This is a genomic window from Stenotrophomonas sp. YJH_SMC_123 (assembly GCF_059368215.1).
In genome coordinates this window covers 225,962-283,632 of record NZ_JCAFRM010000004.1, presented here as the reverse complement: position 1 = coordinate 283,632, position 57,671 = coordinate 225,962, and the positions used below count along the sequence as shown (strand labels likewise).

The 57,671-nt window shown below is 68.0% G+C and carries 46 protein-coding genes (2 of these 46 running past the window's edge); 19 read left to right on the top strand and 27 right to left on the bottom strand.

Going from position 1 to position 57,671, the window contains the following annotated elements:
• The 11 genes from AC5P5W_RS11825 to purL all read right to left on the bottom strand — a co-directional run.
• Positions 1-620 carry the 5' portion of a PilN domain-containing protein gene (locus AC5P5W_RS11825; protein ID WP_197574949.1) on the bottom strand. The gene continues 526 nt to the left of window position 1, outside the view, so the window shows 620 of its 1,146 coding nt (coding positions 1-620); it begins with the start codon at positions 618-620; its stop codon lies beyond the left edge, outside the window.
• The gene (locus AC5P5W_RS11820) at positions 617-1,480 is read right to left on the bottom strand and encodes a type II secretion system minor pseudopilin (RefSeq protein WP_046428741.1); all 864 of its coding nucleotides are present in this window, start codon (positions 1,478-1,480) and stop codon (positions 617-619) included. The genes AC5P5W_RS11825 and AC5P5W_RS11820 overlap by 4 nt, the downstream gene beginning before the upstream one ends.
• A complete protein-coding gene (locus tag AC5P5W_RS11815) occupies positions 1,477-2,109 on the bottom strand; it encodes a type II secretion system protein J (RefSeq protein WP_100449328.1) in 633 nt (210 codons plus the stop codon). Before AC5P5W_RS11815 ends, AC5P5W_RS11820 begins: the two co-directional genes overlap by 4 nt.
• Positions 2,106-2,525, bottom strand: coding sequence for a type II secretion system protein XpsI (gene xpsI / locus AC5P5W_RS11810; RefSeq protein WP_111205445.1), 420 nt, complete (start codon positions 2,523-2,525; stop codon positions 2,106-2,108). Before xpsI ends, AC5P5W_RS11815 begins: the two co-directional genes overlap by 4 nt.
• Positions 2,522-3,016: a type II secretion system protein XpsH gene (gene xpsH, locus AC5P5W_RS11805; RefSeq protein ID WP_014645891.1), complete on the bottom strand. Its 495-nt coding sequence runs from the start codon at positions 3,014-3,016 to the stop codon at positions 2,522-2,524. The genes xpsI and xpsH overlap by 4 nt, the downstream gene beginning before the upstream one ends.
• Before the next feature lie 6 nt (positions 3,017-3,022).
• Positions 3,023-3,466: a type II secretion system major pseudopilin GspG gene (gene gspG / locus AC5P5W_RS11800; protein ID WP_014645890.1), complete on the bottom strand. Its 444-nt coding sequence runs from the start codon at positions 3,464-3,466 to the stop codon at positions 3,023-3,025.
• A gap of 49 nt (positions 3,467-3,515) precedes the next feature.
• Entirely contained in the window at positions 3,516-4,736 is a 1,221-nt protein-coding gene (gene xpsF / locus AC5P5W_RS11795; protein WP_032956504.1) for a type II secretion system protein XpsF, read from the bottom strand.
• 24 nt (positions 4,737-4,760) lie between these two features.
• On the bottom strand, positions 4,761-6,482 hold the full coding sequence (gspE, locus tag AC5P5W_RS11790) for a type II secretion system ATPase GspE (protein WP_014035931.1): 1,722 nt from the start codon (positions 6,480-6,482) through the stop codon (positions 4,761-4,763).
• Between the two features lie 136 nt (positions 6,483-6,618).
• On the bottom strand, positions 6,619-8,472 hold the full coding sequence (locus AC5P5W_RS11785) for a S8 family peptidase (protein ID WP_142235425.1): 1,854 nt from the start codon (positions 8,470-8,472) through the stop codon (positions 6,619-6,621).
• Positions 8,473-8,629: 157 nt separating this feature from the next.
• Entirely contained in the window at positions 8,630-15,814 is a 7,185-nt protein-coding gene (locus AC5P5W_RS11780) for an ESPR-type extended signal peptide-containing protein (protein ID WP_197574951.1), read from the bottom strand.
• Between the two features lie 439 nt (positions 15,815-16,253).
• Positions 16,254-20,138 carry a phosphoribosylformylglycinamidine synthase gene (purL, locus tag AC5P5W_RS11775; RefSeq protein ID WP_111205448.1) on the bottom strand — a complete coding sequence of 1,295 codons (3,885 nt, stop codon included), beginning with the start codon at positions 20,136-20,138 and terminating at the stop codon, positions 16,254-16,256.
• A gap of 821 nt (positions 20,139-20,959) precedes the next feature.
• On the opposite strand from purL, the gene AC5P5W_RS11770 reads away from it, so the two are divergent.
• Positions 20,960-23,059 (top strand): glycosyl hydrolase family 18 protein, encoded by a 2,100-nt coding sequence (locus tag AC5P5W_RS11770; protein ID WP_197575588.1) that lies wholly within the window; start codon positions 20,960-20,962, stop codon positions 23,057-23,059.
• Between the two features lie 121 nt (positions 23,060-23,180).
• Here AC5P5W_RS11770 and AC5P5W_RS11765 read toward each other — a convergent pair whose 3' ends face one another.
• Together AC5P5W_RS11765 and xerD are read right to left on the bottom strand one after the other, a co-directional pair.
• Complete coding sequence (locus AC5P5W_RS11765; RefSeq protein ID WP_046428434.1) at positions 23,181-23,966, bottom strand: thioredoxin fold domain-containing protein; 786 nt, start codon at positions 23,964-23,966, stop codon at positions 23,181-23,183.
• Positions 23,967-24,066: 100 nt separating this feature from the next.
• Positions 24,067-25,044, bottom strand: coding sequence for a site-specific tyrosine recombinase XerD (gene xerD / locus AC5P5W_RS11760; protein ID WP_046428433.1), 978 nt, complete (start codon positions 25,042-25,044; stop codon positions 24,067-24,069).
• A gap of 56 nt (positions 25,045-25,100) precedes the next feature.
• On the opposite strand from xerD, the gene AC5P5W_RS11755 reads away from it, so the two are divergent.
• Entirely contained in the window at positions 25,101-25,592 is a 492-nt protein-coding gene (locus AC5P5W_RS11755; protein ID WP_180835252.1) for an RDD family protein, read from the top strand.
• A gap of 179 nt (positions 25,593-25,771) precedes the next feature.
• Here the strand turns inward: AC5P5W_RS11755 and lptG are convergent, their stop codons facing one another.
• Both lptG and lptF read right to left on the bottom strand, forming a co-directional pair.
• Entirely contained in the window at positions 25,772-26,878 is a 1,107-nt protein-coding gene (gene lptG, locus AC5P5W_RS11750) for an LPS export ABC transporter permease LptG (RefSeq protein WP_197574389.1), read from the bottom strand.
• Positions 26,875-27,957, bottom strand: coding sequence for an LPS export ABC transporter permease LptF (gene lptF, locus AC5P5W_RS11745; protein WP_032962260.1), 1,083 nt, complete (start codon positions 27,955-27,957; stop codon positions 26,875-26,877). The genes lptG and lptF overlap by 4 nt, the downstream gene beginning before the upstream one ends.
• A 104-nt stretch (positions 27,958-28,061) precedes the next feature.
• Here lptF and AC5P5W_RS11740 point away from each other — a divergent pair, with 104 nt between their 5' ends.
• The 5 genes from AC5P5W_RS11740 to AC5P5W_RS11720 all read left to right on the top strand — a co-directional run bounded on the left by AC5P5W_RS11740 (position 28,062) and on the right by AC5P5W_RS11720 (position 34,076).
• On the top strand, positions 28,062-29,540 hold the full coding sequence (locus AC5P5W_RS11740) for a leucyl aminopeptidase (RefSeq protein WP_197574388.1): 1,479 nt from the start codon (positions 28,062-28,064) through the stop codon (positions 29,538-29,540).
• Between the two features lie 82 nt (positions 29,541-29,622).
• A complete protein-coding gene (locus AC5P5W_RS11735) occupies positions 29,623-30,048 on the top strand; it encodes a DNA polymerase III subunit chi (RefSeq protein ID WP_014645876.1) in 426 nt (141 codons plus the stop codon).
• A gap of 19 nt (positions 30,049-30,067) precedes the next feature.
• Entirely contained in the window at positions 30,068-30,259 is a 192-nt protein-coding gene (locus AC5P5W_RS11730; protein ID WP_014035920.1) for a YqaE/Pmp3 family membrane protein, read from the top strand.
• A 33-nt stretch (positions 30,260-30,292) separates the two neighbouring features.
• A complete protein-coding gene (locus AC5P5W_RS11725) occupies positions 30,293-33,121 on the top strand; it encodes a valine--tRNA ligase (RefSeq protein ID WP_032962264.1) in 2,829 nt (942 codons plus the stop codon).
• A 133-nt stretch (positions 33,122-33,254) separates the two neighbouring features.
• Positions 33,255-34,076, top strand: a complete 822-nt coding sequence (locus tag AC5P5W_RS11720) for an EamA family transporter (RefSeq protein WP_495221154.1) — start codon at positions 33,255-33,257, stop codon at positions 34,074-34,076.
• 45 nt (positions 34,077-34,121) lie between these two features.
• Here the strand turns inward: AC5P5W_RS11720 and rimI are convergent, their stop codons facing one another.
• From rimI to pssA, 3 genes are read right to left on the bottom strand one after another with little or no spacing between them, the layout of a single operon-like run.
• Positions 34,122-34,619 carry a ribosomal protein S18-alanine N-acetyltransferase gene (gene rimI / locus AC5P5W_RS11715; protein WP_014645873.1) on the bottom strand — a complete coding sequence of 166 codons (498 nt, stop codon included), beginning with the start codon at positions 34,617-34,619 and terminating at the stop codon, positions 34,122-34,124.
• Positions 34,616-35,119, bottom strand: a complete 504-nt coding sequence (locus AC5P5W_RS11710) for a hypothetical protein (protein WP_032962270.1) — start codon at positions 35,117-35,119, stop codon at positions 34,616-34,618. The genes rimI and AC5P5W_RS11710 overlap by 4 nt, the downstream gene beginning before the upstream one ends.
• Positions 35,116-35,892 carry a CDP-diacylglycerol--serine O-phosphatidyltransferase gene (gene pssA, locus AC5P5W_RS11705; RefSeq protein WP_005415206.1) on the bottom strand — a complete coding sequence of 259 codons (777 nt, stop codon included), beginning with the start codon at positions 35,890-35,892 and terminating at the stop codon, positions 35,116-35,118. Before pssA ends, AC5P5W_RS11710 begins: the two co-directional genes overlap by 4 nt.
• 80 nt (positions 35,893-35,972) lie before the next feature.
• On the opposite strand from pssA, the gene AC5P5W_RS11700 reads away from it, so the two are divergent.
• The 3 genes from AC5P5W_RS11700 to AC5P5W_RS11690 all read left to right on the top strand — a co-directional run bounded on the left by AC5P5W_RS11700 (position 35,973) and on the right by AC5P5W_RS11690 (position 39,128).
• A complete protein-coding gene (locus tag AC5P5W_RS11700) occupies positions 35,973-36,350 on the top strand; it encodes a DUF4124 domain-containing protein (protein WP_014645871.1) in 378 nt (125 codons plus the stop codon).
• Positions 36,351-36,820: 470 nt separating this feature from the next.
• A complete protein-coding gene (locus AC5P5W_RS11695; protein ID WP_014645869.1) occupies positions 36,821-38,524 on the top strand; it encodes a proline--tRNA ligase in 1,704 nt (567 codons plus the stop codon).
• Between the two features lie 220 nt (positions 38,525-38,744).
• A complete protein-coding gene (locus AC5P5W_RS11690; protein ID WP_010480700.1) occupies positions 38,745-39,128 on the top strand; it encodes an H-NS histone family protein in 384 nt (127 codons plus the stop codon).
• Between the two features lie 92 nt (positions 39,129-39,220).
• Here the strand turns inward: AC5P5W_RS11690 and AC5P5W_RS11685 are convergent, their stop codons facing one another.
• Positions 39,221-40,480 (bottom strand): threonine/serine exporter family protein, encoded by a 1,260-nt coding sequence (locus AC5P5W_RS11685; protein WP_046428410.1) that lies wholly within the window; start codon positions 40,478-40,480, stop codon positions 39,221-39,223.
• Positions 40,481-40,572: 92 nt separating this feature from the next.
• Here AC5P5W_RS11685 and AC5P5W_RS11680 point away from each other — a divergent pair, with 92 nt between their 5' ends.
• Genes AC5P5W_RS11680 through AC5P5W_RS11665 form a run of 4 tightly spaced genes read left to right on the top strand, consistent with a single transcriptional unit; the run spans position 40,573 to position 44,091 of the window.
• Positions 40,573-41,694, top strand: a complete 1,122-nt coding sequence (locus tag AC5P5W_RS11680; protein ID WP_180835249.1) for an MlaE family ABC transporter permease — start codon at positions 40,573-40,575, stop codon at positions 41,692-41,694.
• Position 41,695: 1 nt separating this feature from the next.
• On the top strand, positions 41,696-42,523 hold the full coding sequence (locus tag AC5P5W_RS11675) for an ABC transporter ATP-binding protein (RefSeq protein WP_014645866.1): 828 nt from the start codon (positions 41,696-41,698) through the stop codon (positions 42,521-42,523).
• A gap of 3 nt (positions 42,524-42,526) precedes the next feature.
• A complete protein-coding gene (locus tag AC5P5W_RS11670; protein WP_057500367.1) occupies positions 42,527-43,453 on the top strand; it encodes an MlaD family protein in 927 nt (308 codons plus the stop codon).
• Positions 43,450-44,091 carry an ABC-type transport auxiliary lipoprotein family protein gene (locus AC5P5W_RS11665; protein ID WP_197574386.1) on the top strand — a complete coding sequence of 214 codons (642 nt, stop codon included), beginning with the start codon at positions 43,450-43,452 and terminating at the stop codon, positions 44,089-44,091. The genes AC5P5W_RS11670 and AC5P5W_RS11665 overlap by 4 nt, the downstream gene beginning before the upstream one ends.
• 75 nt (positions 44,092-44,166) lie before the next feature.
• Here AC5P5W_RS11665 and AC5P5W_RS11660 read toward each other — a convergent pair whose 3' ends face one another.
• Positions 44,167-44,754 (bottom strand): alpha-ketoglutarate-dependent dioxygenase AlkB family protein, encoded by a 588-nt coding sequence (locus AC5P5W_RS11660; protein ID WP_014645863.1) that lies wholly within the window; start codon positions 44,752-44,754, stop codon positions 44,167-44,169.
• A 118-nt stretch (positions 44,755-44,872) separates the two neighbouring features.
• On the opposite strand from AC5P5W_RS11660, the gene AC5P5W_RS11655 reads away from it, so the two are divergent.
• Positions 44,873-46,765 carry a glycoside hydrolase family 99-like domain-containing protein gene (locus tag AC5P5W_RS11655; RefSeq protein WP_197574385.1) on the top strand — a complete coding sequence of 631 codons (1,893 nt, stop codon included), beginning with the start codon at positions 44,873-44,875 and terminating at the stop codon, positions 46,763-46,765.
• A 30-nt stretch (positions 46,766-46,795) separates the two neighbouring features.
• Here the strand turns inward: AC5P5W_RS11655 and AC5P5W_RS11650 are convergent, their stop codons facing one another.
• Positions 46,796-47,425: a 3-oxoacid CoA-transferase subunit B gene (locus AC5P5W_RS11650; RefSeq protein ID WP_197574384.1), complete on the bottom strand. Its 630-nt coding sequence runs from the start codon at positions 47,423-47,425 to the stop codon at positions 46,796-46,798.
• A 1-nt stretch (position 47,426) separates the two neighbouring features.
• Positions 47,427-48,158, bottom strand: coding sequence for a CoA transferase subunit A (locus AC5P5W_RS11645; RefSeq protein WP_053494809.1), 732 nt, complete (start codon positions 48,156-48,158; stop codon positions 47,427-47,429).
• 657 nt (positions 48,159-48,815) lie between these two features.
• Between AC5P5W_RS11645 and AC5P5W_RS11640 the strand changes: the two genes are divergently transcribed.
• Both AC5P5W_RS11640 and AC5P5W_RS11635 read left to right on the top strand, forming a co-directional pair.
• Positions 48,816-50,162: a phosphohexomutase domain-containing protein gene (locus AC5P5W_RS11640; RefSeq protein ID WP_053494807.1), complete on the top strand. Its 1,347-nt coding sequence runs from the start codon at positions 48,816-48,818 to the stop codon at positions 50,160-50,162.
• 13 nt (positions 50,163-50,175) lie between these two features.
• Positions 50,176-51,579, top strand: coding sequence for a mannose-1-phosphate guanylyltransferase/mannose-6-phosphate isomerase (locus tag AC5P5W_RS11635; RefSeq protein ID WP_053494806.1), 1,404 nt, complete (start codon positions 50,176-50,178; stop codon positions 51,577-51,579).
• Between the two features lie 102 nt (positions 51,580-51,681).
• Here AC5P5W_RS11635 and rfbD read toward each other — a convergent pair whose 3' ends face one another.
• The 5 genes from rfbD to AC5P5W_RS11610 form a co-directional block, all read right to left on the bottom strand.
• On the bottom strand, positions 51,682-52,575 hold the full coding sequence (gene rfbD, locus AC5P5W_RS11630; RefSeq protein ID WP_197574383.1) for a dTDP-4-dehydrorhamnose reductase: 894 nt from the start codon (positions 52,573-52,575) through the stop codon (positions 51,682-51,684).
• Positions 52,572-53,129, bottom strand: a complete 558-nt coding sequence (rfbC, locus tag AC5P5W_RS11625; RefSeq protein WP_197574382.1) for a dTDP-4-dehydrorhamnose 3,5-epimerase — start codon at positions 53,127-53,129, stop codon at positions 52,572-52,574. Before rfbC ends, rfbD begins: the two co-directional genes overlap by 4 nt.
• Positions 53,126-54,013, bottom strand: coding sequence for a glucose-1-phosphate thymidylyltransferase RfbA (gene rfbA, locus AC5P5W_RS11620; RefSeq protein WP_053494803.1), 888 nt, complete (start codon positions 54,011-54,013; stop codon positions 53,126-53,128). The genes rfbC and rfbA overlap by 4 nt, the downstream gene beginning before the upstream one ends.
• Before the next feature lie 14 nt (positions 54,014-54,027).
• On the bottom strand, positions 54,028-55,083 hold the full coding sequence (rfbB, locus tag AC5P5W_RS11615; RefSeq protein WP_069118021.1) for a dTDP-glucose 4,6-dehydratase: 1,056 nt from the start codon (positions 55,081-55,083) through the stop codon (positions 54,028-54,030).
• Positions 55,084-55,151: 68 nt separating this feature from the next.
• On the bottom strand, positions 55,152-56,369 hold the full coding sequence (locus AC5P5W_RS11610) for an ArnT family glycosyltransferase (RefSeq protein ID WP_053494801.1): 1,218 nt from the start codon (positions 56,367-56,369) through the stop codon (positions 55,152-55,154).
• 247 nt (positions 56,370-56,616) lie between these two features.
• On the opposite strand from AC5P5W_RS11610, the gene AC5P5W_RS11605 reads away from it, so the two are divergent.
• Positions 56,617-57,363: an electron transfer flavoprotein subunit beta/FixA family protein gene (locus tag AC5P5W_RS11605; protein WP_495221150.1), complete on the top strand. Its 747-nt coding sequence runs from the start codon at positions 56,617-56,619 to the stop codon at positions 57,361-57,363.
• Positions 57,363-57,671, top strand: the 5' end (the start) of a protein-coding gene (locus AC5P5W_RS11600; protein WP_014645853.1) for an electron transfer flavoprotein subunit alpha/FixB family protein. Its footprint extends 630 nt past the window's final position; 309 of the gene's 939 nt are visible here — the first part of the coding sequence; its start codon is at positions 57,363-57,365; the stop codon falls past the right edge of the window. The genes AC5P5W_RS11605 and AC5P5W_RS11600 overlap by 1 nt, the downstream gene beginning before the upstream one ends.

The following is a 57,671-nucleotide window of genomic DNA, read 5'->3' as shown; positions in this document are numbered from 1 at the left end:
GGCCGCAGTTGGCGCTGTGCGGGCGGCAGCAGGTTCACCTGCAGCACGTTGCCCTGCGCATCGATGGCATCGACGCCCGCCAGCGCATCGGCCCATGGGCCCACACTGGTGCGCCATGCGTCCAGCTGCCGCAATGGCCACGCCACCAGTTCGACCTGCAGCTGGCCCTCGCCGCCCGCGCCGAGCTCACGCACGTCATAACTGACCTGGGATGATTCGAACGGGGTCTGCCGGTCGATCTCGAAACCGACCACGGCGCGCAGGCGGTCGGCCGCTGCGGCAGGCAGGCGCAGGCTACGCCGCAGGACGTCCGTCGCCGGCAGCAGCCACACCCGCGGCAGAGTACGCAGGCGAGGCTCCAGCACGCGGTCCAGCTCCACCGGCGACAGCGGCCACGGCAGGCGCGCCACCGCTTCGCGGCGTTCGCCGGCTTCACGCCAGACCTGCAGCTGGTCGCCCTCGTGCAGCAGCAGCAGGCGTGCCTGGCCCCAGCCCAATGCCCATTGCCAGCGCACCGGCACCCAGGCCAGCAGCGACTGCCGCCACCAGCGCAGGAAACGGCCGGCGCCCGGGCCGATCCGGCCCTGCACCTGCCGCAGACTGTCCTGCCACGCCGTCATCTTGCTGTCATTCCCTGCTCCCAGCGAAGCACTGTGTAAGTCCGCCCGGGAACCCCGCCCGAGCCACTGCGTACCACTGCCTGCAACACCGACCTGCGTCCACTGCCGTCGATGGCACCGGACTCGATACTATAGGTGCCGCTGCTGCTGGCAAGCGTTGTCGTGCCGCCAGCGGAATCTGCATCACGCTCCTGCTGTGCGCGCTGCGCCATCACACTGTCCGCATCCAGGCCCAGCGCGGTCAGCACCGGCGCGCTGGCGAACTGCGGATCCGGCCGTGCCTGGCGGCTGTAGAGGGTCAGGTGCGGCAGCATCGCCCGGTACAGGGGTCCGCGCATGCCCAGGACCCGCTGTAGCTCGCCCAGGGTCTCGAAGCGCTTGTTGCGTGGGCCGTAGGGCAATCCGGCTGCGGCGTAGTCCGGCGCTTCGGCGCCACCGCCCGGTTGCAGCAGGCTGTCCTCGTCGCGCCAGTCGATGATGGCGCCGGCCAACTGCCGGGCCTGTGCATCGTCTTCGCCCAGCGCCTTGAGGAAGGCGGTCAGCAGTGCGGCGTCGGCCAGGTTCAGGTTGATCTTGCCGTTCTCGTCCAGCACCTTGATCTCGATGCTGGCGTCGTCGAACTGCCAGCGGTAGGTACGGCCATCGGCACGCCAGGGCGCCCGTTGCGGATCGGCTGACAGGCGCAGGAGGGCATATTCGAGGCCGGCGCGCGCACGTTCCTGCCCGCGTGCATCGTCATCCAGCACGCGCTGCTGCAGGTGCTCGACCCGTGCGCTCAGCGCGAACGCACCGACCAGCGCCGTCATCAATGCGATCAGCCACAGCACCAGCACCAATGCCGCCCCGCGCTGACGGCTCATCGCGTGCCTCCACTGCCACCGGCACGCAGCGCCACCACCAGTGGCGGCCACGGCGCGCCCCGGGATGGCACGATCTGGATTTCCACCAGCATCGGCAGGCGGCGGGTGTCATCCCAGCGCGGCAGCCAGTCGGTCACCTGCCCGGTGCCGGCATCGATGCCGCGATAGCGCAGCTGCACCGACTTCAGGTTGTCCACCAGCACCTCTGGCGGGCGCGGCGGATTCTCGGCGATGCGCTCGCCTTCCTGCAGCAGCACGAGGTCCAGCAGCAGGCGCTGTTGGCCACCGCGTCCGTCCACCTGCAGCGCGTGCAGGTAGGGGCCGCCACGGCCGAGGTAACCGGGCAGGTCGGCGGCGAACAGCATGCGTTGCTCCTCGCCCTGGAAGAAGATGGGTTCGCGGGTGGGGTCCGGGGCCTCCAGCGGGGTGCGCAGTGCACCCGCCAGCTGCCTGCGCAGCAACGACTCGACCGCGCGCATGCGTTCGCTTTCAGCGGCGATCTGCTCGCCGCGCTGGCTGACCGCCATCGCCGAGCGCACGCTGGCAAAGGCCAGTGCCAGGCCGCCGGCCAGCAGCACGGTGGCCAGCATCACTTCGACCAGGGTGAAGCCCGCGGCGCGCCGCTTCATCGCGCGCTCTCCAGGTCGGGCGGCAACAGGCGCAGGCTGCGCCAGTGCAGTTGTTCGCGCTCGCTGTCGCCCCAGCGCACCCGCAGCTGCAGCTCGGCCAGCCATGGGGTGCCCGCTGACGTGGCCTGCACGACGTTGCCGGCGCGTGGCTCGACCCACGGCTGGACCTGCAGCTCCCAGTGATAGCGCCCCTGTTCCCAGTCACCCTGCTGGCTGCCCACCTGCAGCGGCGCGTCGACACCGGCCTGGGCCAGCAACGACTGTGCATGCAGCACCGCACGCGTGCGCAGCTCGGCGTCACGTACCTGCTTCGCGCCACCGGACAGGCTGCCCAGCAGCAGGGTCAACGCCAGGCCCAGCAGGGCGAAAGCGATGATCACTTCCAGCAGGGTGAAGCCACGCGCGCGCCGCTTCATTGCGCCCGCCAGGGGCCGGAGCGGACCTCGCCGGTCAGCCAGCCGACGTCGACGCGCCATTCGGCACCGTCGCGCTGCAACCGGATACGGCCGCCGCTGGAGCCACCATCGGGATGGAACTCGATCACGCCCTGCCCCGCCGCGGTGGCCAGCTGTGCGGCACCTTCGAACTGCACCTGCAGCTGTGCCGGCACCTCACCGTGGCGCTGGTTGGCCCCCTCCCAGCGGCGCCGTGCCGGTTCGATCACGAAGCGCTGCGGTTCGCCGCGGGCGATCGCCTGCGCGCGCACCATGCGCAGCTGGCTGGCGATGTCCTTGCCGGCGCTGCGCAGCTGCATGCCGGCGAACCCGCGCGACAGGCCGGCGGCGGTGATCAGGCCGATCGCCGCGATCAATGCGATCACCAGCAGCATTTCCAGCAACGACAGTCCAGCCGCGCGCCTGCCGTGCAGGCGCGGGCGTGGCAACCGGCGCGGCAGGAAGTGCGTCATGCGCGGTTACGGCTGGTAGCGGATGTCAGCGTCGACGCTGCTGCCGCCAGCCTTGCCATCCTTGCCCAGGCTGACCAGCTCATACGGCTGGCCTTCGCCCGGCGCCCGGTACTCCAGTGCGTGGCCCCACGGGTCATTCAGGTCGGCGGGCTTGGCGTACGGGCCGAGCCAGCCGCCGACACCGGCCGGCGCCGTCACCAGGTCGTTGAGCGTGGCCGGCAGCTTGCCGGTGTCGATCTGGTAGTTGTCGATCTTGGAGGCGACGGTCTGCACCTGCGCCTTGGCGATGTTGGCCTTGCCACGGTCGGCGCCGCCCAGCACGCGGCTGGCGACCAGGGTCAGCACCGCGCCGATCAGCACGATGACGATGATGATTTCCAGCAGGCTCATGCCCGACTGGTTGCGCGCGGCGGTGAAGGAAAGGCGGATCGGTCGGCGACGGGCAATCATGGACGGTCCTTTCAGTTGCGGAGTGTCGGGGTTGCAGGGAGTGCCATCGTCAACCGATGGCATTGGTCAGGTCATACAGCGGCACCAGCACGGCCACGATCACCGCGCCGACCACCGAGGCCAGCACCAGGGTGATCGCCGGCACCATCGCCGCCAGCATGCGGTCGATGCGCCGGGCGCTGTCCTGTTCGAAGGTGTCGGCGGCCTTGAGCAGCATGGTATCGAGTGCGCCGGATTCCTCGCCGACCTGGATCATCTGCAGCGCCAGGCGCGGGAACCGCTTGCCGCGCGACAGGGCCAGCGACAGGCCGGCGCCGTTCTTCACTTCATCGGCGGCCGTTTCGACGTCAGCGGCCAGGGCGCGGTTGCCCAGCACGTTGCGCGCGATGCCCAGTGCCCCCAGCAAGGGGACGCCGTTGCGCAGCAGTGTGCCCAGCGTGCGCGCCAGCCGGGCGGTTTCCAGCTCGCCGATGAGGCGACCGATGCCACGCCGCTGCAGCAGCCAGCCATCCAGCGCCAACCGGAACGCCGGTTGCCGCGCCTTGCGCTCGAAGAACAGCACCAGCACGCCGGGCACCACCAGCAGCAGCACCCACCAGTCACGCACGAACAGGCCCAGCTGCAGTACCGCGTTGGTGAACCACGGCAGCGCCACGTCCAGGCTTTCGTACATCTGCGCGAACTGCGGCACCACGTAGCCGAGCAGGAACAACAGCGCGCCACCGACCACCACCAGCAGGATCGCCGGGTAGACCAGCGCGTTGATGACCTTGCCCTGCAGCGCGCGGCTGCGCTCGAGGTAGTCGGCCAAGCGTTGCAGGGTTTCATGCAGGCTGCCACCGGCTTCGCCGGCGCGCACCATGTTCACGTACAGGCGCGAGAACAGCCCATGCTGGCGCTCCAGCGCGGTGGACAGCGGTGCGCCACCGCGCACCACGTCGCGGATGTCGGTGATCGCGCGGCGCGATCGTTCGTCCTCGGGCAACCCCAGCAGGATCGACAGCGCGCGGTCCAGCGGCTGGCCGGCACCGAGCAGGGTCGCCAGCTGCTGGGTGAACTGCAGCAGGGCGGCGCCCTGCAGCGGGCGCTGCTGCAGCAGGTTGCGCCAGCTGCTGCCGCCGATCGCGCCGGCGTCGGCCAGCTGCGTCTCCATCGGCAGGTGGCCCTGGTCCTGCAGGCGCGCGATCAACTCGGCCTCGCTGGCCGCTTCCATCTGCCCATCGAAGACCTCGCCATGCGGATTGAGCGCCTTGTAGCGATAGTTCGGCATGTCAGCCCCGGCGTCCTGCACGCATCAGCTTTCCTCGGTCACGCGCAGCACTTCCTCGATGGTGGTCTGCCCGCTCAACGCCTTGGACAGGCCATCCTCGTACATGGTGCGCATGCCGGCCTCGCGGGCGATGCGCTCGATCTCGCCCATGCCATCGCGGCGCATCACCGCACGGCGCAGCGCATCGTTCATCACCAGGAATTCCATGATGGTGGTACGCCCCAGGTAGCCGGTCGGTGCCAGCGCAGACGGCTTCGGGCGGTACAGGTGGATCGGCCCTTCCGGCTGCAGGCGGCGCAGTTCGAACCGCTCGATCTCTTCCGGCGAGGCTTCGTAGCGCTCGGCGTGGGTCGGCTCCAGCCGGCGTACCAGGCGCTGGGCCAGGATGCCGTTGATGGTGGACGTGAGCAGGTAGTCCTCCACGCCCATGTCGAGCAGGCGGGTGATGCCACCGGCTGCGTTGTTGGTATGCAGGGTGGACAGCACCAGGTGGCCGGTCAGCGCCGACTGGATGGCGATGCGCGCGGTTTCCAGGTCGCGCATTTCACCGATCATGATGATGTCCGGATCCTGGCGCACGATGCTGCGCAGGGCATTGGCGAAGTCGAGGCCGATCTGCGGCTTGGCCTGGATCTGGTTGATGCCTTCTATCTGGTATTCCACCGGGTCTTCGACCGTGATGATCTTGACGTCGGCGGTGTTGAGCTGGCTCAGCGCGGTGTACAGCGTGGTGGTCTTGCCCGAGCCGGTCGGGCCGGTGACCAGCAGGATGCCATGCGGCTGTTCCAGCACCTTGCGGAACTGCGGCAGGAAGGCATCGGTGAAGCCGAGCCGGTGGAAATCGAACACCACCGTTTCGCGATCCAGCAGGCGCATCACCACGCTTTCGCCATGCGCGGTCGGTACCGTGCTCACGCGCAGGTCCAGCTCCTTGCCCTGCACGCGCAGCATGATGCGGCCGTCCTGCGGCAGGCGGCGCTCGGCGATGTTGAGCCGGGCCATGATCTTGATGCGGCTGATCACCGCAGCGGTGAGGTTGGCCGGCGGGCTTTCGCCCTCCACCAGCACGCCATCGACGCGGTAGCGGACCTTCAACCGGCTCTCGAACGGTTCGACATGGATATCCGAAGCGCGCAGCTCCACCGCACGCTGGATCACCAGGTTGACCAGGCGGATCACCGGTGCTTCCGACGCAAGGTCGCGCAGGTGCTCGATGTCGTCGACCGCACCGCCCTCGCCATCCGCGGTTTCCACGATCGCGCCCATCGCGCTGCGGCCCTGGCCGAACCAGCGCTCGACCAGGTCATCGATCTCCGCGCGCATGCCCAGCACCGGTGTCACCGGGACCCCAAGGGCCAACTGCACGGCCTGCTGTGGATAGGCGTCGTGGGCATCGGCCAGCCACAGCCGCACCCCGTGTTCATCCAACTCCAGCGGGCACACATGGAACTGCTTCAGGAAGCGCAGCGACAGCGGAAGTCCCTCGGCCAGCGCCTGCGGCGGGGCCTCCGGCACCTGCTTGCCCTCCAGCAGCGGCAGGCCCAGCACCTCAGCGCTGGCCTGTGCCTGGTCGCGTTCAGACACCAGGCCCAAGCGCACCAGCAGGCCCAGCAGACTGCCGCCGGCCTCGGCATGCAATGGCCGCGCGCGTGCCAGGTCTCCTTCCTTGAGCCGGCCGCGCGCCAGCAACGCATCCAGGATGCGGCCTTCGGCGTCGTCGGTAACGGTTGCAGCGAGCGCGTTCACGTGACTCTCCTGTCAATCGGCCCGACTTTAGCAGTTAAGCCGTGATTTCCGCCGCCCTGCGGTCACCTTTCGTAAAAAGACGAAGCCCGTCACACAGGGTGACGGGCGTCGGCCGTTCAACTACGACACGAGGTGATTACTGCGTGGCGAGAATGCTCACGCCGTTGTATGCCGCTTCGCCCACCACCTTGATGTAATAGGTGCCCGCCACCGGCTTGTTCACCCGCACCGTTTCGGACGTGCCGGGACGGGTCGACTTGCCGTCGTTGTCGCTGGCGCTCGGCTCACGCCCCTGGGCAATGTAGACCGAGACGTTGCCGGTGCCACCGTAGGTGATCACGCTGAGCTGCTTTCCGGCAACGGCTTCGAAGCTGTACAGCTTGCTGCTGCCGGCAGCACCGTTCAGGCCGCCGACTGCGGCCTTGTTGGTCAGCGGCGTGGCCGCCGGCCCGCAGTTTTCGGTGCACGGTTCTTCCAGTGCCTTGGCCAGCGCGGCCTTGGCATCAAGGATGCCGGTACCGATCGGGGTCGCCGCCGGGATGGCGACCGGGAACGGACGCGCCGTTTCCTTCAGCAGGGTACGCATCGCGGCCGGGGTCAACGGATCCTTGCCCTTGGCGATCAGTGCGCTCTGCACCAGTGCCGCAACGGCGGCCACATGCGGCGAGGCCATCGAGGTACCGCCCATGCCCATGTAGCCCGGCGTGCCCGATTCCGGCGTGGTGGCCGCATTGGAGCCGGTCTGCCAGATGTAGCCGCCCGGGTTGCCGTCGACACTGCCGCCACCGCCCGGACCGGACAGGTCCACGCGGGCTCCATAGTTGGAGTAGTAGGTGATGCCACCGGTGATGCGGGTGGCACCCACGGTCACCACGCCTTCGCAGCTGGCCGGCTGGTACTTGGACGCGTTGTCGGCTTCATTGCCGGCAGCCACCACCACCGTGGTACCGCGCGAGATCGCGCCGTTGATCGCGTCCTGGTAGGTGCTGGCGCAGGAACCACCGCCCCCCAGGCTCATGTTGATGATCTCGGCCGGATTGGTGTTGGCCGGAATGCCGGTCACGGTACCGCCGGAGGCCCAGGTCACCGCATCAGCGATGTCGGACAGGTAGCCGCCGCACTTGCCCAGCACGCGGACCGGCAGCACCTTGGCCTTGTAGGCGACACCGGCCATGCCGACGCCGTTGTTGGTCTGCTCGGCCACGGTGCCAGCGACGTGGGTGCCGTGCCAGGAACTGTCGTCGGCCAGCGAGCCGTCATAGCACTCGTTGTCGTTCTCGACCCAATCACCGTAGTCCTGCGCACCCGGCACGCGATCGTTGGTCGGGCGCCGCGAGGTCTCCGCATCGCTGATGAAGTCGTAGCCTTCCAGCAGGTTTCCGACCAGGTCCGGATGCTGCGGCAGGACGCCGGTATCGATCACTGCCACCACGATGCCCTCGCCCTGCGAGACATCCCACGCCGCCGGTGCGTTGATGCCGCCGACCGCATTGTGCAGATGCCACTGGTTCTGCTGGTAGAAGGGATCGTTCGGCACCAGCGCCGGCTGCACGTTGCCGGCACGCAGTTCGCTGCGGCGCAGTTTCACGTCGGCTTCGGCGTACTGCACCGACGGATCGGCCTTCAGTTCCTTCAGCACGCGCTGCAGTTCGGCCGGTGCCAGGCGGCCCTGCACACGGATGAGGTCCGCACCAGTAGACAGCTTGCGGACCACCTGCGGGCCGAGCGTGCTGGCGCGTGACGTGCCGCCGGAGAGACTGGCACGGGTCAGTGCGGACTGCACGGTGGACAGCTTCGCCGAGCGGTCGGTGGCGGCAGCAGCGCCGGCCCGGTACTTGACGATGATGCGCTCGGTACCCGGCTGGGCGGTGCTGGCCTGGCGCACCGGTTCACGGGTCGGCAACCCGGCGGCGTGGACGGCACCGACCGCCGTCATCGACAGCACGGCGGCGGCAAGCACATTGATGCGAAGGTTCTGCTTCTTGATCACGTCGAATTCCTCTTCTGGGTCATGGATCGAACCAACACTGCGGCCATCATTCCTTGACGACTCCCGGCCGGCCCAGCCGGGATTGCCGTGACCTCCCCCCAGGCCCTCACTGCAGGTACGGCGCCGGCGTGGGTGGCCGCCGGCGCGATGGAGTGGCTTACCAGCCGAAGCCGGCACCGACGCCGACCGAACTGTCGTCACTGCTGAAGGCGCCGCCGAAGGTGACCGTGGCGCGATCGCTGATCGCACGCTGGTAACCCAGCGACAACGCCGACTCGCCCCCCTGGAAACCGATGCCGACGCCGACACGGTTCTGGGTGCGGATACCGGCGGCACTGGTAGCCATGTTGAGCATCGCTGCGCTCATCGCGCCCTGGCGGTCGATGCGGCGGTCCATGTGGCGCAGGCGTCCATCGATCTCGCCCTTGAACACATCGAAGCTGTCGGCAACGGCCTGGACGCGACTGTCGGTGTAGCTGTTCGCCGTCGCCATGCCACGGTCCAGCTGGCCCTTGTTGACGGCGTCGGTGGCGGTGGTGCCGGCGGCGACGTTGGTGACCTGGCGTTCATTGCCTTCGCTGCCCACCGAGACCGTGTTGGCACGATCGGCAACCGAGCCCTGGCCCAGCGCCACGGCATTTGCCGCCGTGGCATTGGCGCCCTGGCCGATGGCCGTGGACGAAGCGCCGCTGGCTACCGCGCCATCGCCCATGGCCACGGCGTTGAAGCCGGTGGCCGGGGTGCCGACCGGAATGCCCGCCCCCGCCGCGGCCACCGTCGGCGTGCCCTGCACGCGTGCGGTACTGGCCGGTGCGGCATCGGCCGTTGCCGGTGCGTCGGCCACGCTGGCCAGCGGGCTTTCATCCAGCGAAGCACTCATTGCGCGCAGGCTGGACGCGCCTGCTCGCGTGCCACCGGCAGCAGTGCGACGGTCAATCTCACTGACCTTGCGGTCCAGCGCGCCCAGCGCATCGCCGACATTGCTGTAGGTGGCGCCCTGGATCACGTAGTTCGGTGCCACGAACACGCCCTGCATGCCGACGCTGGCACCACCGCCGAGGAAGCTGGCGGCATCACTGAGCGACTGGAACAGCTGCCCGCCATTGATCGCCTGGCGGCTGCCGGCGGCGATGTTGCCCGCGCCGACGTTGTCGATGGTGGTGCCCTGGAAGCCGGACAGGGTCAGGCGGTCACGGCTGGCGTCGTCATAGCCGACGGCGCTGGCCGCCGTGGTCTCGACCGTGGCGATGCGCGAGTCGAAATCACCGACACGGGTTTCCACGGCGCCCACGCGCTGGTTGGTGACGTTGAGCTGCGAGCCGGTGACCGCGTCGCTGCTGCCGGCGGCGATGCGGCCGTCGGCCACATTGACGATGCGGCGCGCGGCCGGGCCATCGGTGCCGTTGCCACCACCGACCGACACCACGTTGGCATCGAGCGCACGCGAGCCCGCACCCAGTGCCACCGAGTTCGCACCGGACGCGCCGGCACTGTTGCCCAGTGCAAGCGCACCGTTGCCGATGGCCATCGCATTGGCACCCAGCGCATTGCTGCGTGCGCCGCTGGCACTGGCGGCCGAACCGATCGCTGCGGCATCGCTGCCGCTGGCACTGGCGGTACCCGCGCCGCTGGCCTTGACGTAGCGTGCGGTGCCATCGGCGGTCGCCGCGACCGCATCGAGCTGGCCACGATTGACTGCATCGGTGCGCTCGGTACCGGCGGCGACACGGGTGATCTGACGATCACTGCTGGCACTGCCGACCGACACGGTGTTGGCACGATCAGCCACCGAGCCTGCGCCCAGTGCGATGCTGCCGGCCGCCGAAGCGTTGGCACTGACACCCACCGCGGTAGCGTTCGCACCGGTGGCCTTGCTGCCGTAGCCCACCGCAGTACCCAGTCGACCACTGGCTTCGGCGTAGCTGCCCAGCGCCGAGGCGCCATCGGCCGAGGCAGTGGCGCGGAAACCGCTGGCCTGCGACTGCGTGCCGCTGGCCGTTGCCTGCGCGCCGCTGGCGGTGCTGTAGGCGCCCTTGGCCTGGGCGCCGGCGCCGGTAGCGCTGGCGCCGAGTTCACTGGCGCTGGCAGCGCTGCCCACGGCCACGCTGTCGACACCACTGGCCTGTGCGTTGGTACCCAGTGCCGCCGCGTTGCTGCCGGTCGCCAGGGCGTCGGCGCCTACCGCCGTGGCGTTGGCGGCCATCGCGTTGGCGCCACTGCCCAGCGCGGTGGCACCGTTGCCGATGGCGTTGGACGCGTTGCCGGCGGCCAAGGCGTTGTCACCGTCCACCAGGGCACCGGCCTCGCCATCGTCGTTGCCGCTGGCCTGGAACTGGCGGCTGGTCCTGTCGGCGACGCTGGCAACGGCATCCAGCTGGCCCTTGTTCACCGCGTCGGTGGCTTCGGTACCGGCTGCCACATGGGTCACCTGGCGTTCGCCACCGGCCTTGCCGACGGCCACGGTGTTGTCACGGTCGGCCTTGGAGCCGGCACCGAGGGCGACACTGTTGCTGCCGTTGGCGGTGGCGTTGGCGCCCAGGGCCGTGGCATTGCTGCCGGCGGCCCACGAGTTCCAGCCGATTGCCGTGGCGTAGTCTTCGGTCGCCCATGCGCCGGCACCGAACGCCGCCGCACCGGTGCCACTGGCACGCGACGGGATCAGGCCGAAGAAGGTGCTGCCACCGATGGCCACGCTTTCCTCGCCGCTGGCCTCGCTGGACTGACCCACCGCCACGGCACCGGTACCGGCTGCAGCAGCACCGAAGCCGACGGCGGTCGTGTTGGCACCACTGGCCGCCGAGCCGTAGCCCAATGCGGTGCCGAGGCGTCCACTGGCCTCGGCATAGCCACCGACGGCAGTGGTGCCATCGGCAGAGGCGGCACTACGGAAGCCGCTGGCCAGGGCCTGCGTGCCGCTGGCGTTGGATTCGGTGCCGGTTGCCGTGCTGTACGCACCGCTGGCCTGTGCACGCGCACCGACCGCGCTGGCGCCGAGCTCGCTGGCGCTGGCACCGGTGCCGAGCGCAAGGCTGTCTTCACCGCTGGCCTGCGCTGTGCTGCCCAGCGCCGCCGCATTGTTGCCGGTGGCCAATGCATCGATGCCCACGGCCGTGGCGTTGGCCGCCAGCGCGTTGGCACCGCTGCCCAGCGCGGTGGCCCCGTTGCCGATGGCGTTGGCCGCATCGCCGGCCGCCAGCGCGTTGTCGCCCTCGACCAGTGCCCCTGTTTCGCCATCGGCGTTGCCGCTGGCCTGGAACTGCCTGCTGGTCTTTTCCGCTGCGGCGGCTACGGCGTCGAGCTGGTTCTTGTTGACCGCATCATTGCCCTGCGTGCCATCAGCCACGTTGGTGATCTGGCGGGTGTTGCCACCGCCGCCGACCGACACGGTGTTGTCGCGGTCGGCGATCGAATCGGCACCCAGCGCCACGCTGTTGGCAGCGCGCGATTCGGCGGCGTTGCCCAGCGCGGTGCTGTTGATGCCACCGGACCAGGCGCCGCCACCGACGGCGGTGGAGTAGTTGCCCGATGCTTCGGTGGCCAGCACGCCGAACAGCGATCCGCCGACGGCGACGCTGTTGGTGCCGGTGGCCAGGCTGCCCTGGCCAGTGGCGGTGCTGTAGGCACCGGAGGCTTCCGAATCACCGCCCAGCGCCACGCTGTTGGAGCCGGAGGCATTGGCGAAGTTGCCGAAGGCTGTGGCATTGAAGGCCGAGGCCTGTGCATAGCCACCGATGGCGGTGCTGTAGCCGCCGGTCGCCTCGGCACCGATGCCGAACGCTGCCGACGCGGTGCCACTGGCGACACTCTCGCTGCCGACCGCGGTGGCGCCGCTGCCACTGGCATTGCTGAAGTACCCCACTGCCACCGCCTCCTCGCCGGAGGCTTCGGACAGCACGCCGGTCGCGGTGCTGCCAGCACCGCTGGCGATGCTGGCCGCACCGAACGCCGCACTCTGCTCGCCACTGGCCTCGCTTTCCGCACCCTGCGCGGTTGCGTATTCAGCGGTCGCCTGTGCATTTGCACCGACCGCGCTGGCGTTGGCGGCGCTGGCCAGGGCGTTGACGCCCAGTGCCTGCGCATTGCTGGCCAGCGCGTTGGCGCCACTGCCGAGTGCGGTGGCCCCGTTGCCGATGGCGTTGGCCGCATCACCGGCGGCCAGCGCGTTGTCACCGTCCACCAGTGCACCGGCCACATCACCGCCGTTGCCGCTGGCCTGGAAGAAGCGGCTGGTGGTGGCTGCCGCGCCCGCCACGGCATCCAGCTGCGCCTTGTTCACCGCGTCGGTGGCCTGGGTACCGGCGGCGACGTTGGTCACCTGGCGTTCGTTGCCGGTGCTGCCGACCGAAACGCTGCGGGCGCGGTTGGCGACCGAGCCGGCGCCCAGTGCGACGGCGTTGCTGGCGCTGGCGTTGCTGCCGGCACCGAGCGCGATCGCGCTTTCACCACCGGCCACCGTGTTGGTGCCGATGGCGATGCTGTTGAGGCTGTTGCCCAGCGCCTGGAAGCCGAGCGCCACGCTGTTGTCGCCATAACCGAATGCGCCGCGACCGACGGCGGTGGAGCTGGTGCCGTTGGCCCAGCTGTTGTAACCGATGGAGGTCGCACCACTGCCACTGGCCCAGGCCGCGTTGCCAAATGCCGAGGCATTGGTGGCCGTTGCCCAGGCGCCGGAACCGAACGCACTCGCCCCGCTTGCGGTAGCCCAGCTGTAGCCACCGACGGCGGTGCTGTCGTCACTGCTGGCGAAGGCGCTGTCGCCAACCGCAACCGCGTAGCTGCCGGTCGCACGCGACTTGCCGCCGGCCGCGAAGCTGTTGTCTCCGCTGGCCCTGGCGGCGTTGCCGAACGCACTGCTGGCAGCACCGGTCGCCTGCGCACCACTGCCGACCGCTGTGGCGTCGGCGACGGCAGTGGTGCCGACCTGCTGTGCCGTACCGTCGGCACCGATGATCGGCTGGTTGTACTCGTCGTAGGCCTGGCCGAGGCCACCGATGGCAACACCGCCATTGCCGGTGGCGTTGCTGTTGCGACCCACCGCCACGGCGTCGTCACCGATGGCCGAGGCTGCTGCGCCCTGTGCAACCGCGCCGGCGCCGATCGCATTGCTCGACGAACCCGCCGCAACCGCACCTTCGCCCTCGGCCAATGCACCCGCATCGCTGCCTGCTTCCGGCTGGGCCTGGAAGAAGCGCGCTGTGCTGTCGGCGGTGCTGGCCACCGCGTCGAGCTGCGCCTTGTTCACTGCATCGGTGGCTTCACTGCCCGCGGCGACGCTGGTGATCTGCCGTTCGTTGCCGGCACTGCCCACGGCCACGCTGTTGGCACGCACCGCTTCGGAGTTGGCGCCGAGCGCAACGCTGTTGGCACCGCGTGCGGTGGCGTAGTAGCCCACGGCGGTGCTCTGCGCGCCGCTGGCCCAGGTCTGCGCGCCGAGCGCGCTGGCGTTCTCGCCCGGTGCGTAGGCGAAGTAGCCGACCGCAGTCGCTTCGGCGCCGGACGCTTCGGTCAGGCTGCCGTTGGCCACCGCGCGATCACCGCTGGCGATGGCGCCGGCGCCGACGGCGGTCGACGCTTCGCCGCTGGCCTGGGTCTGCACGAAGAAGCCCAGGCCTGGAATCAGATCGGCCGGGCCGCCGATGGCCACGCTGCTGGTGCCGGTGGCATTGCTCTGCGTACCCAGCGCGGTGGAGTAATCACCGATGGCATTGGCAACCGCACCGAACGCGGACGACTGCGCGCCGGCGGCATATGCGCCAACGCCATAGGACGACGCGGCGAAACCACCGGCCTCGGCACTCGCACCCACCGCAGTACCACCGACACCGGCACTGGTGGCGCCGGTTTCCACCGGCACGCCGCCACTGGTGATCAGCGGATTGCCATCGGCATCCACCGCAGCACCACCGACGGCGACACTGCCTGGGCCGTTGGCCTGCGCGTTGTTGCCGAACGCGGCACTGTTCTGGCCCGAGGCCAGCGCGTTGTTGCCAACGGCGGTGGCGTTCTGCGCGACGGCGGTCGCACCGGCGCCCACGGCCGTCGCACCCTTGCCGATCGCATTGGCGGCCTCGCCAGCCGCCAGCGCCTCGTCGCCCTCGGCCAATGCACCCGCATCACTGTTGCTGCTGCCCGTGGCCTGGAAACGCTTGGCGGTGGCATCGGCCACGGCGGCGACGCCCTTCAACTGGCCGACGTTGACCGCGTCGGTGTCTTCGGTGCCCGCCGCGACGCTGGTGATCTGCCGGGTCAGGCCGTATTCGGCGGCGCCGACCGACACGGTGTCGACACGGTCGGCCAGCGAGCCGGCGCCCAGCGCCACGCTGCCGGTGGCGACCGCCGCCGAGTTGGACCCCAGCGCGGTGCTGTACTCACCCACGGCAGTGCTGAACGCCCCCACCGCGATCGATGCTTCATTGGCGGCAGTGGCGCCGCGGCCCAGTGCGGTGCTGCCCGGGCCCATCGCCACGGCACCACCGCCGACGGCCGTCGCGCCATCGGCAGTGGCTTCGGACAACGCACCGAGTGCGGTGGCCGCGCCGTTCTCGCTGGCTGCGTACGCGCTGGCGCCGACGGCTGTATCGCCAAGCCCGAACGCGGCCGCGCTCTGCCCGACCACCACGCTGGCATCGCCGATGGCCAGGGCGCCCTGGCCGAAGGCACTGGCGCCGAGACCGGCGGCAATGGCCTGGGTTCCGATGGCGGTGGTGGCGTTGGCCAGCGCCTGTGCACCGGCGCCGGCCGCGACTGCGCCCTGCCCCTCGATCTTCGCCGCGTCGCTGTCATCGCCTGCGCCGTCGGCCTTGAAATAGCGGTTTCCATCGGCGGCGACATCAGCCAGCGCGGCCTGCGTGGCGCGCGCCTGCGCGTCCAGCTGCGCCTTGTTCACCGCATCGGTGCCCTGCGTGCCAGCAGCCACGTTGGTGATCTGCCGCTCCTTGCCGGCATCGCCGATGGACACGGTATTGGCCCGCGTGGCCTTGGAGCCAGCGCCCAGCGCCACGCTGTTGGCGGCGCTGGCATTGCTGTTGCTGCCGATCGCCACCGCGTTGCTGCCCTTGGCCGTGGCCGAGCCTTCGATCAGGCACTTTTCCAGCAGCTTGCCGCTGAATGCAACGCAGGTTGCGCTGCCGCCGATCTGCACCGACTGTGCCGTCGCGCTGCCGCTCATGCCCAACCCCAATACCAGGCCCAGTGCCACCGCCAGCAGTGCGGGCGTGGCCTGTGTCGCATCGCGGCGCTGGTCGACGACCCCGCCACTGCTGCTGTCGGAGGAGGCCAGTTCCGAGGCCACCACCAACTGACCCAGTGCTTTGTTCCAGACCTTGCGATAAATCCGATTCATCGGTACGGCTCCTGATTGGACTGGTTTTGGGCAAAGCAACGCCACCGCTGGGCTTTCCGGCCCAACGTCCCCTGGGGGCGTTTATTCGCGTGATTTACTGCGGGGTATTGCCGAACGGCGCGCAGCGACAGAAAACCGAGCGCGTGCGCCAACCGGTTACTGCGAAATGAATGATTCTGAAACGGGGTTCAAGTGTTAACGGCAACTTTGCAGATCGTCAAGACTTTGACACGACAAATCCTATTGCCGTGAAGCAGTTCACTATTTCACGTGTTTATAAAGGCATTTTGTTAGACATACGTGACGAACTGCTGGCGCATGAAAACGGATGTAACTAGCGGCCAGATCAGCAATTTCACGCACACAAAGAAAAACCCGCCGACAAAGCGGCGGGTTTTTCCATACGCGGTGGCATTGCGGCCTGCGCGGAACGATGCGATCAGCCGCACCACACCCGCGCGTTGCGGAACATGCGCATCCACGGCGAATCACCCTGCCATTCAGCCGGTGCCCAGCTCAGGTTGAGCGCGCGCGGGGTGCGCTCCGGGTGCGGCATCATGATGGTGACGCGGCCGTCGGTGCTGGTCAGGCCGGTGATGCCGTCCGGCGAACCGTTCGGGTTCAGCGGGTACTGGCTGGCGACGTTGCCATGGCCATCGATGTAGCGCAGCGAGACGCGGGCGGCAGCCTGGTCGACGGCGTTGTCGAACACGGCCTGGCCTTCGCCGTGCGCCACCGCTACCGGCAGGCGCGAGCCGGCCATGCCACGCAGCAGGATCGACGGCGATTCCACCACTTCCAGCAGCGCGGTGCGGGCTTCGAACTGCTCGCTGGCATTGCGGCGGAACTGCGGCCAGTGTCCGGCACCCGGGATGATGTTCTTGAGCTGGCTCATCATCTGGCAGCCGTTGCACACGCCCAGCGCGAAGCTGTCTTCGCGCGCGAAGAACGCGGCGAAGGCATCACGCAGCGCACTGCGCTCCAGGATCGAGGTGGCCCAGCCACGGCCGGCACCGAGCACATCGCCGTAGCTGAAGCCGCCGCAGGCGACCAGGCCGGTGAAATCCTGCAGCGCCACGCGGCCTTCGATCAGGTCGCTCATGTGCACGTCGAAGGCGCGGAAGCCGGCACGTTCGAAGGCGTTGGCCATTTCGATCTGGCCGTTGACGCCCTGCTCGCGCAGCACCGCCACGCGCGGACGCGCACCGGTGCTGATGAACGGTGCCGCCACATCCTCGTTCAGGTCGAAGCTGAGCTTGGGCTTCAGGCCCGGTGCGTTGAAGGCACGGGCGACCTCGCGCTCGGCATCGGCGTTGGCCGGGTTGTCGCGGCGCTTCTGCATCGCGTGGGTGACCGACCACCAGGCGTCGAACAGTGCGTCCCAACGCCATTCGGCCAGGTTCTCGCCACCCAGCGACACGCGCACCACCGGCGCGGTGGTCGGCTTGGCGATGCGCTGTGCGCATTCGGTCAGTGCGTGGCGTTCGACCAGGTCGGCGAACGCAGCGCGGTCTTCGCGCGCGATCTGCACCACCGCACCCAGTTCTTCGTTGAACAGGCTGCGGAACGGATCATCGCCCCAGGCATCGAGCGTGATGTCCAGGCCAAGGCGCGAAGTGAAGGCCATTTCGCACAGCGCGGCGAAGGCACCACCGTCGCTGCGGTCGTGGTAGGCCAGCAGCAGGCCGGACTGGCGCGCATCGCGGATCAGCTCGAAGAAGCCACGCAGGCGCTGCGGATCGTCCAGGTCCGGAGCGGCACCGGCGAAGGCCGGCAGATCGCCATGGTCGGCGTGCACCTGGGCCAGGATCGAACCGCCCAGGCGCTGCTTGCCGGCACCCAGGCCGATCAGCCACAGCTCGCTGTCCACGTCGCGGTCGAGCAGCGGGGTCAGCTGCTTGCGCACGTCGGCGACCGGCGCGAACGCCGAGATCACCAGCGACACCGGCGACACGCTCTTGTGCGCTTCGCCCTGGTCGTGCCACTGCGCCTGCATCGACAGCGAGTCCTTGCCCACCGGGATGCTGATGTCCAGCTGCGGGCACAGTTCCATGCCCACCGCCTTCACCGCGTCGTACAGCAGTGCGTCTTCGCCCGGATGGCCGGCCGCGGCCATCCAGTTCGCCGACAGCTTGATTTCATCCAGCGCATCGACCGGGGCCGCACACAGGTTGGTCAGCGCTTCGCCCACCGCCATGCGTGCCGACGCAGCGGCGTCGAGCAGGGCCAGCGGGGTGCGCTCGCCGATCGACATCGCTTCGCCGGCCACGCCATCGAAGTCGGCCAGGGTGATCGCCACGTCGGCCACCGGCAGCTGCCACGGGCCGACCATCTGCTCACGCGCGGTCAGGCCACCGACGCTGCGGTCACCGATGGTGACCAGGAAGTTCTTCGAGGCGACGGTCGGGTGCGCGAGTACGCGCAGGCCGGCTTCCTGCAGGTCCAGGCCGCCGGTCTTCAGCACCGGCCAGCGCGGTGCCGGCGGGTGCGCGGTGTCGCGGTGCATCTTCGGCGGCTTGCCGAACAGCACGTCCATCGGCAGGTCGATCGGCGCATCGGCCGGGGTGTGGCCCGGCACGGCACCGTAGGCCACCACCAGGTGCTCCTCGGCGGTGGCCACGCCAACGGCAGCGAACGGGCAGCGCTCGCGGGCGCACAGCGCGGCGAACTCGGCCAGGCGCTCTTGGGCCACGCCCAGCACGTAGCGCTCCTGCGACTCGTTGCACCACAGCTGCATCGGCGACAGCGACGGATCATCGGTGGGCACCTTGCCCAGGTCGATGACACCGCCGACCTTGGAGTCGTGCAGCAGTTCGGGGATGGCATTGGACAGGCCACCGGCACCGACGTCGTGGAAGAACTTGATCGGGTTGTTGGCGCCCATCGCCACGCAGCGGTCGATGACCTCCTGGCAGCGGCGCTCCATTTCCGGGTTGTCGCGCTGCACGCTGGCAAAGTCCAGGTCCTCGGCGCTCTCGCCGGAGGCCACCGAACTGGCCGCGCCGCCGCCCAGGCCGATCAGCATCGCCGGCCCGCCGAGCACGATGACCGCATCACCGGCCTGCAGCGGGATCTTGTCGACCTGCACGCGGTCGATCGCGCCGAGGCCGCCGGCCAGCATGATCGGCTTGTCGTATGCACGCACCAGATCGGCGCCTTCGGGCAGCTCGAAGCTGCGGAAGTAGCCGAGCAGGTTCGGGCGGCCGAATTCGTTGTTGAACGCGGCGCCGCCGAGCGGGCCGTCGGTCATGATTTCCAGCGCCGGCGCCATGCGCGGGTTCAGCGCGCGCGGCGCTTCCCACGGCTGCGGCAGCTCGGGGATGCGCAGGTGCGAGACCGAGAAGCCGGTCAGGCCCGCCTTCGGCTTGCCGCCACGGCCGGTCGCGCCCTCGTCGCGGATCTCGCCACCGGCACCGGTCGAGGCACCCGGGAACGGCGCGATCGCGGTCGGATGGTTGTGCGTTTCCACCTTGATCTGGAACGCGCTGGGCACCTGCGGCTCGCGGCGGTATTCGCCACTGGCCGGATCGGGGCGATAGCGCGAGGCCGGATGGCCTTCGATCACCGCGGCATTGTCGCTGTACGCGCTGAGCGTGTGCTGCGGAGTCTGCTGGTGGGTGTTCTTGATCATCCGGAACAGCGAGCGGTCCTGCTCCTGGCCGTCGATGGTCCAGCTGGCGTTGAAGATCTTGTGGCGGCAGTGCTCGGAATTGGCCTGCGCGAACATCATCAGTTCCACGTCCGACGGCGACCGGCCCAGCGCAGTGAAACGCTCGCGCAGGTAGTCGATCTCGTCCTGGGCCATGGCCAGGCCGAGGCGCTGGTTGGCGGCCTCCAGCTGGTCCACCGGCACGCGCTCCAGTTCACCCCGGGCCGGTGCCGAGAACAGCGCCTGGCCCTGTTCCACGGTCTCCAGCACCGACTGCGTCATCGGGTCGTGCAGCGCCTTGACCAGCGCCTGCTGGGCGGCGGCATCGGCCGGCCAGCCCTGCACGTCGATGCGCAGGCCACGCTCGACCCGGCTGACCGGCTGGCCGGCACCGCGGACCAGTTCGGTGGCCTTGCTCGACCACGGCGACAGCGTGCCCAGGCGCGGCACCACGATGCGGCTGACCGCGCCGTCGGCCACGGCTTCGGCCTGCGGCGCCGCTTCGAGGATGCGGCACAGGGTGGTCAGGTCGGGGGCGGCGCTGCCTTCGGGCTGCACGAAGTAGACGTGCCAGGCACCACTGATGCGCAGGGAGGGAGCGATGGACTGCAGGCGGGATTCAAGACGTTCGCGGCGGAACGGCGACAGGGCGGGCGCGCCCTCGAGGACCATCATGTCCGGGGAACCGTAGTTGGGAAACGGGCCCGACATTGTACCGGAAGCGGGGGAAGGGCTCTGGCCGGGCGGCGCCCGGCACCCGCCGAGGCCAGGGCAACGGCAACAGCAACGGCCAAAGCAAAAGCGGGGTTCCCGTGGGGTGGCGGGGTGGGTCCGGTGGCGGGGGACGCCGTAAACCCGTCCCTGGGGGCTTGGCCGCGGCATCCATGCCGCGGACACCCCCGCCACCGGACCCACCCCGCCTTCGACAGATTTCCGCGATCTGCGGTAAATCCACGCCATGCGTGCATGCTCTGCGGTAGTGCCGGCCGCTGGCCGGCAACCAGGGAAATCTCAGAAGTCAGGCATTGAAGAGCGAAGCGACCGGCTTTTGCTTTTGATTTTTTGTTCTGTCTTTCGTGGCTGGCCGCGCAGGAACCTGTCCGTGGCCGGGCGGGTGGGTTGCGCAGGGGCGTAAGCGCCATGGATGGCGCGCCCGAGCCTACAGGGACGTATTCACGGCGTCCCCTGCGCAGCCCACCCACCCGGCCAACCCCAGAAATCTGCTTTTCGCGGAAAGCCCCCAGCCACGAGGGGGCTCCGCCGATGGCCGCCGACCGCGCGCAGCGCCGCTCTCCGCCCGAATCCCGGAACCATGCGCTTGCTCACGGGTTGACCACGCGATTGATGACAACGTTGTCCCCACCTGGCGCCGGACTCTCTCCCCGGCCCCCCAGGTACCCCGTCCGCCCCCTCCGTCGCCTTCCCGGGCGACGCCCGGACCTGCGTCACGCGCGGCGCCATCGGGGCCCGCGCGCCCTTTGATCGGAGACTTACCCATGTACGACCCGATTGTGCGCAGTGCCGAACGTTCGACCCGAAGCTGTCGTCCCCGCCACCTGGCCTGGCTGCTTGCCCTGGCGGCCGGTACCGCCGCCCTGCCCGGCCTGGCGCAGGCTGCCAGCTGTGCCGGCGTGGCCCAGTGGGACCAGGCCAGGATCTACCGGGCCGGCGATACCCTGCAGAAAGGAGGCGTCCTCTATCGGGCGAACCAGGACATCTGGAACGCGCCGCCGGACCATCCGGCCGGTGCGCCCTACTACACCAACCTTGGTGCCTGCGATGGCAGCGGCAGCAACCAGCCGCCGGTGGTCAGCCTGACCTCGCCGGCCAACGGCGCCACCTTCAGCGCCGGCAGCACGGTCAACGTGACCGCTACCGCCAGTGACCCGGACGGCAGCGTCGCCAAGGTCGAGTTCTTCCGCGACGGCAGCTCGCTGGGCGTGGCCACCGGTGCGCCGTATGCGGCCAGCTGGGCCAATGCCAGCGCCGGCAGCCACACCCTGCGCGCGGTCGCCACCGACAACAACAACGCCACCACCAGCACCCCGACCATCACCATCACCGTCAACGCCGCCGGTGGCGATACCACCGCACCGAGCGTGCCGGGCGGGCTGGCGGCCGGAACGCGCACCGCCAGCAGCATCGCGCTCAGCTGGAGCCCGTCCACCGACAACACCGGTGGCAGCGGCCTGGCCGGCTATGACGTGTACCGTAACGGCAGCCTGGTCGGTTCGCCGTCCAGTGCCAGCTATGTGGATGGCGGGCTGACCGCATCGACCACCTACCGCTACCGCGTACGTGCCCGCGACAACGCCGGCAATGCGTCGGCACAGGGCACCGAAATCAGCGCCACCACGCTGGCCGGTGACGGCGGCACCACCGGCAAGCGGGTCATCGGTTACTTCACCCAGTGGGGCATCTACGGCCGCAACTACCGGGTCAAGAACATCGACAGCAGCGGCTCGGCCGCACGCCTGACCCACATCAACTACGCGTTCGGCAACGTGCGCAACAACCGATGCGAAGTCGGCATCACCCAGCCGTCGGATCCGAACAGCGGTGCCGGTGGCGATGCCTTCGCCGACTACACCAAGGCCTTCAGTGCCGCCGAGAGCGTCAGCGGCAGTGCCGATACCTGGGACCAGCCGCTGCGCGGCAACTGGAACCAGCTCAAGCAGCTCAAGGCCAAATACCCGGGCATGAAGGTGCTGATCTCGCTGGGTGGCTGGACCTGGTCGCGCGGCTTCTCCAGCGCAGCGCGCCCGGAAAACCGCCAGGCCTTCGTCGCCTCGTGCATCGACGCCTACATCAAGGGCAACCTGCCGGTGACCGACGGTGCCGGCGGTGCCGGTGCCGCGCTGGGCGTGTTCGACGGCATCGACATCGACTGGGAATACCCGGTGGCCTGTGGCATCGAGTGCGGCAAGCCGGAAGACAACGCCAACTTCACCGCGCTGATGGCCGAGTTCCGCCGCCAGCTCGATGCGGTGCGGCCGGGCCTGTTGCTGACGGTGGCGGTGGGTGCCGGCATCGACAAGATCCGTGTCACCGATCCGGCCGCATACCACCCGTACCTGGACTACATCAACGTGATGACCTACGACTTCCACGGCGCGTGGGATGCGAAGACCAATCACCAGTCGGCGCTGTTCGATTCGCCGAATGATCCGTCCACCGGCGACCAGAAGCTGTACAACAGCAACGACGCCATCGAGGCCTTCATCAGCCGTGGCGTGCCCGCCGCCAAGCTCAACCTGGGCATTGGCTACTACGGGCGTGGCTGGACGGGTGTGGCCAACGCCAACAACGGCCTGTACCAGACCGCTACCGGCGCCGCCCCGGGTACGTATGAAGCCGGCATCGAGGACTGGAAGGTGCTGAAGAACCTGGCGTGGCCGGGCTACACCGACAACACCGCCGGTGCCACCTGGATCTACAACGGCAGCACGCTGTGGAGCTTCGACACCCCGGCCAACATCACCCGCAAGATGGGTTACGTGAAGACCCAGGGCCTGGGCGGCGCGTTCGTCTGGGAGTTCAGCGGTGACGATGCGCAGGGCACGCTGACCAAGGCGGTCAGTGATGGCCTGAAGTAAGCAAAAGGCCGGGGATGCGACACGCATCCCCGGCTTCCTGCCTGTAGAGCCGAGCCCATGCTCGGCTGCTGTTTCCGCAGCCGAGCATGGGCTCGGCTCTACAGAAAAAGACCAGCGACGATCAGCGCTTGGCCGACAGCTTCTCCAGCGCGGCACGCAGCTGCGCCGGCGGCAGGTAGCCGCCCAGCTGGGTGCCATCCGGCGCGAAGATCGCCGGCGTTCCATTCACGCCCAGCTGCTGGCCCAGCGCGTACTGCATCGCCACCGGGTTGGTGCAGTTCCTGGCCGGCACGCTGCCACCGCGCTTGGCGTTGGTCAGGGCCAGGCGACGATCCGCTGCACACCAGACCGAGATCATGTCGGTGTAGTCCTTGCTGCCCAGGCCCATGCGCGGAAACGCCAGGTACTCGACGGTGATGCCGTTGCGGTTGAGTTCGGCGATGTCCTGGTGCAGCTTGCGGCAGTAACCACACTCGATGTCGGTGAACACGCTGATGGTGTACTTGGCGTTCGGCGCGGCAAACACGATGCGATCGCCGTGGTTGGCCTTGGCCAGCAGGCCGCGGCGGTAACCAAGCAGGCCCTCGCTGTTGGCCGGACCCTTGGCGCGGGTGTCGTAAGGCTGCGACTGGAACAGGTAGCGGCCGTCATCGGACACGTACAGCAGCTGGCCGGAAACGACGACCTCGCGGAAGCCGGGGAACGGCGCGGCACCGATGTAATCGACCTGGAAACCCGGATTGAGCGCGGTCAACGCGGCACGTACCGCCTGGTCGGCCGGCGCGTTGGCGGCCGGGCTGGCCTTTGCCGCAGCGGCAGCAGGCGCCTTGGCGGCCGGCGGAGCCGGCTGGGCGCAGGCGGTCAGGCTGAGCGCACCGAACACGGCGGCGATGGCAAATCGGAGCATGGAGCGATCCGCAACAGAAGAAGACTCCGGATTCTGACACAGCCGCCGGTACCGGGCCGCGACGCCCGGCACGGCCCCGGGCAGCGATTCAGCCCGGCCCTCAGCCGCGCGGATGGTGGCGGGCATGCAGCTTCTGCAGATGCTCGCGCGCTACCAGGGTGTAGATCTGGGTGGTCGACAAGGAACTGTGGCCGAGCAGCATCTGCAGCGCGCGCAGGTCGGCACCGCGGTTGAGCAGATGGGTGGCGAAGCTGTGGCGCAGGCCATGCGGGCTGATCCGCGCCGGGTCGATGCCGGCCACCTGCGCATGGCGCTTGACCAGGTGCCAGAACGCCTGCCGGGTCAGCGCATGCAGCGTCGGCTCGATGAACAACGGGGTCTGACCATCCGCCAGGGCATGCACCTTGCCCTTGCCGACCAGCAGCGGGCGCGACTGCTGCAGGTAACGCTCCAGCCAGTGCTGCGATTCCTCGCCCAGCGGCACCAGCCGCTCCTTGCTGCCCTTGCCGGTGACCCGCAACACGCCCTGGCGCAGGTTGACCGCCGTGGCCGGCAGCAGCACCAGCTCGCTCACGCGCAGGCCGGCGGCATACATCAGTTCCAGCATGGCGCGGTCGCGCAGGCCCAGCGGGCTGTCGATGTCCGGTGCCGCCAGCAGCGCATCGATCTGGCTCTCGGCCAGCGCCTTGGGCAACAGCCGCGGCAGCTTCGGGGGGTCGAGCAGCGCACTGGGGTCTTCGCTGCGTTCGCCACGGCGCACGCCATCGGCGAAGAACGCCCGCAGCGCCGACAGCAGGCGCGCGTTGCTGCGCGGCGACCAGCCGTGGCGGGTGCGCCAGGCCAGGTAGTCGAACAGCCCGGGACGTTCGATGCCGGCCAGGCCACCGTCGCGTCCATCCATCCAGCGCGCCAGCCCTTCCAGGTCGCGCCGGTAGCTGTCCAGGGTGGCGCGGGCCAGGCCGTTCTCGGCCCAGATCGCATCGAGGAAGCGCTGGATGCGCACACTGTCGTCGGCGCGCAGCTCGGGCAGTTGCTGGACCAGCTGGCGGCGTTCGGCGGGGGTGGAAACAAGGGCCATGCATGCAGGATACGAGGGCCACTGCGGGCACGGCCAGCTTTGCGTATGCTCGGCGCATGTCCCGCCCTGCCACCGACACGGCCCCTGCAGCCGCTACCGAAACGCTCCGTCCGCGCGCGCTGCTGCCCTGGCGCATGCTGGCGATGGTCTACGACGCGCTGCCGGTGCTGGCGCTGTGGATGCTGGCCGGCACGCTGTTCACCCTCGCCTACACCTTCAGCGGCCACGCGCAGCGCGAGAACATCGCACCGTTCAGTATCTGGCAGTGGCTGCTGTGGGCGGTGTGCTGGGCGATCACGGGGTGGTATGCCACGGCCAGCTGGCGCCGCGGCGGGCAGACGCTGGGCATGCGGCCGTGGCGGCTGAAACTGCAGTCGCGCGATGGCACGCCGTTGCGGCACGGCCAGCTGTGGCTGCGCTTCGCGGTGGGGACGCTGTCGCTGCTGCTGGGCGGCCTGGGATTCTGGTGGGCCTGGGTCGACCGCCAACGCCTGACCTGGCACGACCGCGCCAGCGGCACCCGCCTGGTGCGCATGCCCAAGCGGTGATGCACGATCTGTAGAGCCGAGCCCATGCTCGGCTGGCAGGCGGTGCGCAAAAAGCAGCCGAGCATGGGCTCGGCTCTACAGAATCCAGCACGCTGGGCCGGGATGCTGGTGGTCGTGGCACGGATGCCGAAGCGGTGGATTGCCCCGGTAGCGCCGGGCATGGCCCCGCGCTACCAGAATCAGCCCGACTTGCGCCGGAACAACAGTCCGGACACGGCCAGCATCACGATCGGCGGCAGCGCATAGGCAATGCGGTAATCGAACTTCAGCGCACCGGCCATGCGGCCGAAGAACAGCTGCAGCAGCCAGAAGCCCAGTGCAAACAGGATGCCCAGGAACAGGCGCTTGCCCATGCCGCCGCTACGCAGCGACCCGAACGCGAACGGCACCGCGGCCAGGCACAGCGCCAGCACGTTCACCGGGTAGAACCAGCGGCTCCAGTACACATCCTCGAAATCGCGCGCATCCAGCCCGTTGCGCTGGCGGTAGGCAATGCTGGTGCTCAGCTCGGCCACACTGAGGTTTCGCGGCTTGGCGATGCCGGTGGCCAGCGCCGCCGGATCCAGCTTCGAGTTCCACGGCTCACGCGCCACTTCCTGACGGGTGGCCGAGCGCTCGCCGAAGGTGTCGCGACGCACCCCGGTCAGCACCCAACCGTCCTTGTCGTGCTCGGCGGTGGCGGCATGGGTCAACGAGGCGACATTGCCGTCTTCGGCGATCCGGTAGAGGCGCACGTCACGCAGGATCAGCCGCGTGCCCTTGTCGCCCACCAGCTGTTCCTCGCCGCTCTGGGCGTTGAGGAAGGTGTCGCCTTCGCGTGCCCATAGGCCGGAGTAGCGGGTGGTGGAGATGTCCCGCCCCCACTTGGCACTGGCCTTCAATGCATCGGCACGGTCCTGCCCCCACGGGCCCAGCGTCTCGGCGCTGAGCACCATCACTGCGGTCAGCAGCGACAGCGCGATCGCCACCGACACGCTCAGGCGCTTGCGCGACAGGCCCAGCGCACGCAGGGCGGTCAGCTCCGAGGTCGCGGCCAGCTGGCCCAGACCCATCAGCGCGCCGATCACCGCGGCGGTCGGGAACATCGTGTAGGCGCGGCGCGGCACCGTGTACAGCACCCAGGCGGCGGCATGGCCCAGGGTGTAGCCGTTCTTGCCGATGTCCTTGAACTCGCCGGAGAACGCCATCACCACGTCCAGGCCGACCAGCACCGCCCAGGTCAGCAGCACCGTGGTGAACACCGACTGGCCCAGGTACAGATCGAAACGCATCGGGCGCAGCCTCATGCGCGGGCTCCCTTCGAGCGGCCCAGGCGGCCATCACGTGCATACATCCAGATCGCCAGCGCCAGCAGCGGCACGGTCAACCACCACAGGCCGAGCGCGGCCGGAATCTTGCCGTTGGCGATCCAGCCACTGCCGATGAACATCAGGTTGGTGCCCACCATGTAGGCCATCAGGGCCAGCATCATGCGGCCGTAGCGCTGCTGGCGCGGCGAGCTGCGACCCAGCGGCACGGTCAGCAGGGCGAAGGCCAGCGCGATCAGCGGCGGTGCCAGGCGGCGGTGCAGCTGCGCCTGCGCCTGGGGGCGCTCATCGCCGATCAGCTGCAGGGTCGGCATCAGTTCCGGGTCGTCCTCGGTGCGGGTCTGTGCACCGTCGGGCAGGGCCACGTCGTTGCGGGCAAAGGTCGCCAGCCGGTAATCCAGCGCGCCGGCCACCGGGCCTTCCACCTGGTGGCCATCATCCAGCTCCAGGAAGCGCTGGCGGGTGCCCTCGAAGAACATGCGGCCACCATTGGCGGACACGACTTCCAGGCGGTCATCCTTCTGGCGCTGCAGGAACACCTTGCCCAGCTGGGTGCCATCGGGCGAGATCGAGGACAGGTACACCACGCCGCCATTGGGCAGCGGGGTGAAGCGGCCCGGCTCCAGGCCGGCCATCAGCACGCTGCGGTTGGCCTCGATGATCATCTGCTCGGCCATCCGGCCGGCCCACGGGCCCAGCCACAGCGAGCAGGCGCCGACCAGCAGCACCACCGGCACCACCAGCATCAGCAGTGGCCGCAGCAGCCGCTTGGGCCCCACGCCAATGGCGGTGATGACCGCCATCTCCGAGTCGCGGTAGAGCCGGGCCACCGCCAGCAGCAGGCCCAGCATCAGCGCCAGCGGCAGGATCAGCGGCAGGTAGGCGATGAACTGCAGGCCCAGCTGGGAGAACAGCAGCTTGGCCGGCAGGCGTCCGTCGGCGATGTTGCCGAGGATGTCCACCAGCACGCCGCCCACGCTGACCACCAGCAGGACGATCAGGGTAGCCAGGAAACTCTGGACGAAATCGCCCAGCAGGTATCGGTCGAGCTTCAGCATGGGGCGGTGGTTTAAACTCTGGGGTTCGTTCGCGGTGCCGCCCAGTCTACTGTCTGGGCGTAAACGGCCTGCGATTGTACGGACTCGCCAATGGAATCTGCTCAATGGCCCTCGAATTCACCCTGAACCACGTTGCTCCGGCCGCCGCCACCGTTGATTGCCTGGTGGTCGGCGCGTATGCCGACCATACCCTGACCCCGGCCGCGCAGGCCCTGGACGCCGCCAGCGGTGGCCGCCTGGCCGCCCTGGCCCAGCGTGGCGACCTGTCCGGCAAGACCGGTGCGACCACCCTGCTGCACGACCTGCCGGGCGTGACCGCGCCGCGCGTGCTGGTGGTCGGCCTCGGCGACGCCGCCCGCTTCGGCGTGCCGCAGTACCTGAAGGCCGTGGGCGACGCGGTGCGCGCGCTGAAGGCCGGCGCCGTCCGCAGCGCGCTGTTCACCCTGTCCGAACTGGCCATCAAGGACCGCGACGCGGCCTGGGCGATCCGCCAGGCAGTGATCGCCGCCGATCACGCCGCCTACCGCTACACCGCCACCCTGGGCAAGAAGAAGGCCGACGATGCCGGCCTGGCCCAGCTGGCCGTGGCCGGTGACGACGCCCAGGCCCTGGCCCAGGGCCAGGCCATCGCCGCCGGTGTCGAGTTCGCCCGCGAGCTGGGCAACCTGCCGCCGAACTATTGCACCCCGGCCTATCTGGCCGACGTGGGCGTGAAGTTCGCCGGCGAGCACGAGGGTGCCGAAGCCGAGATCCTCGACGAGCACCAGATGGAAGCGCTGGGCATGGGCTCGCTGCTGGCCGTGGCCCGCGGTTCGGCCAACCGCCCGCGTCTGGTCGTGCTGAAGTGGAACAATGGCGGCGACGCCAAGCCCTACGTGCTGGTCGGCAAGGGCATCACCTTCGATACCGGTGGCGTCAACCTGAAGACCCAAGGCGGCATCGAAGAGATGAAGTACGACATGTGCGGCGGCGCCAACGTCATCGGCACCTTCGTCGCGGCGGTCAAGGCCAAGCTGCCGCTGAACCTGGTGGTGGTGGTGCCGGCGGTGGAAAACGCCATCGACGGCAACGCCTACCGTCCTTCCGACGTGATCACCTCGATGTCGGGCAAGACCATCGAAGTCGGCAACACCGACGCCGAAGGCCGCCTGATCCTGTGCGACGCGCTGACCTACGCACAGCGCTTCGAGCCGGCCGCGCTGGTCGACGTCGCCACCCTGACCGGTGCCTGCATGGTCGCCCTGGGCCACCAGACCGCCGGCCTGATGAGCAAGCACGACGACCTGGCCAACGAGCTGCTGGCCGCCGGCGAGCACGTGTTCGACCGCGCCTGGCGCCTGCCGCTGTGGGACGAGTACCAGCCGATGCTGGATTCGACCTTCGCCGACGTCTACAACATCGGCGGCCGCTGGGCCGGCGCGATCACCGCCGGCTGCTTCCTGTCGCGCTTCACCGAAGGCCAGCGCTGGGCCCACCTGGACATCGCAGGCGTCGCCAGCGATGAAGGCAAGCGTGGCATGGCCACCGGCCGCCCGGTCGGCCTGCTGAGCCAGTGGCTGCTGGACCAGGTCGCCCGCGCCTGATGCCGTACCCGACCCTGGCCGGCAGACGCCGGCCGGGGCCTCGCCCGGCACTGCCGGGCCCTTGCCTGACCCGGACCCTGCCATGCCCCGCGCCGACTTCTACCTGATCGCCAAGCCCCGCTTCCTGACCGAGCCGTTGCGCCTGGTCTGCGAACTGGCGCGCAAGGCCAACGACGCCGGGCTGTTCACCCTGGTGCTGGCCCGTGACCAGGCCCAGGCCGAGGAACTGGACGAGCTGCTGTGGGCGTTCGACAACGATGCCTACATCCCGCACCAGATTGCCGGCGAAGACATGGACGAGGAAGAGGCCCTGGTGCTGATCGCCGTACCCGGCACCGACGCGCCGGCACGCCCGCTGGTGATCAACCTGCGCGATGAGCCCTGGCTGGGCCAGTGCGAGCGTGTGCTGGAAGTGGTTCCGGCCGATCCGGAAGCGCGCGAACCGCTGCGCGAGCGCTGGCGCCAGTACAAGGCCGCCGGTTACGACCTCAACAAGCACGACATGTGAGCCCGGCGAGGACCCCTTGATGCGCCTGCTGATCGCCCTGATTCTTCCCTGGCTGTCCTTCTTCACCATCGGCCGGCCGCTGGCCGGGATCGTCTGCCTGATCCTGCAGATCACCCTGATCGGCTGGCTGCCCGCCGCCATCTGGGCCGCCTACGCGGTCAGCCAGTACCACACCGACCAGAAGATCCGCCGCGCCCTCGGGTCGCGCTGATCTCCCTTCCGCCTTGATTACCGGTTCCCCCGCATGACCCAACTCGCCTCCAGCTACGACCCGACGTCCTTCGAGACCGACCTCTACGAGGCCTGGGAGAAGGCCGGCCACTTCAAGCCGTCCGGCACGGGCGAGCCGTACACCATCCTGCTGCCACCGCCGAACGTGACCGGCACCCTGCACATGGGCCATGCCTTCCAGCAGACCCTGATGGATGCGCTGGTGCGCTACCACCGCATGCGCGGCTACGACACGCTGTGGCAGGTCGGTACCGACCATGCCGGCATCGCCACCGAAATGGTGGTCAGCCGCAACCTCGCGCTGGAAGGCAAGGGCGAGACCCGCGATTCGCTGGGCCGCGAAGGCTTCATCGGCAAGGTCTGGGAGTGGAAGCAGCAGTCCGGCGACACCATCGAACGCCAGATGCGCCGCCTCGGCACCTCCGCCGACTGGTCGCGCAGCACTTTCACCATGGACCCGCAGCCATCGGCGGCGGTCAACGAGGCCTTCGTGCGCTGGTACGAGCAGGGCCTGATCTACCGCGGCCAGCGCCTGGTGAACTGGGACCCGGTGCTGAAGACCGCCATTTCCGACCTGGAAGTGGAGAGCGCCGAGGAAGACGGCTTCCTGTGGTCGATCGCCTACACGCTGGATGACGGCCTGAGCTACGAGCACGTCGAGCGCGATGCCGACGGCGTGGAAACCCTGCGCGAAACCCGCGACTACCTGGTCGTTGCCACCACCCGCCCGGAAACCCTGCTGGGCGATACCGCGGTGATGGTGCACCCGGAAGACGAGCGTTACGCGCACCTGATCGGCAGGAACGTGGTGCTGCCGTTGACCGGCCGGCGCGTGCCGGTGATCGCCGACGACTACGTGGACCGCGCGTTCGGCACCGGCGTGGTCAAGGTCACCCCGGCGCACGACTTCAACGACTATGAAGTGGGCGTGCGCCACAGCCTGCCGATGATCAACCTGTTCACCCCGGTGGCGGCGCTGAACGAGAACGCGCCGGAACGCTTCCGGGGCCTGGACCGCTATGAAGCACGCAAGGCCGTGCTGGCCGAGCTGGAAGACCTGGGCATCCTGGTCGAGACCAAGGCGCACAAGCTGCAGGTGCCGCGTGGCGACCGAACCGGCCAGGTGATCGAGCCGTACCTGACCGACCAGTGGTTCGTGAAGATGGACGACCTGGCCAAGCGTGGCCTGGACCTGGTGGAGGACGGAAGCATTGCCTTCGTGCCGCCGAACTGGATCAACACCTACCGCCACTGGATGAACAACATCCAGGACTGGTGCATCAGCCGCCAGCTGTGGTGGGGCCACCGCATCCCGGCGTGGTTCGATGCCGCCACCGGCAGCTGCTACGTCGGTCGCAGCGAAGAGGAAGTGCGGGCCAAGCACAACCTGGGCAGCGAGGTGGTGCTGAACCAGGAAAGCGACGTGCTGGAGACCTGGTTCTCCTCGCAGCTGTGGCCGTTCTCCACCCTGGGCTGGCCGAACGAACAGGCCATGGCCGAGCGCGGCTTCGATCGTTACCTGCCGTCGTCGGTGCTGATCACCGGCTTCGACATCATCTTCTTCTGGGTGGCGCGCATGATCATGGCCACCGACAACCTGGTCGGGAAGATCCCGTTCAAGGACGTGTACTTCACCGGCCTGATCCGCGACGGCCAGGGCCAGAAGATGTCCAAGAGCAAGGGCAACGTGCTCGACCCGCTGGACATCATCGACGGCATCACCATCGACGACCTGGTCGCCAAGCGCACCGGCGGCCTGATGCAGCCGAAGATGGTGGAGAAGATCGAGAAGGCCACCCGCAAGGAATTCCCGGACGGCATTGCTGCCCACGGTGCCGATGCGCTGCGCTTCACCATCGCCGCGCTGGCCACCCACGGCCGCGACATCAAGTTCGACATGAACCGCGCCGAGGGCTACAAGAACTTCTGCAACAAGCTGTGGAACGCCAGCCGCTTCGCGCTGATGAACACCGAAGGTGCGGCGTTCACCGGCGTGCCGACCCCGCGCACCGATGCCGAGCGCTGGATCCTTTCGCGCCTGGCCGCCACCACCGCCGAAGCGCAGGGCCATTTCGCCGCGTACCGCTTCGACCTGCTGGCGCAGTGCCTGTACGAGTTCGCCTGGAACGCGTTCTGCGACTGGTTCCTGGAGCTGAGCAAGCCGGCACTGAACGGTGCCGACGCGGCTGATGCCGAAAGCACCCGCCACACCCTGCTGTACGTGCTGGAAGCGCTGCTGCGCCTGCTGCACCCACTCACCCCGTTCATCACCGAACAGCTGTGGCAGCAGCTGGCCCCGCGCCTGGGCCTGGCCGAAACCACGCTGTCGCTGCGGCCGTATCCGACCGCCGCCGAATTCGCCGGTGATTTCGCCCAGGCCGAGGCCGACGTGGAATGGCTGAAGGCGGTGATCAGTGCGGTGCGTCGCGTGCGCAGCGAATTGAACGTCGCGCCGTCCAGGCAGGTGCCGCTGCGGCTGCAGGCCGGCCTGGAGCAGGACCGCGTGCGCATCGAACGCTTCAGCGCCTCGCTGTCGTTCCTGCTGAAGCTGGACAGCATCCAGTGGCTGGCCGAGGGCGAAAGCGCACCGCCGGCGGCCGCCGCGATCGTGGGCGAGCTGAAGCTGCTGGTGCCGCTGGAAGGCCTGGTCGATCTCGATGCCGAGCGCGCGCGCCTGGACAAGGAGATCAAGCGCGTGGAAGGCGAGCAGGAAAAGAGCGAAACCAAGCTGGCCAGGTTCACCGACAAGGTGCCACCGGCGGTGGTCGATCAGGAGCGCGTGCGCCTGGTCGACTGGAACACCCAGCTGGCCGGCCTGCGCGAGCAGCGCGCGAAGCTGTAACGCCGCGCTCTGGTGCGTGCCAACCAAGGTTGGCCCCTGCCACGGCAGGGGAGGTTGGCACCCACCGAAGCGGAATCGGAAACGCCGGGCGATGCCCGGCGTTTCCATTTGCCCCGCATGGCATCATCGGCGGATGCCGCTTTCCATCTTCCTGCTCGTCCTCGCTGCCGCGGCGCTGCATGCCAGCTGGAATGCGATCGTCAAGCGCGGCCCGGACAAGTTCCTCGGTACCGCGCTGGTGACCGGCAGTGCCGCGTTGCTGTCGGCCGCCGCCCTGCCCTTCCTGCCCTTCCCGGCCGCGCACAGCTGGCCCTGGCTGGCTGCGTCGGTGCTGCTGCAGGTGACCTACTACGGGCTGGTCGCGCGTTGTTACCAGCAGGTCGACATGAGCCTGGCCTACCCGCTGATGCGTGGCAGCGCGCCAATCCTGGTCGCACTGGCCGGCACCCTGCTCGGTGAGCCATTGCCCGCCGCAGCGTGGCTGGGCGTGGTGCTGGTGAGCACCGGCATCCTGTGCATGGCACTGGGTGCGCGCGGCGGCCAGCTGCGCCTGCCGCTGCTGACAGCGGCGATGATCGCCACCTACACGCTGGTCGATGCGCACGGTGCGCGCCAGTCCAGCAGCGCGCTCAGCTACACGTTGTGGTTGTTCCTGCTGTCGGGCATCCCGCTGCCGCTGTGGGCGTTGTATACGCGCGGCGGCGCGGTACTGGACTATGCGCGGCAGCATTGGCCGCTGGGACTGGCCGGTGGCGTCGGCACCACCGCCTCGTATGCGATGGCGTTGTGGGCCATGACCCAGGCGCCGGTAGCAATGATCTCGGCGCTGCGCGAATCCTCGATCCTGTTCGCGCTGCTGATCTCGGTGTTCCTGCTGCGCGAGCGGGTTCCGCGCACGCGCTGGCTGGCAGCGGTGCTCATCGTCGGCGGTGTGCTGGCGTTGCGGCTGGCGTGAGCGACGCATCGGTAGTGCCGGCCGCTGGCCGGCAACCCGTCTGCGTTACAGCGGCGGCATTTCCTGCAGATCGCCGTCGACCAGCTCGATCGCCATCACGACCGCATCCTCGCGGCCCTGTGCAGCCGGGTAGTAGCGCGGGCGGCGGCCGATCTCGTTGAATCCTTCGCTGTGATACAGCGCCAGCGCCGGCGTATTGGACGGACGCACTTCCAGGAAGACGCGCTGTGCGCCACGGTCGGCGGCCAGCTGCACCAGCGCGCGCAGCAGCTGGCGGCCCAGCCCGCGCGACTGTGCCAGCGGATCGATGCAGATGTTCAGCACGTGCGCTTCATCGGCGGCGATGCTGAGCACGCCATAGCCGACCAGCAGGCCATCGCGCTCCATCGCCAGGCCGGGATAGCCGGCACGCAGGCAGTCGATGAAGATGCCGCGGGTCCAGGGAAAAGGGTAGCCGCGCAGTTCGATCGCCATTACCGCATTGAGGTCGCTCTCGCGCAACGCACGCAGGCTGACCGGGCCGGGCCGGGTGACCGCGCTCATGGCGTGCCCCGCTTGCGCAGGGCACGCAGCTGCGGCCACAGCGCACGCTTGGCGGCCGGGTCGTGGCGCAGCTGGTCCAGCGGCCAGCTGTCCATCAACCGCTGCGTAGCCGGGTCGTTCGGGTTGCAGCCGGACGCACGCAGCAGCGCGATCTGCAGGCGATCCGGCAGGCGGACCACCGGCTGGCGCGCGTTGCCGCTGGGCATCGGGCGCTCAGCCGCCGGCACGGTATCCGGGGCACTGACCGGCGTTTCGCGGCGCGGCGGTGCCGGCCGTTCCGGGCGGGCTGCGGGCGCCACCCCGGCATGCTGTTCGCGCGACGGCACGGGGGCCCGCACCGGTTCCGGCGGGGCGACGCTGGCCTCGGCTTCGGCCACGCTCAACTGCAGCGCGGCATCCAGCTCGGCAGCCAGCTGGCCATCGTGATAGACGGTGTAGCCCATGGCCTGCAGCCAGGCCTGCTGGGCCGGTGACCACAGCACGGGCAGGTCCTCGCTCACGCGGCCTCGGGCTTCTTGCGCAGGCGCTGCACGGCCCACATCACCGGGCCGGACAAGGCGTACAGGATGCCGACCGCGAACAGCACGCGCGGCAGGTCGATGACCGCAATCGCGATCGCCACCGGCACCAGTGCCAGCACCAGGAACGGCACGCGGTCCGAACGGGTGCCCTTGGCAGCGCCACCCTTGAAGCTCCAGAAGCGGATGCGGCTGACCATCAGCAGCGCAGCGATGATCGTCACCGCCAGCGCCACGTACCGCAGCTGGTTGCCGTCCCAGCCCAGGTTGCCATCGGCGAACGCCCAGACGAAGGACATCATCAGGCCCGCTGCTGCCGGGCTGGCCAGGCCGACGAACCAGCGCTTGTCGACCACCGCCACCTGGGTATTGAAGCGGGCCAGGCGCAGCGCCGCGCAGGCCGCATACAGGAAGGCCACGGCCCAGCCGACGCGGCCGAGCAGCGGATCGTCGAACTTCAGCCACGACAGCGACCAGTGGTACATCACCAGCGCCGGGGCCATGCCGAAGCTGACCAGGTCGGCCAGCGAGTCGTACTGCACGCCGAATTCGCTGCTGGTACCGGTCAGGCGCGCCACGCGCCCGTCCAGGCCATCCATCACCGCCGCCACGAACACGGCGATGCTGGCATTGACGAAATCCCCGTTGGCCGCGGCGATGATCGCGTAGAAACCGGCGAACAGGCCGGCGGTGGTGAACAGGTTGGGCAGCAGGTAAATCGTGCGCGAGCGCGGCGGCGGTGTGATCGGGTCCATGGAATCCAGTTTAATCGACTTGCCAGCGGTCGGCGCCAATGCTGCAATCGGCGTTCTGCGCCCATTCCGTGGAGTCTGCCATGCGTGCCCTGTCCTGCCTTGGATGCCTGCTGCTGTTGGCCAGTGCCAACGCCGTGGCCGGCCCCGTCTACAAATGGAAGGACGCCCATGGCGTAACCCAGTATTCGGAGACCCCGCCGGCGGGCAAGAAGTTCGAGACCCGCGAGCAGGCCCGCACCCCGCAGGCCGCAGCCAGCACCGAGACCCCGGCCGCGCCGGTCCCCGGGCAGTGCAGCACGGCCCGGGCCAACCTGGCCCTGCTGGACGGTGGTGGCCAGGTGATGCAGGACACCGATGGTGATGGCAAGGCCGATACCCCGTTGACTCCGGAGCAGCACACCGCGCAGAGGGGATTGGCGCAGGCCGCCATCAAGGCGTACTGCCCACCGGCCGGTTAAGGGTATCGGCAGGGCTGCGCCCTGCACCTGCAGAGGCAACAGCAAGGGCAACAGCCGGCTCTGGGCTATCTGTGGGTTTGGCGGGGCGGTGTCGGTGGTAGATCCACGCCATGCGTGGATGAAATCTGTCAGATCTCGAATTGAATTCGGGGTCAGATCCGTTTTCCTGCGGAAAACGGATCTGACCCCAGGAGCCATTCCGACAGCTCGCAGGAAACTGTCGAAGGCGGGGTGGGTCCGGCGGCAGGGGTGTGAGCGGCATGGATGCTGCGACCAAGCCCCCAGGGATGGGTTTACGGCGTCCCCTGCCGCCGGACCCACCCCGCCATCTCCCAGGAGACCCGTTTTTGCTGTTGCTGTTGCCGGCCAGCGGCCGGCACTACCCGCAGGTGCAGGCGCAGCCCTGCCGATACCCCTCCCCCCGGCCGGGCTGGCAGAATAGAGGTCTCTGCCGTTATCCGAAGCCGACGATGCGCCTCTCCCAGTTCCACCTGCACACCACCAAGGAAACCCCCAGCGACGCCGAGCTGACCAGCCATCGGCTGATGCTGCGCGCGGGCATGATCCGCAAGCTGGCATCGGGCCTGTACACCTGGTCGCCGCTGGGCCTGCGCGTGCTGCGCAAGGTCGAGCGCATCGTGCGCGAGGAAATGGACCGGGCCGGTGCCGTGGAATTCCAGATCCCGACCATCCAGCCGAAGGAACTGTGGGAGCAGACCGGCCGCTGGCAGAAGTTCGGCCCGCAGCTGCTGAAGATCAAGGACCGCAAGGACCAGGTGTTCTGCTACAGCCCGACCGCCGAAGAAGCCGCCTGCGACTTCGCGCGCAGCGAGCTGTCCAGCTACAAGCAGCTGCCGGTGAACTTCTACCAGGTGCAGACCAAGTTCCGCGACGAGATCCGCCCGCGCTTCGGCGTGATGCGCTCGCGCGAGTTCCTGATGAAGGACGCCTATTCGTTCCACCTGCACGATGAGTGCCTGGTGCGCGAATACGAGAACATGAAGTCGGCCTACAGCCGCATCTTCACCCGCCTCGGCCTGGATTTCCGCATGGTGCAGGCGGACTCCGGTGCCATCGGCGGTGATGCGTCGCAGGAATTCCACGTCATCGCCGATTCCGGCGAGGACGCGCTGGTGTTCTCCACCGGCTCGGACTACGCAGCCAACATGGAAGCGGCGATTGCCGCCGACCCGGCGCCGCGTGCGGCCGCCACCGAAACGATGCGCAAGGTGGATACCCCCACCCAGAAGACCTGCGAGGACGTCGCGGCGCTGCTCGGCATCGACCTGCAGCGCACGGTGAAGTCGGTGGCGCTGATCGCCGGCGAAGGCAAGGCACAGCAGTTCGTGCTGGCGCTGGTGCGTGGCGACCATGAGGTCAACGAGATCAAGCTGGCCAAGGTCGCCGGCCTGGACGAGCAGCGCTTCGCCAGCGAGGCGGAAATCGCCGAGCACCTGGGCAGCGTGCCGGGCTTCCTTGGCCCGGTCGCGCCGGCCAAGGCCATCCGCGTGGTCGCCGATCGCGAAGTGGCGGCGATGGCCGACTTCGTCGTCGGCGCCAACGAAGCCGGTTTCCACCTGGCCGGCGTCAACTGGGGCCGCGACCTGCCGGAACCGGAAGTGGCCGACATCCGCAACGTGCGGGCCGGCGACCGTGCCGTGGACGGCGGTGAACTGAAGATCGCACGTGGCATCGAAGTCGGCCATGTGTTCCAGCTCGGCCGCAAGTACGCCGAAGCGCTGGATGCCACCGTGCTGGACGAGAACGGCAAGGCCGCAGTGATGGCGATGGGGTGCTACGGCATCGGCATCTCGCGCGTGGTGGCTGCCGCGATCGAACAGAACCATGACGATGCCGGCATCATCTGGCCGGACGCGATGGCGCCGTGGCAGGTGGTGGTGTGCGTGATCAACCCGAAGGGCGATGCGGCCGTGGCCGACGCCGCTGCCAACCTGCTGCAGGAGCTGCGCGAGGCGGGCCTGGACGCTGCACTCGACGACCGCGGCCTGCGTCCGGGCGCGATGTTCGCCGACATGGAGCTGATCGGTATTCCGCATCGCGTGGTGGTCAGCGAACGCGGCCTGGCCGCTGGCACCTACGAGTACCGCTCGCGCCGCGCCAGCGACGCGGAGAACCTGGACAAGGCCTCCCTGCTGCAGCGTCTGCAGGGCTGATCAGGAAAAGACCGGGGCCTGCCCCGGTCTTTTTTTTGCCCGCGCCCTTCCCCGATATTGCAGCGGACATAATCCGGTCAAAATCACCGCGACGGCGTCTGCATGCCGCCACGCCATGACCCGCCTGCATTTGTGCTGTGATTAATTCATCTCTATTCTGTCCGCCGACGCCATGGACTGGCTTGTCCCGTCCACACATTAGTTTCCGGAGTAACCGTAAATGAGCATTGACCTGACCGGCCTGTCAGCACGCGAGCTGGGCGCCCTGATCCGTACCGCCAAGAAGCAGCAGACCATCGTCGCCAAGCGCCGGCCGATCACCAAGGTCCGGGCCCAGCTGACCAAGCTGGCCAAGACCGAGGGTTACACCATCGAAGAACTGTTCGGCAGCGCCCCGGCCACGCGTGCCCGCAAGGCCGCCCCGGCCGCCAAGGCCCCGTCGAAGACGGCCGGCCGCAAGCTGGGCAAGGTTGCACCGAAGTACCGCAACCCGGCCAATCCGAAGGAAACCTGGACCGGCCGTGGCAAGCAGCCGCGCTGGATGGCTGAACTGACCGCCAAGGGCAACAAGAAGCCGGAAGATTTCCTGATCAAGAAGGCCTGAGGCCGGGATCAGGTTGGAATGAAAGACGCCGGCGGACGCCGGCGTTTTTCATTCTCCGGTGTGTGGACCGGGGTCCACACCCACCGACATCATCACAGGGTCTTGCGAGCGGGCATCAGCAGGTTGCCGAACAGCAGGCCGGCGACCAGCGCCATCACCACGTTGAGCACGGTGAGGAACACGCTCTGGCCGGCGCCGACATCCTGTTGTTGGACCAGGGTCAGCACACCGCGCAGGCTGGTGCTGCCGGGCACCATCATGATGATGCCGGGCAGGCGGATGATCGCGCCCGGACGCCCGACCAGGCGACCGAACAGATTGCCGCCCGCGGTCAGCAGCATCGCCGACAGGAAGATGCCGGCCGGCGCGCCCCAGGCATGGCCGCCGAACTTGGAGATCGCATAACCGGCCACCGAGGCGGCGATCACCCACGGGTAATCGCGCCGGTTGGCCTTGAACAGCATCGCGAACGCAAAGGCCGCGGTCAGCAGCGAACCCCACTCCACCCACGGCCCCTGCGGCCGCGCGGCGCGGATCACCGGATCCAGCCCGAGCACGTCGGCCAGGGTTACCGCGATCATCGCGCCGACGCTGAGCTTCATGATGGTGGTCAGCGCGCCGGCAAAGCGCGCGGTGCCCGACACCCAGTGCTGGCTGGCCAGCTCATTGACCGCATTGGTCAGTGACATGCCGGGCAGCAGCACCACCAGCGAGGCGATGATCACCGTATTGAGGTTGAGCGCGCCAATGAAGGACGCCACCAGGGTGGCGACCATGCCGGCCAGCAGCGCCGCCAGCGCCTCGGCCGCTTCGCGGGTGGCCGGGCGGCGGTCGGTGACCATGCCGAGCAGGCCGATCATCAGGCCGATGACACCGGCGGTGGCGATGTCCAGCCACGGCAGCTTCCACATGCCGGCCACGCCGGCCGCGCCGAGGGTGAATGACAGGATGGTGCGCAGCTTGCCGCGCCGGCCCGGATCCTTGTCCAGCTGGCGCAGCGCGGTATGGCCCTGGGCGATGCTCATCCGCCCGTTGGACACTTCTTCGGCGATATGGTCGGCGACGCTGAGCTTGTGCAGGTCGTTCTCACCGGGCGCCAGGCGGATCACGCGGGTGATGTCGCTGGAGCCGATCGCCTGCGCCGGATCGCTGAAGCTGAGGATGATACCGGTGGGATTCGACCACGGTTCACAATCCAGATCGAGCTGGCGGGCCAGTGCCACCACCGCCGTTTCCAGGCGCTGGGCCGTGGTGCCATAGCTGTGCAGGCGTCCGGCGATCTCGGAAACAAAGGCCACGCGCTGTGCGTAGGTGGCCTGGGGCGTGGGGATCGTGTGAGCGTCTGCGGACATGCGCCGTAGTATTACCTACGCTGGGGCCCACCGGAGAAATTCATCCGAGTTCGACGCGAAGCCCGATACAGAACGGTTATGCTGCGACCCGAATGGCCCACGTCACCCCGAACCTCGCCCCCCAGCTCGAACAGGATGCCCATGACCCGGGCCTGATCCACCTGTCCGGCACCTGGACCTTGAAGACCGCGCTGGCCGCGGCCGAGGTCCTGCACGGCGTTCCCGACAAGCTGACCGGCATCGATGCCACCGGCATCGAGCAGCTGGATTCGGCCGGCGTGCTGCAGGTGCTGCGCGTGGCCCACCGTGCCGATCTGCACGAAGACGCACTGCAGTTCCGCGCGGACCACCAGGCGCTGGTGTGCACCATCGAGGAAGTGGCCGACGACCGCCCCAAGGCCAAGCGCGATTTCGGCGTGCTGGCCGCGCTGGAACGGCTGGGTGTCAGCGTCCACGCCACTGGCCACAACATCAAGGCGCTGTGCAGTTTCCTCGGCGAGAACCTGGTCAAGGCGGCCCGGCTGGTCAAGGAACCCCGCCGCTTCCGGCTGACCGCCACCGTGCACCAGATGGAGCAGGTGGGGCTGGATGCGGTACCGCTGGTGGCGCTGCTGTCCTACCTGGTGGGTGCGGTGATCGCATTCCTCGGCTCGACCATCCTGCGCGACTTCGGCGCCGAGATCTACGTGGTCGAGCTGGTCAACATCGCCTTCCTGCGCGAGTTCGCGGTACTGCTGACCGCGATCGTGCTGGCCGGCCGCACCGCCAGTGCGTTCACCGCGCAGATTGGTGCGATGAAGGCACGCGAGGAGATCGATGCAATGCGCACGCTGGGCCTGGACCCGGTCGACCTGCTGGTGCTGCCGCGACTGCTGGCGCTGCTGGTCACCCTGCCCTTGCTGACCTTCATCGCGATGATCGCGGGCCTGGCCGGCGGCATCACCGTCGGCGCGTTCGACCTCGACATCCCGCCGCAGATGTACATCGCGCGCATGCACGAGACGATGGAAGTGCGGCACCTGCTGGTCGGCCTGTCCAAGGCACCCGTGTTCGCGCTGGTGATCGGCCTGATCGGCTGCCTGGAAGGACTGAAGGTCGAGGGCACCGCGCAGTCGGTCGGCGAGCGCACCACCTCCAGCGTGGTGCAGACGATCTCGCTGGTGATCATCATCGACGCCTTCGCGGCGTTGTGGTTCATGCACATGGACTGGTGACATGAGCACATCCGCCCTCCCCGACTCCATCGACATGCGCGACGACCAGGGCCACGAACTGGCCATCCGCGTGCGTGGTCTGGTCAACCGCTTCGGCAGCCAGACCGTGCACGAAGACCTGGACCTGGATGTGCGCCGCGGCGAAATCCTGGGCGTGGTCGGCGGCTCCGGTACCGGCAAATCGGTGCTGATGCGCTCGATCCTGGGCCTGCGCGTGCCCGATGCCGGGCAGATCGAAGTACTCGGCCGCGACGCGCGTGCCGACGACGCCGAGAGCCGCCTGCACATCGAGCGCAACACCGGCGTGTTGTTCCAGGACGGCGCCCTGTTCTCCTCGCTGACCGTGGGCGAGAACGTGCAGGTGCCGCTGAAGGAACACCACCGCGAGCTGCCCGAGCGCTGGCACTACGAACTGGCGCTGCTGAAAGTGAAACTGGCCGGCCTGCCCGCCGATGCGATCAACAAGCTGCCCTCGCAGCTGTCCGGCGGCATGCGCAAGCGCGCCGGCCTGGCCCGCGCGCTGGCGCTGGATCCACCGCTGCTGTTCCTGGACGAACCCACCGCCGGGCTCGACCCGATCGGCGCGGCCGCGTTCGACCGCCTGATCAAGACCTTGCAGGAAGCGCTGGGGCTGACCGTGTTCCTGATCACCCACGACCTGGACACGCTGTACGCGATCTGCGACCGGGTCGCGGTGATCGCCGACCGCAAGGTGGTGGCCAACGCACCCTTGCCTGACATCGAGAAACTGGATCATCCGTGGATCCAGGAATACTTCCACGGACCCCGCGCGCGCGCCGCGCGTGGCGAACAGATCGAGAGTGCCTGAGCCATGGAAACCAAAGCCAACTACGTGCTGATCGGCGCGTTCACCCTGATCACCGGCCTGGCCCTGCTGGCCTTCGGCCTGTGGGCCGCCAAATACTCCTCCGACCGTACCTGGCAGGAGTACCGCGTGGTGTTCCGCGAAGCGGTGACCGGCCTGTCGGTGGGCAGCCCGGTGCAGTACAACGGCATCGCGGTGGGCTCGATCACCGAACTGAACCTGGTGCCGGACGACCCGCGCCAGGTAGTCGCGCGCATCCGCCTGAACTCCAACACGCCGGTCAAGACCGATACCCGCGCCAAGCTGGCGATCACCAGCCTGACCGGCCCGTCGATCATCCAGCTCAGCGGCGGCACGCCGCAGTCGCCGGCGCTGACCACGGTCAACAAGGACCCGGCACCGATCATCCCGACCACGCCCTCTGCGCTGCAGAACATCACCGACGTCGCCAACCGCATCGTCGAGCGCATGGACCAGATCCTCAGCGACCGCAACGTGGCCTCGATCAACGCGACGCTGGCCAACCTGGAGACGATCAGCGGCGGCCTGGCCGACCGTGACCAGGGTACCCAGGCGCTGCTGCTCAGCGCGCGCGACGCCGCCCGCAGCCTGGACACCACGCTGAAGACCACCAACGGCACCATCGAGCGCCTGGACAGGAACCTGGTGCAGCAGCTGCCGGGCATCATCGACAAGCTGGACGGCACCCTGGCCAAGCTCGACTCGGCCGCCGGCAACGCCGATTCGATCCTTGGCGAGAACCGCGCCGCGATCAACAGCTTCGCCAACGATGGCCTCGGCCAGCTGGGCCCGACGCTGACCGAACTGCGCGGCCTGATCCGCGACCTGCGCCGGGTCAGCGACCGCCTCGAGAACAACCCCGCGCGCTACCTGCTGGGCCGCGACGCACCGAAGGAGTTCGAACCCAAATGAGCCCGACCACCCTTCCGCGCCTGCTGCTGGCCGCTTCGATGGTCACCCTGCTGGGGGGCTGCTCCATCCTCGGCAGCAGCGAGAAAACCGCGGTGACGCTGTACTCGCCGTCCGTGCAGGTCAAGGCGGACCCGGCGTGGCCGCAGGCCAGCTGGCAGCTGGTACTGGCCAAGCCCAGCGCCGCGCGCATGGTCGACAGCCCGCGCATCAATGTGCGGCCGACACCGTCGCAGCTTGAGATCTACAAGGGCGCCAGCTGGGCGCAGCCGGCCACCGACATGATCGAGGACACCCTGCTGCGTGGCTTCGAGGATTCCGGCCGCATCCGCGGCGTGGCCCGCAGCACCGCCGGCATCCGCGCCGACTACAAGCTGTCCACCGATGTGCGCCGCTTCGAATCGGATTACCAGGGCCAGGCCACGCCCACCGTGGTGATCGAGGTCAACGCCAAGCTGATCCATGTCGCCGACCAGCGTGTGGTCGCTGACCGCACCTTCCGCCAGGCGCAGCCGGTCGGCAGCACCGACGTACCGGCGGTGACCGCCGCGTTCGAGCGTGGCCTGCAGCAGCTGGCGCAGGACGTGGTGGGCTGGACGCTGCAGAGCGGGCAGGCCGACCAGCCGACCATTGCGCGCTGATCGCAGCATTCGCCGGGCATGTGGTTACGGGGTCAGGTCCCTTTCCGGCCGGAAAGGGACCTGACCCCTTCTTCGTCAACGCGGCGAAATCCAACGGAAGGTCAGGTTGATCCGCTCGCCGTGCACCCGCGCCATCTTCGGCAGCGCGTGCTGGTAGAAGCGCTGGGTCTGTCCGGCCATCAGCAGCAGGTCGCCGTGGCCCAGCACGAATTCAGCCTTGCGTGCCGGGTCGTCGCGGCGTCGCAGCAGGAATCGGCGCGCCGCGCCCAGGCTCAGCGACGCGATCACCGGGGCCGGACCCAGCTCCGGCTCGTCATCGCTGTGCCAGCCCATGTAGTCACCGCCACCGCGGTAGCGGTTCAGCAGCACGCTGTTGAAGCGGCCGTGGCCTTCGGCTTCCAGGCGCCCGCGCATGGCCTGCAACACCGGCGGCCAGGGGCGCGGCACGAACTCGGCACCGGAATAGCGATAGCGGGCCTGCGGGTCGCCGATCCAGCAGCTCAGCCGCGGCGAGTCCACCCAGTTGCCGAACATGCGGATGCGATGGGTTTCCCAGGGCACTTCGGCCTGCAGCGAATACAGGAGCTGGTCGGCCTCGGCCGCAGCCAGCCATCCCGGCAGGTGCAGGACATCGGCATCGGGCAGGTCGTGGGGGAACAGCATGGTCACACGCTAGCACGCCGCCGTTTGCCGTCATGGCCGCCAGCACCGAAAATGGCGCCATGACCGTTGCCCAGATGCTGATTCCGTCCTACCGCCCGCTGTCGCGAGGCCTCGCCCGATGAGCCTGCGCCAGTCGCTGTTCCCGTTGCTGCGCGCCGTGTTCCGGGCCTTGCCGTTGCCGCAGGCGCAGCGCGACCGGTTGCGCACCCGGCTGTTGGCACGGCATGGCGACTGGGTGCCGCCGCCCCCCAAGGGGCAGCAGGATGAGGGGGGCGCGCGCGCCAGTGCCCAGCTGCGCTGGCGTGCCGATGAACCGGCGATCGGCCACGTGCCATGGCGTGAGGGAGCATTGCCGTCACCCATGCCGGCGACGCTGGTCGCTTTCTACCTGCCGCAGTTCCATACCTTCCCGGAGAACGACGCCTGGTGGGGCAAGGGCTTTACCGAGTGGCGCAACGTCACCCGCGCCCTGCCGCAGTTCGAAGGTCACATCCAACCCCGCCTGCCGGCCGACCTCGGCTTTTATGACCTGCGCAACCCGCAGGTGATGCGTGACCAGGCACGCTTGGCTGCGGAGTACGGCATCGGCGCATTCTGCTTCTACTACTATTGGTTCAGCGGCCGCACCCTGATGGAGGACCCGCTGCGTCAATGGCTGGCCGATGACAGCATCGACCTGCCGTTCTGCCTGTGCTGGGCCAACGAGAACTGGGCACGACGCTGGGACGGCCGCGACGACGACATCCTGATCGGCCAGCAGCACAGCGCAGAGGACGATCTGGCCTTCATCGCACATGTCGCGCCCTACCTGCGCGACCGCCGTGCATTGAAGGTCGAGGGTCGGCCGATGCTGCTGGTCTATCGCCCGAACCTGCTGCCCGACGCCCGGGCGACTGCCGAGCGCTGGCGCCGCTGGTGCCGCGACAACGGCGTGGGCGAGATCCACCTGGCCTACGTCCAAGGCTTCGAGCGACCGGATCCGCGCGATATCGGCTTTGATGCCGCCGTCGAATTCCCGCCGAACATGAGTAACCCGCGCTCGTTGTCGGCACAGCAGTGGCTGCTCAATCCTGCCTTCAATGGCGATGTACGCGACTGGCGCGAACTGGCTGCAGAAATCGCAGCGCGGCCGCTTCCGGATTATCCGCTCTATCCCGGCGTGAACCCGGGCTGGGACAACGAGGCGCGTCGTTCCGGCCGCGGCCGCGTGTACCTGCACGCCTCACCCCGTGGCTACCGCGACTGGTTGCGCACCACGATCCATGAACGCCTGGCCCTGGCGCCTGCGCGCCAACGCATGGTCTTCATCAATGCCTGGAACGAATGGGCCGAAGGCGCGGTGCTGGAACCGGATGCCCGGCTTGGGCATGCCTGGCTTGACGCGACGCGCCAAGCGCTGTCCCCGGCTTCGCCCGCCGGCCCCCTGCGGGCCTGCCTGCTGATTCTCATTGATGATCCCGGGCTGATCGCTACAGCTTGCGAGGCCGCCAGCGGCCTGGGCGTGAGCTACCGTGTTTTCATTCCAATGGCGCAGCGCCCTCATGACGCTGCGGTCGATATCATCGGCCATGCGGGCAATGCCTTGTCCAGCATCGTGCAGGTCCTGGAGGCTTTTGGTCCGGATCCATCGTTGCTGGCCTGCTGGCTGGACCTCCGCGGAAGCGGCGAGGCAAGACCGCAGCTACCAGGAACGGCCGATCTCGACGCTGTGCTTCAACAGTTCGATGAGCAACCTGCGCTGGGCATGTTCGCGGCATCCACTCCGGAGGCCGTCGCCGTTACACGCCGTCATCTCCGCTGGGCGGCGCGGCTGGGGATGGCCGACGCCCCTACGCCGCAGACAGCAGGCACGATGTGGCTGCGGGCGTCGGCGTTGCGGTCACTGCTGGATGCGCACTGCTATCCCAGTGAGCTGGACAACGACAATGCACTTGATCCGGTCATGCAGTTGCTGCCGGACCTTGTTGCCAACGCCGGCTACGTCGTCGCAAGCCCACAACGCCAACCCTGAGGCTGGCGCTGCGCGACAACATCATTGTCCTCAACGCCGGAACGCGACGCCGGTCTTTTCCTTCAGCTCTTCATCGCTGACACCCGGCGCGGCCTCCACCAGCAACAGGCCCTTGTCAGTCACGTCGAACACCGCCAGATCGGTGATGATGCGGTCGACCACGCCCACGCCGGTCAACGGCAGCGTGCATTCGGCCAGGATCTTGTGCTCGCCGTTCTTGGCAGTGTGCTCCATCAGCACCACAACGCGCTGCACGCCGGCGACCAGGTCCATTGCCCCGCCCATGCCCTTGACCATCTTGCCGGGCACCATCCAGTTGGCCAGGTCACCCGTGTCGGTGACCTGCATGGCGCCAAGGATGGCCAGGTTCACATGGCCACCGCGGATCATCGCGAAGCTGTCGTGGCTGCCGAAGTAGCTGGCACCGGCACGCGCCGTAACCGTCTGCTTGCCGGCATTGATCAGGTCCGCGTCGACTTCAGCGTCGGTCGGGAACGGGCCGATGCCGAGCAGGCCGTTCTCCGACTGCAGCCACACATCCACGCCTTCGGGAATGTGATTGGCAACCAGCGTCGGCAGGCCGATGCCCAGGTTCACGTAGGCGCCATCGATCAGCTCCTGGGCGGCGCGTGCCGCCATCTCGTCACGGGTCCACGCCATGTCAGTTGCCCTCCGCGCGGATGGTGCGCTGTTCGATTCGCTTCTCAGGATGCGCGTTGTGCACGATGCGGTGCACATAGATGCCTGGCAGGTGCACCTGGTCCGGGTCGATGGCACCGACCGGCACCACCTCCTCCACTTCCACGATGCAGACCTTGCCGGCCATCGCACAGGCCGGGTTGAAGTTGCGTGCGGTCTTGCGGAACACTAGGTTGCCGGCCTCGTCGGCCTTCCAGGCCTTGACCAGTGCCACATCGGCGCGCAGCGCCGTCTCCATCACGTAGTGCTTGCCGTCGAACTCGCGGGTTTCCTTGCCCTCGGCAACCACCGTGCCATAGCCGGTGGCAGTGAAGAACGCCGGAATACCCGCACCACCGGCACGCAGGCGCTCGGCCAATGTGCCCTGCGGGTTGAACTCCAGCTCCAGCTCACCAGCCAGAAACTGCCGTTCGAATTCCTTGTTCTCGCCCACGTAGGACGAAATCATTTTCTTGATCTGCCGGGTTTCCAGCAGCTGGCCCAGTCCGAAGCCATCGACACCGGCATTGTTGGAGATCACGGTCAGGCCCTTGACGCCACTGTCGCGCAGCGCAGCGATCAGCGCCTCGGGAATGCCACACAGGCCAAAGCCGCCCACGGCCAGGGTCTGTCCATCGGCGACCACCCCCTGCAGGGCCTCCGTCGCACTGGCGAAGCGCTTGCCGCGCTTTCCGCCGGAAGTCGATTGCTGCATTGCTCTACTGCCCTGCACGTTGAGGATGACCGCATTCTAGCCGGAGGCAACGAAAGAGCTGGATGCGCCGCAGCATTGCCGAGGCATCGCCAAGGGCTGCGTTGCATGGGGGTTTCTCCTGCCGGTGGTGGGCGCGGCGCCCGGCTCGCCCGCACTGATGGCCCGGACCTGCAACGAAGAGGGCCTGCTTCGCGGGACGGACGCGTGGCCGCTGGAAAAGGGTGAACGCTGCCTGTCAGATGTCGCGGCACGCAGCCATGCGGCGACAGGCGCGTCGCCAGGGTGAAATGCTCGGCCAGAAATTCCTGGCGGGGGGAAGCAACCGCGCCACAAGCCTGCGTCATCCCTGCAGCTGTCCGCGTCCGGCCATCGCCCGCCGGTCCTGCTCCGCCACGTCAAGTACGCCAGCAACGGCGTGATCGCGTTTGGCTGCCAGTGGCAGGAACTCCTGGGGCTGCTGCTGGCTCCCGGCCACTTGACGCAGGCTGGCCTGGCCGTGATCGCCCAGCCAGCGGCCGTTTACCCGCTTGCCAAGCGGTACGGGCGCCCCCGCGTACCCGATACCCTCAGCCAATCACCGGGAGTTGCGGAATGGAAACGATTCCCATACAGGACAAAGGCTACAATCAGTGGCTAAGCTCACATTGGATCTGACCGATGCCCCTGCCCGCCTTCAAGGCCTATGACATCCGCGGCCGCGTGCCGGAAGAACTGAACGAAGACCTGGCACGCCGGATCGGCACGGCCCTGAATGCACAGCTCGCTCCGGGCCCGGTGGTGCTGGGCCACGACGTCCGCCTGACCAGCCCCGCGCTGCAGGACGCGCTGGCGGCCGGCCTGCGCGGTGCCGGCCGCGAAGTCATCGACATCGGCCTGTGTGGCACCGAGGAGGTCTATTTCCAGACCGATCACCTGGGGGCTGCCGGCGGGGTGATGGTCACTGCCAGCCACAATCCAATGGATTACAACGGCATGAAGCTGGTCAAGGAGAACGCCCGGCCGATCAGCTCCGATACCGGCCTGTTCGCGATCTCCGATGCGGTCGCCGCCGATTCATCCGCGGCACAGCCGCCTTGCGCCGGCCAGATCGCCCAGCATGACAAGAGCGCCTACATCCAGCACCTGCTGAGCTACGTTGACACCAGCAAGCTCAAGCCACTGCAGATCGTTGTCAACGCCGGCAACGGCGGCGCCGGTGCCATCGTCGACCTGCTGGCACCGCACCTGCCGTTCGAGTTCATCCGCATCTGCCACGAACCGGACGGCAGCTTCCCCAACGGCATTCCCAATCCACTGTTGCCGGAAAACCGCGCCGCCACCGCTGACGCCGTGCGCGAACATGGCGCGGACTTCGGCATTGCGTGGGATGGCGATTTCGACCGCTGTTTCTTCTTCGACCACAACGGCCGCTTCATCGAGGGCTACTACCTGGTCGGCCTGCTGGCCAAGGCAATCCTCGCCCACCATCCGGGTGGCAAGGTCGTGCATGACCCCCGCCTGGTCTGGAACACCGTGGAGATGGTCGAACAGGCCGGTGGCGTGCCAGTGCTGTGCAAGAGTGGCCACGCCTTCATCAAGGAAAAGATGCGCGCGGAGGATGCCGTGTACGGCGGCGAGATGAGCGCCCACCACTACTTCCGCGAGTTCGCGTATGCCGACTCGGGCATGATTCCGTGGCTGCTGATCGCCCAGCTGGTCTCCGAAAGCGGCCGCTCGCTGGCCGACTGGGTTGAAGACCGCATGGCCGCCTACCCTTGCAGCGGTGAGATCAACTTCAAGGTTGCCGATGCCAAGGCTGCGGTCACACGCGTGATGGAACACTTCGCCGCGCAGTCGCCCGCGCTGGACTACACCGATGGCGTCAGCGCCGATTTCGGCGACTGGCGCTTCAACCTGCGCAGCTCCAACACTGAACCGCTGCTGCGCCTGAATGTGGAATCGCGGGGAGACGCTGCATTGATGCAGGCGCGTACCGACGAGATTTCCTCCCTGCTGCAGAAATAATCAAAGGAAGGCCATGAGCACTATCCAGCCTGTCATCCTGTCCGGTGGCTCCGGTACCCGTCTGTGGCCGCTTTCGCGCGAAGCCTATCCCAAGCAGTTCCTTCCGCTGGCCAGCGAACAGACGATGCTGCAGGCCACCTGGCAGCGGGTGGCGCCGATTGCCGCGCGCGGCCCGTTGGTGATTGCCAACGAGGAACACCGCTTTGTTGCCGCCGAGCAGCTGCAGCAGGTTGGCGCCGAGCCAGCCGCGATCATCCTTGAGCCGGTCGGCCGCAACACGGCACCGGCGATCGCGGTGGCCGCGCTGGAAGCCACCCGCGACGGCGGCGACGCGCTGCTGCTGGTGCTGCCCTCCGATCATGTGATCAACAACGAGACTGCATTCCGCAGCGCTGTCCAGGCCGCCGCCGCTGCCGCCGAAGCCGGAAAGCTGGTGACCTTTGGCATCGTGCCGACCGGCCCGGAAACCGGCTACGGCTATATCAAGGCCGCCGATGGCCAGGGCCTGCGCGCGGTCGAGCGCTTCGTCGAGAAGCCCGACCTGGGCACCGCCACCCGCTACGTCAGCAGCGGCCAGTACTACTGGAACAGCGGCATGTTCCTGTTCAAGGCCTCGCGCTACCTGCAGGAGCTGGAACGCTTCCAGCCCGCCATGCTCGCCGGCAGCCGCCAGGCCTGGCAGCAGGCGCGTCGCGATGCCGATTTCACCCGCCTGGACAAGGAGGCCTTCACTGCCGTTCCGTCCGATTCGATCGACTATGCGGTGATGGAGAAGACCGCCGATGCCGTGGTGATTCCACTGGATGCCGGCTGGAACGATGTCGGCTCGTGGACCGCGCTGCGCGATGTCTCGCAGCAGGACGGCGATGGCAACGCCCACCAGGGCGACGTGATCGCCATCGACTGCCGCAATACCTATGCCTACGCACAGCGCCTGGTGGCGCTGGTCGGGCTGGATGACGTGGTGGTGGTGGAAACCGACGACGCGGTGCTGGTCGGCAAGGCCGACCGCATGCAGGAGGTCAAGACCGTAGTGGCGCAGCTGAAGGCCGAAGGCCGCAGCGAGGCCACCTGGCACCGCAAGGTCTATCGCCCGTGGGGTGCCTACGATTCGATCGACAACGGCGAGCGCTTCCAGGTCAAGCGGATCACGGTCAAGCCCGGCGGCACGCTGAGCCTGCAGATGCATCACCATCGCGCCGAACACTGGATCGTGGTCAGCGGCACCGCTGAAGTGACCCGTGGTGACGAGGTGATCCTGCTCAGCGAGAACCAGAGCACCTATATTCCGCTGGGCGTGACCCACCGCCTGCGCAACCCGGGCAAGCTGCCGCTGGAACTGATCGAAGTGCAGTCCGGCAGCTACCTGGGCGAGGATGACATCGTGCGGTTCGAGGATACCTACGGGCGCAGCTGAGGTTTGCCCGGGTCTGAGCCCGTTGCTGCGCAACGGGCTCTGACCCGTTCCTGATCGGCCCGGCAGCGCTGCGTCGCCGGGCATGGCCCGGCGCTACGGCCGTCAGGCCAGCTCCGCCATCACCCGCTTCAGGCCATCCTGCCAGCTCGGCAGCACGACGCCGAAATCCTGCTGCAGCTTGCGGTTGTCCAGCACCGACCAGGCCGGGCGCTTGGCCGGGGTCGGATACTCGGAACTGGGAATCGCCTCGACCGTCGGCACCTTGGCCAACACGCCGCTGGCCAACGCCTCGGCAAATATGGCCTCGGCAAAGCCATGCCAGCTGGTCCGGCCGCTGGCGGTCAGGTGCCAGGTACCCGACAACTGCCCAGGATGCTGCAGTGCCTGCGCGGTGACATCGGCGATCAACGCGGCCGGCGTCGGTGTACCGATCTGGTCGGCCACCACCCGCAACGCATCGCGCTCGGCGCCCACGCGCAGCATGGTGCGCAGGAAGTTCGCGCCGTGCGAGGCATACACCCACGCCGTGCGAAAGATCAGATGGCGGCCACCGGCCGCACGCACCGCGTCCTCGCCATCGCGCTTGCTCGTGCCATACACGCCGAGCGGTGTGGTCGGCTGGTCCTCGCGGTAGGGCGCGCTGCCCTGGCCGTCGAACACGTAGTCGGTGGAGTAATGCACGAACGGCACGCCATGCGCCGCACACCAGCGCGCGATCACGCCTGGTGCCTGCGCGTTGGCGGCGAAGGCCGCATCGACGTCCTGTTCGGCGCGATCAACAGCGGTGTAAGCCGCCGCATTGACCACTACCAATGGCTGCACGCGGTCCAGCAATGCCGGCAGGCTGTCGGGCTGTCCGAAATCGGCCGTTTCACAGGTACTTCCGTCGGGCAGTTGTCCGCTGCGCGTGGTTGCAATCACCTTCCCCAGCGGCGCCAGCGCGCGCAGCAACTCCTGGCCCACCTGCCCGTTGCCACCGAACACCAGCACGGTCATGGCACGTAGACCGGCAGGCGATCTTCAGCAATGTCCTTGAGGAACGGCGCGTTCTCGTCCTTGGCCGACAGGGTCGGTGCGCTGACCGGCCAGTCCACGGCGATGCCGGCGTCATTCCAGCGTACGCCGGCATCGAAGTCCTTGAGGTAGACCTCGGTGCACAGGTAACTGAACACCGCACGCTCGGACAGTACGGCGAAACCGTGCGCGAAGCCCTCTGGAATCCAGAACTGCTTCTTGTTCTCCGCGCTCAGCACCACCGCTTCCCACTGGCCGAAGGTCGGCGAACCGCGGCGGATATCCACGGCCACGTCGTAGACCTCGCCTTCCAGCACGCTGACCAGCTTGCCCTGCGGCCGCGGCCACTGGTAATGCAGGCCGCGCAGCACGCACTGTGCGGACGTCGACACGTTGCTCTGCACGAAACGGTCCGGCAGGCCCAGCGCGGCGAAGCGCTCGGCATTCCAGGTTTCGAAGAAATAACCGCGGGCATCGCCGAACACCGCCGGCTCGATCACCACGCAGCCGGGCAACCGGGTTTCAATCACTTTCATGGAACGACTCCACGCACGGCGAGCTTATGCAGGTATTCACCGTAGCTGTTCTTGATCAACGGCGCGGCCAGCGCTTCCAATTGTCCAGCGTTGATCCAGCCCTTGCCGAACGCGATTTCCTCGGGACAGCAGACCTGCAGGCCCTGACGGGTCTGGATCGTCTCGATGAAGTTGGATGCTTCCAGCAGCGACTGGTGGGTACCGGTATCCAGCCACGCATAGCCACGGCCGAGCGCCTCCAGGTGCAGGTCGCCTTCGGCCAGGTAACGCTTGTTGAGATCGGTGATCTCCAGTTCGCCACGCGGTGACGGCTTCAATTCGGCCGCGTAATCGCAGGCCTTGCCGTCATAGAAGTACAGGCCGGTCACCGCATAGTTGGAGCGCGGCTTTTCCGGCTTCTCCACCAGATCGATCACCTTGCCGCCCTGGTCGAACTCGGCCACGCCATACCGTTCCGGGTCATTGACCCAATACCCGAACACGGTCGAGCCGTGCACGCGCTCGTCAGCACGCTTGAGCACCTCGCGCAGGCCGTGGCCGTGGAAGATGTTGTCGCCCAGCACCAAGCAGCTCGGCTTGCCAGCCACGAAGTCGCGGCCGATCAGGTAGGCCTGGGCCAGGCCATCTGGGCTCGGCTGCACCGCGTACTGGATGTCCATTCCCCACTGCGAACCGTCGCCCAGCAGCTGCTGGAACAGCGCCTGCTCGTGCGGGGTGTTGATGATCAGCACTTCGCGGATGCCCGCCAGCATCAGTACGCTGAGCGGGTAGTAGATCATCGGCTTGTCATACACCGGCAGCAGCTGCTTGCTGACACCCTTGGTGATTGGATATAGGCGGGTGCCGGAGCCACCGGCGAGGATGATGCCCTTGCGCTGGGTCATGGTGTCTCCTGGGTTCAGTCCGTGGTGCCGATGCGCTGCAGGCGGTAGCTGCCGTCGAGCACGCCGTTGACCCAGTCCTGGTTGTCCAGGTACCAGTCGACGGTGAAGGTGATGCCCTGCTCGAAGGTGTAGGCCGGTTCCCAGCCCAGCTCGTTCTTCAGCTTGGAAGCATCGATCGCGTAGCGGCGGTCATGGCCAGGACGGTCGGTGACATAGGTGATCTGGCTGCTGCGCGGCTTGCCGTCCTCGCGCGGACGGCGCTGGTCCAGCAGTGCGCAGATCGCCTGCACCACTTCGATGTTCTGCTTTTCCGAGTTGCCGCCGACGTTGTAGGTCTCGCCGACCTGGCCCTTGGCCAGCACGGTGCGGATCGCTTCGCAGTGGTCGGACACGAACAGCCAGTCGCGCACCTGCTTGCCATCGCCGTACACCGGCAGCGGTTCGCCAGCCAGCGCCTTGGCGATCACCAGCGGGATCAGCTTCTCGGGGAAGTGATACGGGCCGTAGTTGTTGGAGCAGTTGGTGGTCAGCACCGGCAGCCCGTAGGTGTGGTGGAACGCACGCACCAGGTGGTCCGAAGCGGCCTTCGACGCCGAGTACGGCGAATTCGGGGCGTACGGGGTGGTTTCACTGAACCTGCCGGTCTCGCCCAGGGTGCCATACACCTCATCGGTGGACACATGCAGGAAGCGGAAGGCCGCCCCTTGTCCGGCCGGCAGCGCCTTCCAGTAGTCGCGTACCGCTTCAAGCAAACCCAGGGTGCCCACCACATTGGTCTGGATGAAGGCGCCTGGGCCGTCGATGGAACGGTCCACGTGGCTTTCGGCGGCGAAGTTCAGCACTGCATCGGGCTGGTGCTCGGTCAGCAGGCGGGCGACCAGCGCGCTGTCGCCGATATCGCCCTGCACGAACACATGCCGCGGGTTGCCGTCCAGGCTGGCCAGGGTCTTCAGGTTGCCGGCGTAGGTCAGTGCGTCGAGATTGACGACCTTGATGCCACGGGCGACCGCTTCGAGAACGAAGTTACCGCCAATGAATCCGGCACCGCCGGTGACAAGCCATGTGGGCACTACCTGTTCTCCTGATTGGTACGGGTTGGGACGTGTCTGCAGCGAAGGGTTCGGAGGACCACGGGATATCAAGCGTTGATCCGGCTGGGCAAGCGTAGCCTGCCCGCGGCGGCAATGATGAACAGCGCCCCTGGGACCAGTGGCAGGAGGTAGCGTCCCTGCCCCTCGAACAGCAGGATCGACACCATTCCCAGGCCAAGTGTGGCCACGGCAAGCCAATGAACGGGCTGCCAGCGGCGCAGGTGGAGGCAGATGCGCAGCAGCGCAACCATCGTCCAGGCCGTCAACGCAATGTTGAGTGCCAGCGTCAACCTACCCAGCCACACCGGAGCACCGCCTCTCTCCAGGAACGGCCAATGCAGGAGGCTGCCGACATCGAACGATCCGCGCACGCGCAGCAGCGCCAACTCCAGGAAGCGGCCGGGGTGTTCGGAAATCCAACGGCGGCCAATTGCTGAGCCAATCACGTCGGCCGCAGGCGTCCAGTGGCGGAGCTTCCAGTCCTCGCTTTCTCCGCTGAAGAACCCTTGGGGAAATCCAGCATCGGCGAACCGGGCCTTGTCGTCAGCCTGGAGCGGGACATCCTTCAAGGGCATCCACCCGCCATGCGCATTGGCATCGTTGTTGTTGACCATCAGCACATACCCGCTGTTTGCACTGACGGGCACAAACTGGCCGAAAAGAACTGCGTTGCGCAGGGTCCACGGCCCCAGTACCAGCAGAAAACCCAGCACCACCATGCTGATCCGCCGCCAGGTGGCGATGCGCATCCCATCACGCAGGAGCAACGCCAGTGCCACGGCTCCCGGCAACGGCAGCATCTGTGGCCGGTTCAACGCGGTAAGTGCCAGCACGGCTCCCAGCAGCAGCCATCGGCCCGGAAAACGCACGACCGCCACAAGCATGCCGAACACGGCAAGGAACAGTGACAGCGATTCGGTACCCAGTACATTGCTGTAGGCGACCAGCGCCGGATGGAATGCCAGCACTGCCAGAGAGGCAACCTGCCAGGCCGGGCGCAGCTGGAGGCGCACCCCCAGACCGATCCACGAAACCAGCGTGCCGGCCCAGAGCAGGACATTGAGAATCTTGCCCGCGCCCACGTTCACGCCGGTGAGCATGAACCAGGCGCCGAGCACTCCGGGGTACAACGGAGGCTGGGACACATAGGGAATGCCTGAAATCCGGAAGCCGCCACCGCTGGCAACGCTGCTGGCAACCTCCAGATAGCGGCCGAAATCGGCAACGGGCTGCAAGGGGATCCATTGCACGAACAGCAGGCGCATGGCCACACCAGCAACGGCAATCGCCAGCAGCAGGCGGTATGGAGGGGGCGAGGTCAATGAAGGCATGTGGCGGGGCAGCGGAACCGGCCGCTAGAGTAGCCACTCAGGCGACGTGGATACAGGACGCCGTTTCACCATACGCATTCGCATGGTCGACAAAGGCCAGTTAGAATCGGGGTCCCACCCCCGAACCGGTTGCTGTGCGAGGACCGGACGTTCTCTCCGTTATTGAAGGACCCCGTACCAGATGAAAATCCTCGTCGCGTACAAGCGCGTGGTGGACTACAACGTCCGCATTCAGGTCAAGCCGGACGGTTCCGGCGTGGTCACCGACGGCGTCAAGCTGTCCCCCAACCCCTTCGATGAAATCGCCCTGGAAGAGGCCCTGCGCCTGCGCGACAAGGGCATCGCCAGCGAAGTCGTGGTCGCCACCATCGCCCCGGCCGATGCCCAGGCGCACCTGCGCAACGGCCTGGCCATGGGCGCCAACCGCGCCGTCCATGTGGTCACCGACCAGGCCATCCAGCCGCTGACCGCCGCGCGCACCCTGCTCAAGCTGATCGAGAAGGAACAGCCGGACCTGGTGATCCTGGGCAAGCAGGCGATCGACGACGACGCCAACCAGACCGGCCAGATGCTGGCCACGCTGTGGGGGCGCCCGCAGGCGACCTTCGCCAGCAAGCTGGACATTGCCGACGGCAAGGCCACGGTGACCCGCGAAGTCGACGCCGGCCTGGAAACGCTGGAAGTCGATCTGCCGGCCGTGGTCACCACCGACCTGCGCCTGAACGAGCCGCGCTTCATCAAGCTGCCGGACATCATGAAGGCCAAGGCCAAGCCGCTGGAGACCCTGCAGCTGGCCGACCTCGGCGTTGAAGCCGCCGACACCTTCAAGACCACCCAGTACGCCACGCCGTCCAAGCGCAGCAAGGGTGTGATGGTCAAGGACGCGGCCGAACTGGTTGCCGCACTCAAGCAGAAGGGGTTGCTGTAATGAGCAGGATTCTCGTCATCGCCGAGCACCACGACGGCAAGCTCAACGCCGCCACCGCCAAGACCGTCAGCGCTGCTGCCGCCATCAGCGGCGCCAGCATCGACGTGCTGGTGCTGGCCGCCGATCCGGCTGCCGTGGCTGCCGAGGCCGCGAAGATCGCTGGCGTCGCCAAGGTCCTGACCGTGGCCAACGCTGCCAACGCGCAGGCCATCGCCCAGGTGCTGGCACCGCAGATCGCGCAGCTGGCCAAGGGTTACACCCACGTGTTCGGCCCGTCGACCACCTTCGGCAAGGACCTGATGCCGTGC

Excerpts from the sequence above, each read along its gene's own strand:
- AC5P5W_RS11675 (WP_014645866.1), top strand. The coding sequence starts at position 41,696 with ATGAGCACATCCGCCCTCCCCGACTCCATCGACATGCGCGACGACCAG.
- xerD (WP_046428433.1), bottom strand. The coding sequence starts at position 25,044 with ATGGCCCTTGTTTCCACCCCCGCCGAACGCCGCCAGCTGGTCCAGCAA.
- AC5P5W_RS11610 (WP_053494801.1), bottom strand. The coding sequence starts at position 56,369 with ATGCGCCTGCTGTTCGTGCAATGGATCCCCTTGCAGCCCGTTGCCGAT.
- AC5P5W_RS11645 (WP_053494809.1), bottom strand. The coding sequence starts at position 48,158 with ATGCAGCAATCGACTTCCGGCGGAAAGCGCGGCAAGCGCTTCGCCAGT.
- AC5P5W_RS11720 (WP_495221154.1), top strand. The coding sequence starts at position 33,255 with ATGCCGCTTTCCATCTTCCTGCTCGTCCTCGCTGCCGCGGCGCTGCAT.
- pssA (WP_005415206.1), bottom strand. The coding sequence starts at position 35,892 with ATGGACCCGATCACACCGCCGCCGCGCTCGCGCACGATTTACCTGCTG.
- rfbA (WP_053494803.1), bottom strand. The coding sequence starts at position 54,013 with ATGACCCAGCGCAAGGGCATCATCCTCGCCGGTGGCTCCGGCACCCGC.
- xpsF (WP_032956504.1), bottom strand. The coding sequence starts at position 4,736 with ATGCCGAACTATCGCTACAAGGCGCTCAATCCGCATGGCGAGGTCTTC.
- AC5P5W_RS11740 (WP_197574388.1), top strand. The coding sequence starts at position 28,062 with ATGGCCCTCGAATTCACCCTGAACCACGTTGCTCCGGCCGCCGCCACC.
- AC5P5W_RS11725 (WP_032962264.1), top strand. The coding sequence starts at position 30,293 with ATGACCCAACTCGCCTCCAGCTACGACCCGACGTCCTTCGAGACCGAC.
- rfbD (WP_197574383.1), bottom strand. The coding sequence starts at position 52,575 with ATGACCGTGCTGGTGTTCGGTGGCAACGGGCAGGTGGGCCAGGAGTTG.
- xpsH (WP_014645891.1), bottom strand. The coding sequence starts at position 3,016 with ATGACGCACTTCCTGCCGCGCCGGTTGCCACGCCCGCGCCTGCACGGC.
- AC5P5W_RS11635 (WP_053494806.1), top strand. The coding sequence starts at position 50,176 with ATGAGCACTATCCAGCCTGTCATCCTGTCCGGTGGCTCCGGTACCCGT.
- AC5P5W_RS11665 (WP_197574386.1), top strand. The coding sequence starts at position 43,450 with ATGAGCCCGACCACCCTTCCGCGCCTGCTGCTGGCCGCTTCGATGGTC.
- AC5P5W_RS11660 (WP_014645863.1), bottom strand. The coding sequence starts at position 44,754 with ATGCTGTTCCCCCACGACCTGCCCGATGCCGATGTCCTGCACCTGCCG.
- AC5P5W_RS11730 (WP_014035920.1), top strand. The coding sequence starts at position 30,068 with ATGCGCCTGCTGATCGCCCTGATTCTTCCCTGGCTGTCCTTCTTCACC.
- AC5P5W_RS11820 (WP_046428741.1), bottom strand. The coding sequence starts at position 1,480 with ATGAGCCGTCAGCGCGGGGCGGCATTGGTGCTGGTGCTGTGGCTGATC.
- lptF (WP_032962260.1), bottom strand. The coding sequence starts at position 27,957 with ATGCTGAAGCTCGACCGATACCTGCTGGGCGATTTCGTCCAGAGTTTC.
- AC5P5W_RS11770 (WP_197575588.1), top strand. The coding sequence starts at position 20,960 with ATGTACGACCCGATTGTGCGCAGTGCCGAACGTTCGACCCGAAGCTGT.
- AC5P5W_RS11735 (WP_014645876.1), top strand. The coding sequence starts at position 29,623 with ATGCCCCGCGCCGACTTCTACCTGATCGCCAAGCCCCGCTTCCTGACC.
- rfbC (WP_197574382.1), bottom strand. The coding sequence starts at position 53,129 with ATGAAAGTGATTGAAACCCGGTTGCCCGGCTGCGTGGTGATCGAGCCG.
- purL (WP_111205448.1), bottom strand. The coding sequence starts at position 20,138 with ATGATGGTCCTCGAGGGCGCGCCCGCCCTGTCGCCGTTCCGCCGCGAA.
- AC5P5W_RS11640 (WP_053494807.1), top strand. The coding sequence starts at position 48,816 with ATGCCCCTGCCCGCCTTCAAGGCCTATGACATCCGCGGCCGCGTGCCG.
- AC5P5W_RS11755 (WP_180835252.1), top strand. The coding sequence starts at position 25,101 with ATGTCCCGCCCTGCCACCGACACGGCCCCTGCAGCCGCTACCGAAACG.
- AC5P5W_RS11780 (WP_197574951.1), bottom strand. The coding sequence starts at position 15,814 with ATGAATCGGATTTATCGCAAGGTCTGGAACAAAGCACTGGGTCAGTTG.
- AC5P5W_RS11655 (WP_197574385.1), top strand. The coding sequence starts at position 44,873 with ATGAGCCTGCGCCAGTCGCTGTTCCCGTTGCTGCGCGCCGTGTTCCGG.
- AC5P5W_RS11605 (WP_495221150.1), top strand. The coding sequence starts at position 56,617 with ATGAAAATCCTCGTCGCGTACAAGCGCGTGGTGGACTACAACGTCCGC.
- AC5P5W_RS11700 (WP_014645871.1), top strand. The coding sequence starts at position 35,973 with ATGCGTGCCCTGTCCTGCCTTGGATGCCTGCTGCTGTTGGCCAGTGCC.
- AC5P5W_RS11685 (WP_046428410.1), bottom strand. The coding sequence starts at position 40,480 with ATGTCCGCAGACGCTCACACGATCCCCACGCCCCAGGCCACCTACGCA.
- xpsI (WP_111205445.1), bottom strand. The coding sequence starts at position 2,525 with ATGAAGCGGCGCGCGCGTGGCTTCACCCTGCTGGAAGTGATCATCGCT.
- gspG (WP_014645890.1), bottom strand. The coding sequence starts at position 3,466 with ATGATTGCCCGTCGCCGACCGATCCGCCTTTCCTTCACCGCCGCGCGC.
- AC5P5W_RS11695 (WP_014645869.1), top strand. The coding sequence starts at position 36,821 with ATGCGCCTCTCCCAGTTCCACCTGCACACCACCAAGGAAACCCCCAGC.
- AC5P5W_RS11690 (WP_010480700.1), top strand. The coding sequence starts at position 38,745 with ATGAGCATTGACCTGACCGGCCTGTCAGCACGCGAGCTGGGCGCCCTG.
- AC5P5W_RS11680 (WP_180835249.1), top strand. The coding sequence starts at position 40,573 with ATGGCCCACGTCACCCCGAACCTCGCCCCCCAGCTCGAACAGGATGCC.
- AC5P5W_RS11650 (WP_197574384.1), bottom strand. The coding sequence starts at position 47,425 with ATGGCGTGGACCCGTGACGAGATGGCGGCACGCGCCGCCCAGGAGCTG.
- AC5P5W_RS11670 (WP_057500367.1), top strand. The coding sequence starts at position 42,527 with ATGGAAACCAAAGCCAACTACGTGCTGATCGGCGCGTTCACCCTGATC.
- AC5P5W_RS11765 (WP_046428434.1), bottom strand. The coding sequence starts at position 23,966 with ATGCTCCGATTTGCCATCGCCGCCGTGTTCGGTGCGCTCAGCCTGACC.
- lptG (WP_197574389.1), bottom strand. The coding sequence starts at position 26,878 with ATGAGGCTGCGCCCGATGCGTTTCGATCTGTACCTGGGCCAGTCGGTG.
- rimI (WP_014645873.1), bottom strand. The coding sequence starts at position 34,619 with ATGAGCGCGGTCACCCGGCCCGGCCCGGTCAGCCTGCGTGCGTTGCGC.
- AC5P5W_RS11815 (WP_100449328.1), bottom strand. The coding sequence starts at position 2,109 with ATGAAGCGGCGCGCCGCGGGCTTCACCCTGGTCGAAGTGATGCTGGCC.